45 protein-coding genes (2 of these 45 cut by a window edge) are annotated in these 57,671 nt (G+C 34.9%); 39 read left to right on the top strand and 6 right to left on the bottom strand.

Annotation, left to right across the window (positions count from 1 at the left end):
• The 9 genes from H8718_RS05925 to H8718_RS05885 all read left to right on the top strand — a co-directional run.
• Window positions 1-101 carry the 3' portion of an AraC family transcriptional regulator gene (locus H8718_RS05925; RefSeq protein ID WP_249332220.1) on the top strand. 1,219 nt of this gene lie to the left of the window's left edge, so 101 of the gene's 1,320 nt are visible here — the last part of the coding sequence; its start codon lies beyond the left edge, outside the window; its stop codon occupies window positions 99-101.
• A gap of 156 nt (window positions 102-257) precedes the next feature.
• Window positions 258-1,727 carry an SLC13 family permease gene (locus tag H8718_RS05920; protein ID WP_249332219.1) on the top strand — a complete coding sequence of 490 codons (1,470 nt, stop codon included), beginning with the start codon at window positions 258-260 and terminating at the stop codon, window positions 1,725-1,727.
• A gap of 67 nt (window positions 1,728-1,794) precedes the next feature.
• Window positions 1,795-3,651 carry an aryl-sulfate sulfotransferase gene (locus tag H8718_RS05915; RefSeq protein ID WP_249332218.1) on the top strand — a complete coding sequence of 619 codons (1,857 nt, stop codon included), beginning with the start codon at window positions 1,795-1,797 and terminating at the stop codon, window positions 3,649-3,651.
• Window positions 3,652-3,742: 91 nt separating this feature from the next.
• Window positions 3,743-4,462, top strand: a complete 720-nt coding sequence (locus tag H8718_RS05910) for a phosphoribosyltransferase (protein WP_249332217.1) — start codon at window positions 3,743-3,745, stop codon at window positions 4,460-4,462.
• A gap of 224 nt (window positions 4,463-4,686) precedes the next feature.
• The gene (locus tag H8718_RS05905; RefSeq protein WP_249332216.1) at window positions 4,687-6,060 is read left to right on the top strand and encodes an alpha-L-fucosidase; all 1,374 of its coding nucleotides are present in this window, start codon (window positions 4,687-4,689) and stop codon (window positions 6,058-6,060) included.
• An 81-nt stretch (window positions 6,061-6,141) separates the two neighbouring features.
• On the top strand, window positions 6,142-7,125 hold the full coding sequence (locus H8718_RS05900; protein ID WP_249332215.1) for an ABC transporter permease: 984 nt from the start codon (window positions 6,142-6,144) through the stop codon (window positions 7,123-7,125).
• 12 nt (window positions 7,126-7,137) lie between these two features.
• Window positions 7,138-8,043 carry a carbohydrate ABC transporter permease gene (locus H8718_RS05895; RefSeq protein WP_249332214.1) on the top strand — a complete coding sequence of 302 codons (906 nt, stop codon included), beginning with the start codon at window positions 7,138-7,140 and terminating at the stop codon, window positions 8,041-8,043.
• A 38-nt stretch (window positions 8,044-8,081) separates the two neighbouring features.
• Window positions 8,082-9,746 carry an extracellular solute-binding protein gene (locus H8718_RS05890; protein WP_249332213.1) on the top strand — a complete coding sequence of 555 codons (1,665 nt, stop codon included), beginning with the start codon at window positions 8,082-8,084 and terminating at the stop codon, window positions 9,744-9,746.
• Between the two features lie 89 nt (window positions 9,747-9,835).
• Window positions 9,836-11,299, top strand: a complete 1,464-nt coding sequence (locus tag H8718_RS05885) for a cytochrome c biogenesis protein (protein WP_249332212.1) — start codon at window positions 9,836-9,838, stop codon at window positions 11,297-11,299.
• Window positions 11,300-11,396: 97 nt separating this feature from the next.
• On the opposite strand, the gene H8718_RS05880 is transcribed toward H8718_RS05885, so the two are convergent.
• The gene (locus tag H8718_RS05880; RefSeq protein WP_249332211.1) at window positions 11,397-12,914 is read right to left on the bottom strand and encodes a hypothetical protein; all 1,518 of its coding nucleotides are present in this window, start codon (window positions 12,912-12,914) and stop codon (window positions 11,397-11,399) included.
• 151 nt (window positions 12,915-13,065) lie between these two features.
• Here H8718_RS05880 and H8718_RS05875 point away from each other — a divergent pair, with 151 nt between their 5' ends.
• The 6 genes from H8718_RS05875 (at window position 13,066) to H8718_RS05850 (ending at window position 21,557) form a co-directional block, all read left to right on the top strand.
• Entirely contained in the window at window positions 13,066-14,445 is a 1,380-nt protein-coding gene (locus H8718_RS05875) for a GntP family permease (RefSeq protein WP_249332210.1), read from the top strand.
• 272 nt (window positions 14,446-14,717) lie between these two features.
• Window positions 14,718-16,427, top strand: a complete 1,710-nt coding sequence (locus H8718_RS05870; protein WP_249332209.1) for a sensor histidine kinase — start codon at window positions 14,718-14,720, stop codon at window positions 16,425-16,427.
• Complete coding sequence (locus tag H8718_RS05865) at window positions 16,399-17,775, top strand: response regulator (protein WP_249332208.1); 1,377 nt, start codon at window positions 16,399-16,401, stop codon at window positions 17,773-17,775. The genes H8718_RS05870 and H8718_RS05865 overlap by 29 nt, the downstream gene beginning before the upstream one ends.
• A 166-nt stretch (window positions 17,776-17,941) precedes the next feature.
• A complete protein-coding gene (locus H8718_RS05860) occupies window positions 17,942-19,666 on the top strand; it encodes a type 2 periplasmic-binding domain-containing protein (RefSeq protein WP_249332207.1) in 1,725 nt (574 codons plus the stop codon).
• Between the two features lie 71 nt (window positions 19,667-19,737).
• Complete coding sequence (locus H8718_RS05855; RefSeq protein WP_249332206.1) at window positions 19,738-20,643, top strand: ABC transporter permease; 906 nt, start codon at window positions 19,738-19,740, stop codon at window positions 20,641-20,643.
• Between the two features lie 23 nt (window positions 20,644-20,666).
• Window positions 20,667-21,557, top strand: a complete 891-nt coding sequence (locus H8718_RS05850; protein WP_249332205.1) for a carbohydrate ABC transporter permease — start codon at window positions 20,667-20,669, stop codon at window positions 21,555-21,557.
• A gap of 74 nt (window positions 21,558-21,631) precedes the next feature.
• Here the strand turns inward: H8718_RS05850 and H8718_RS05845 are convergent, their stop codons facing one another.
• Window positions 21,632-22,453, bottom strand: coding sequence for a helix-turn-helix transcriptional regulator (locus H8718_RS05845; RefSeq protein WP_249332204.1), 822 nt, complete (start codon window positions 22,451-22,453; stop codon window positions 21,632-21,634).
• Window positions 22,454-22,599: 146 nt separating this feature from the next.
• On the opposite strand from H8718_RS05845, the gene H8718_RS05840 reads away from it, so the two are divergent.
• From H8718_RS05840 to H8718_RS05820, 5 genes are all read left to right on the top strand, one after another.
• Window positions 22,600-22,788: an alpha-L-fucosidase gene (locus tag H8718_RS05840; protein WP_249332203.1), complete on the top strand. Its 189-nt coding sequence runs from the start codon at window positions 22,600-22,602 to the stop codon at window positions 22,786-22,788.
• A complete protein-coding gene (locus tag H8718_RS05835) occupies window positions 22,736-23,974 on the top strand; it encodes an alpha-L-fucosidase (protein ID WP_249332245.1) in 1,239 nt (412 codons plus the stop codon). Before H8718_RS05840 ends, H8718_RS05835 begins: the two co-directional genes overlap by 53 nt.
• 29 nt (window positions 23,975-24,003) lie before the next feature.
• Entirely contained in the window at window positions 24,004-26,019 is a 2,016-nt protein-coding gene (locus H8718_RS05830; RefSeq protein WP_249332202.1) for a hypothetical protein, read from the top strand.
• A gap of 156 nt (window positions 26,020-26,175) precedes the next feature.
• Complete coding sequence (locus H8718_RS05825; RefSeq protein ID WP_249332201.1) at window positions 26,176-27,300, top strand: glycoside hydrolase family 88 protein; 1,125 nt, start codon at window positions 26,176-26,178, stop codon at window positions 27,298-27,300.
• Between the two features lie 72 nt (window positions 27,301-27,372).
• Window positions 27,373-29,082: a DUF2264 domain-containing protein gene (locus H8718_RS05820; RefSeq protein ID WP_249332200.1), complete on the top strand. Its 1,710-nt coding sequence runs from the start codon at window positions 27,373-27,375 to the stop codon at window positions 29,080-29,082.
• A gap of 135 nt (window positions 29,083-29,217) precedes the next feature.
• Here the strand turns inward: H8718_RS05820 and H8718_RS05815 are convergent, their stop codons facing one another.
• Window positions 29,218-30,210, bottom strand: a complete 993-nt coding sequence (locus H8718_RS05815) for a M42 family metallopeptidase (protein WP_249332199.1) — start codon at window positions 30,208-30,210, stop codon at window positions 29,218-29,220.
• Window positions 30,211-30,609: 399 nt separating this feature from the next.
• On the opposite strand from H8718_RS05815, the gene H8718_RS05810 reads away from it, so the two are divergent.
• The 6 genes from H8718_RS05810 to H8718_RS05785 all read left to right on the top strand — a co-directional run bounded on the left by H8718_RS05810 (window position 30,610) and on the right by H8718_RS05785 (window position 38,008).
• Complete coding sequence (locus H8718_RS05810) at window positions 30,610-31,227, top strand: PH domain-containing protein (protein ID WP_177671353.1); 618 nt, start codon at window positions 30,610-30,612, stop codon at window positions 31,225-31,227.
• Between the two features lie 91 nt (window positions 31,228-31,318).
• Window positions 31,319-31,498 (top strand): (2Fe-2S)-binding protein, encoded by a 180-nt coding sequence (locus tag H8718_RS05805; RefSeq protein ID WP_177671354.1) that lies wholly within the window; start codon window positions 31,319-31,321, stop codon window positions 31,496-31,498.
• Between the two features lie 358 nt (window positions 31,499-31,856).
• The gene (locus tag H8718_RS05800) at window positions 31,857-35,054 is read left to right on the top strand and encodes an endo-alpha-N-acetylgalactosaminidase family protein (RefSeq protein WP_249332198.1); all 3,198 of its coding nucleotides are present in this window, start codon (window positions 31,857-31,859) and stop codon (window positions 35,052-35,054) included.
• A gap of 100 nt (window positions 35,055-35,154) precedes the next feature.
• The gene (locus tag H8718_RS05795; RefSeq protein WP_249332197.1) at window positions 35,155-36,651 is read left to right on the top strand and encodes a sulfatase-like hydrolase/transferase; all 1,497 of its coding nucleotides are present in this window, start codon (window positions 35,155-35,157) and stop codon (window positions 36,649-36,651) included.
• 185 nt (window positions 36,652-36,836) lie between these two features.
• Window positions 36,837-37,781, top strand: coding sequence for an NAD(P)/FAD-dependent oxidoreductase (locus H8718_RS05790; RefSeq protein WP_249332196.1), 945 nt, complete (start codon window positions 36,837-36,839; stop codon window positions 37,779-37,781).
• The gene (locus tag H8718_RS05785; protein ID WP_249332195.1) at window positions 37,778-38,008 is read left to right on the top strand and encodes a glutaredoxin domain-containing protein; all 231 of its coding nucleotides are present in this window, start codon (window positions 37,778-37,780) and stop codon (window positions 38,006-38,008) included. The genes H8718_RS05790 and H8718_RS05785 overlap by 4 nt, the downstream gene beginning before the upstream one ends.
• A 47-nt stretch (window positions 38,009-38,055) precedes the next feature.
• Here H8718_RS05785 and H8718_RS05780 read toward each other — a convergent pair whose 3' ends face one another.
• Complete coding sequence (locus H8718_RS05780; protein ID WP_249332194.1) at window positions 38,056-39,456, bottom strand: MATE family efflux transporter; 1,401 nt, start codon at window positions 39,454-39,456, stop codon at window positions 38,056-38,058.
• Between the two features lie 156 nt (window positions 39,457-39,612).
• The gene (hdhA, locus tag H8718_RS05775) at window positions 39,613-40,413 is read right to left on the bottom strand and encodes a 7alpha-hydroxysteroid dehydrogenase (RefSeq protein ID WP_249332193.1); all 801 of its coding nucleotides are present in this window, start codon (window positions 40,411-40,413) and stop codon (window positions 39,613-39,615) included.
• 168 nt (window positions 40,414-40,581) lie between these two features.
• Here hdhA and ahpC point away from each other — a divergent pair, with 168 nt between their 5' ends.
• From ahpC to H8718_RS05760, 3 genes are all read left to right on the top strand, one after another.
• Window positions 40,582-41,145 (top strand): alkyl hydroperoxide reductase subunit C, encoded by a 564-nt coding sequence (ahpC, locus tag H8718_RS05770; protein WP_249332192.1) that lies wholly within the window; start codon window positions 40,582-40,584, stop codon window positions 41,143-41,145.
• 254 nt (window positions 41,146-41,399) lie between these two features.
• Window positions 41,400-41,996, top strand: coding sequence for an NAD(P)H-dependent oxidoreductase (locus tag H8718_RS05765; RefSeq protein ID WP_249332191.1), 597 nt, complete (start codon window positions 41,400-41,402; stop codon window positions 41,994-41,996).
• An 83-nt stretch (window positions 41,997-42,079) separates the two neighbouring features.
• Window positions 42,080-42,715: a GNAT family N-acetyltransferase gene (locus H8718_RS05760; protein ID WP_249332190.1), complete on the top strand. Its 636-nt coding sequence runs from the start codon at window positions 42,080-42,082 to the stop codon at window positions 42,713-42,715.
• Here H8718_RS05760 and H8718_RS05755 read toward each other — a convergent pair.
• Complete coding sequence (locus tag H8718_RS05755; RefSeq protein WP_249332189.1) at window positions 42,712-44,898, bottom strand: helix-turn-helix transcriptional regulator; 2,187 nt, start codon at window positions 44,896-44,898, stop codon at window positions 42,712-42,714. The genes H8718_RS05760 and H8718_RS05755 overlap by 4 nt on opposite strands.
• A 207-nt stretch (window positions 44,899-45,105) precedes the next feature.
• Here H8718_RS05755 and H8718_RS05750 point away from each other — a divergent pair, with 207 nt between their 5' ends.
• From H8718_RS05750 to H8718_RS05705, 10 genes are all read left to right on the top strand, one after another.
• A complete protein-coding gene (locus tag H8718_RS05750; RefSeq protein WP_249332188.1) occupies window positions 45,106-46,074 on the top strand; it encodes an ABC transporter permease in 969 nt (322 codons plus the stop codon).
• Between the two features lie 15 nt (window positions 46,075-46,089).
• Window positions 46,090-47,010 (top strand): carbohydrate ABC transporter permease, encoded by a 921-nt coding sequence (locus H8718_RS05745; RefSeq protein WP_249332187.1) that lies wholly within the window; start codon window positions 46,090-46,092, stop codon window positions 47,008-47,010.
• 37 nt (window positions 47,011-47,047) lie between these two features.
• Entirely contained in the window at window positions 47,048-48,703 is a 1,656-nt protein-coding gene (locus tag H8718_RS05740) for an extracellular solute-binding protein (protein WP_249332186.1), read from the top strand.
• Between the two features lie 24 nt (window positions 48,704-48,727).
• Window positions 48,728-49,948, top strand: a complete 1,221-nt coding sequence (locus tag H8718_RS05735; protein ID WP_249332185.1) for a sulfatase family protein — start codon at window positions 48,728-48,730, stop codon at window positions 49,946-49,948.
• Between the two features lie 449 nt (window positions 49,949-50,397).
• Window positions 50,398-52,017 carry a response regulator gene (locus H8718_RS05730; RefSeq protein WP_249332184.1) on the top strand — a complete coding sequence of 540 codons (1,620 nt, stop codon included), beginning with the start codon at window positions 50,398-50,400 and terminating at the stop codon, window positions 52,015-52,017.
• A 14-nt stretch (window positions 52,018-52,031) separates the two neighbouring features.
• Window positions 52,032-53,468, top strand: coding sequence for a sensor histidine kinase (locus H8718_RS05725; protein ID WP_249332183.1), 1,437 nt, complete (start codon window positions 52,032-52,034; stop codon window positions 53,466-53,468).
• 190 nt (window positions 53,469-53,658) lie between these two features.
• Window positions 53,659-54,732, top strand: coding sequence for an ABC transporter substrate-binding protein (locus tag H8718_RS05720; RefSeq protein ID WP_249332182.1), 1,074 nt, complete (start codon window positions 53,659-53,661; stop codon window positions 54,730-54,732).
• 190 nt (window positions 54,733-54,922) lie between these two features.
• Window positions 54,923-56,446, top strand: coding sequence for a sugar ABC transporter ATP-binding protein (locus tag H8718_RS05715; protein WP_249332181.1), 1,524 nt, complete (start codon window positions 54,923-54,925; stop codon window positions 56,444-56,446).
• Window positions 56,439-57,494, top strand: coding sequence for an ABC transporter permease (locus H8718_RS05710; protein WP_249332180.1), 1,056 nt, complete (start codon window positions 56,439-56,441; stop codon window positions 57,492-57,494). The genes H8718_RS05715 and H8718_RS05710 overlap by 8 nt, the downstream gene beginning before the upstream one ends.
• Window positions 57,491-57,671 carry the 5' end (the start) of an ABC transporter permease subunit gene (locus H8718_RS05705; protein ID WP_249332179.1) on the top strand. The gene runs 842 nt beyond the window's last position, so 181 of the gene's 1,023 nt are visible here — the first part of the coding sequence; its start codon is at window positions 57,491-57,493; its stop codon lies off the right edge, out of view. Before H8718_RS05710 ends, H8718_RS05705 begins: the two co-directional genes overlap by 4 nt.

Genomic DNA, 57,671 nt, shown 5'->3' with positions numbered 1-57,671 from the left:
AAGATGAAATAGAATTTTTACAAGCCTATAGATTAAAACAGAAAATTGAACAAAGTGTAGGAAATTTGAGCATTAACATCATAATGGATTTGTTAATATAGATAAAATAATTTCTTTATATACCTTTTTTTTATAATTATTTCATATAATAATCTAAAATTTTACTATTATAAATTGGTTAGAAGAATTATATAATAGGTTTATGTGATAAAAATTTAACAAAATATTTTAGATTGGATATGAAAGGTTGTAGGAATATGGAAAAACAAATTAAAGCATCATATGTTCATTTTATCATTGGTTTTGCAATTATGATTCTATTTCGTTTTATTCCATTAGGTGTATTACCAAATGTAACAGAAATAGGATTACAAGTTATAGGTATATTTATAGGAACGCTTTATCTATGGACAACTATTGAGCCTACCGTTGCAAGTATTGTAAGTATCTGTATGCTGGCAATGAGTGATTTTGCTCCAGCAGGAGATGTATTAGCAACTTGTTTTGGTAATCCAACCGTTGTGCAAATGTTATTCTTAATGATTTTTATGGGTGGTTTAACTAATAGAAAATTTACAGTATACATTGCGCGCTGGATTATGACTAGGAAGTTTATGGAAGGAAGACCTTGGGTATTTACTTTCGTGATGATGTTAGGGGCCTATTTAATGTCTGTATTTATTGGGGTATTTGCTCCTATATTTTTATTCTGGCCTATTTTATATGGGATATTTGAAGAAGTGGGATATAAGAAAACAGATGCCTATCCAAAATTATTAGTAATAGGTATTGTTATAGCAGCATTAATTGGTTTCCCAGTTCCACCGTATATGTCAAATGCACTTGCCTTACTCGGAAACTACAAAGGTTTATTAGCAAACTTCCCAACAATAACTGAAGGCATTCTCATTTCGGATGCTACTTATTTTATGGTTTGTTTTAGTTTAGGATTGATTTTAATTATATCTGTAGTCTTTGTTATGAAATTTATTTTCCGCCCAGACGTAGAACCTATGAAGAAAATTAATATTGAGATGTTAAGAAAAAATCCATTACCTCCAATGTCTAAAGCACAAAAGGTATATGGTATTTTCCTAGGTGTTTTCATTTTCTGTATGTTAATCCCAAGTTTATTGCCAAATGCACCTATTTTAGGATTTATTAATAAAAATTCTTTAGTTGTACCGATAGTGTTAGTAGGCATTTTAAGTTTGATTCAATTTGAAGATGGACCTGTGTTACGTTTTAATGAAGTAATGGGTAAAGATTTTGCTTGGCCTACATACTTTTTATGTACATCTGCAATCTTAATTGGTGGTGTATTAACGAATGAAGCGACAGGTGTAACACCATTCTTAAATACTGTTTTAACACCAATCTTTAATGGAATGTCAGGTGTTATGTTTACGATTGTTTTATTAATGCTTGCAATTATATTAACCAATGTATGTAACTCTTTAGTAATCGGAATGATTTTACAACCAGTTATATTAACTTATTGTGCAAATTCAGGTGTTAGTCCAGCCCCTATTATTACGTTACTCATCTTTGCTGTACTCTCAACAGCAGCTTGTACACCGTCAGCATCTCCACTAGCAGCTATGTTATTTGGAAATAAAGAGTATCTGACTTCTGGAGATGTCTATAAGTATACAGGGGTAATCCTTGTTGTAGAAATAATCGTTATTTTGGTAATAGGTGTACCTTTTGCAAATCTATTCTTCTAATAATAAAAAATACAATAAGAGTTAAAGCGATAAAAAAATAATTTCTAATAGTAGAGGAGCGATTGTAATGGCAGTAGAATACAAAAAAATTGAACACTGGATTCCACTTCAAACAAAAGCAGAAAAAGAAATGTTAGCAGAATTTGAAGCTGGGAACTATACAGTAGAAAACCCACTTGTAAAATATAATGCATACCTTATTAACCCATTATCAGCAGTAGTATTATTCCGTACAGAAGAAGAAGTAGCTGTAACAGTTCGTGTTAAAGGAAAAACAAAGGCAGCTGATATTGTACATACTTTCCCAAAAGCAAAAACACATATTTTACCAGTATTAGGGCTCTATAGCGATTATAATAATACAGTAGAAATTACACCTTATAGAGGGAAAACAACCACTATTCATATTGAAGTAGAAAATGTTGTGGATCAAAGTATTATTGAATACGTACAAACTACACCAGAATATTTCCAAGATAATATCATGATTCTTTGCCCAGCAAGTACTGACAAAACAGTAGGTGTTGACTATGCTGGAGATATTCGTTGGCATTTAACAACTCTTTGTGTTTTTGACTTAAAACGTTTAAAAAATGGTAATTTATTATTTGGAACAGATCGTCTTATTAAAATGCCATACTATATGTCTGGCTTATATGAAATGTCTCCAACAGGCAAAATTTATAAAGAGTACCGTATTCCCGGCGCGTACCACCATGATCAATTTGAAATGCCAGATGGTAACCTATTATGTTTAACTGAAGACTTAACAAGTGAAACAGTAGAAGATATGTGTGTGTTAGTAGATAGACAAACAGGTGAAATCTTAAAAACTTGGGATTACAGCAAATGCTTAACACCTGGAGAAGGAAAAGGTTTATCCTATACAGATGAAGACTGGTTCCATAACAATGCAGTTTGGTATGATGAAAAAACTCACTCTTTAACATTTTCAGGCCGTCATGTTGATGCCATGATTAATATAGATTATGAGAGTGGTGAACTTAATTGGATTATAGGTGACCCAGAAACTTGGCCAGAACATATGCAAAAATATTTCTTTAAACCAATTGGCAATAACTTTGAATGGCAATATGAGCAGCACGCTTGTGTTATTACTCCAAATGGAGATGTAATGTGCTTTGATAATCACCATAATGCGACTAAAGTGGAAGAAAGAAAAGTACCTGCATATAATAACTACTCTAGAGGGGTAAGATATAGAATTAATACTGAAGATATGACCATTGAGCAAGTATGGCAATATGGTAAAGAAAGAGGAGCAGAATTCTTCTCACCTTATATCTGTAATGTGGAATATTATAATGAAGGACACTATATGGTGCATTCTGGAGGAATTGCTTATGATAAAGATGGTAAGCCGTCAGAAGCACTAGGCGCGTTTGCTATAATGGCAGGTGGCTCTCAATCTTCCATTACAGTTGAACTCGTTAATGATACAAAGATGTATGAAATGAAAGTACATGGTAATTTCTATCGTGCTGAAAAAATGAAATTATACAGTGAGGGCAACAATTTAGAAATGGGTGAAGGTACTATTCTAGGTTATTTAAGTGAAACCAAAGAGTTTGAGACAGGCATTCCAGCAGAAGCTTGTGGACAGCTCTTACCAGAAACATGTAATGCAAGAGTTGAAGAGGAATTTGACAAATTTACATTCTTCTGCCGCTTTATGAAAGGGGATCTTGCTATGATGCTCTTAGAACAAGGAGATGAAGTACATCGATATTACATTTCTACAACTGCTGTTCCATCTAAAGCAATGTGTTGTGGTTCTTTCTTAGATACAGATGATAGAAATACTAGAACTTGTGTAACCAAAACAGGTTTAAAAGGTACTTATGATATTCGTGTGATTATTGAAGATAAAAAATATGAAACAGGTATTCAAATTACTTGTTAGGATAGGATAACTCATGTAAAGCAGATCTAGGATGAAATAAGACTCTAGGTCTGCTTTGCGTTGATATAAAATAAGAAAAGATGAGGTGTAAATGATGCAAGAACAAATCAAAATTCCATGTAAGAGTAATGCTGATTTAGTCTTAAAAGCCATTCCAGGACATTTTTCAAGTGACAGATTCCATATTAATTACTATATCGATATGACATTTTTAAAAATGCGTCAAAAAGAAGCGAAATTAGTGGCCCAGGTTATGGCAGAGCAATATGTAAGAAAAGTAAAATTAGATACAAATATAATGGGCTTAGAACCGAGTTGGAAGTCAATGAGTGAGCTTGGAGCCACTAAAACACCTATAGATACGATTATTTGTATGGATGGTTGTGAGGTTATTGGTGCTTATTTAGCAGAAGAACTCAGTATAGGAGGTTTCCCATCTAATAATAAGCACAATTCGTTCTACGTTATTACTCCTGAGTTTGATAAGAGCGGACAAATGGTGGTTAATAAAAATATTAAACCTATGATTTATGGAAAAAATGTACTCATTGTATTGGCGACAGCAATGAGTGGTGGAACTATTTCTAAGGCTATTCGAACAATTTTAGCATATGGTGGAAAAGTAACAGGCTTATCTGTTATTTTCGCAAATATAGATAAAGTGGATGAATATCCTGTAAATGCTATATTTACAAAGAATGATTTACCAAACTTTAAATTATCTAGCCCAGATATGTGTGAGGATTGTAAAGCGAAGAAACCATTGGATGCTATAGTCAATTCCTATGGATTACAGATTCTGGAGGATTAAGAGGGAGAGATTAAAGAGGCTTGTGCCCATTAGTAGGGGGCAAGCCTCTTTTTAATGTAAGGTTAATAGAGAGGTTATGGGCGTAATCTTTATAGAGCAAGATAGGAGAATAAAAAGACAATATAGTGTATTATAAATTTTTGTATTTAGATGTAGAATATTACCTATGAATAGTAAAGAAAATTGTATAAATTTACTATTGTAAATAGCATAGGAGGATAAAAATGGCACAAGATGAACAAGTAGTAGAACAAGGTGTACATACTTATAGTAAAGTTGATCACTATGTCCCACCTGTAGAACCTAAAGTCGTACAGCATTTAGAGTGGTTTCAAGATCAGAAGTTAGCCCTGATGATGCATTGGGGGCCTTACTCACAGTTAGGATTAGTAGAATCTTGGGCATTAAGTGACCAAGATGCAGAGTGGTCTAGACATGGTGTGGATTGGGGCGTAACCAACAAAGAGTTTAAGGAGCAGTATAAAAATTTAAATAAAACCTTTAATCCTATTCGTTTTCAACCCGATGAATGGGCGAAGTTAGCTAAAGAGGGTGGATTTAAATATTTAATTTTTACAACGAAGCATCATGATGGTTTTTGTATGTGGGATACGCAGTATTCAGACTATAAAATTACAGGGGAAGATTGTCCATTCCATACACACCATTATGCAGATATTTGTGGACATTTATTTGAAGCTTTTAGAAGACAGGGGATAGGTATTGTCGCTTACTTTTCAAAAGCAGACTGGCATGTGCCATCTTACTGGGCGCCCCATATGGAACGAGGGGATTTCACTTGGAGGGGGCCTTCTTATAAGCCTGAAGAGAATCCAGGCCTTTGGGAAGAATTTGTACAGTTTACCCATAATCAGCTTTTAGAGCTTTGTACACGTTATGGCAAGATTGATGTGCTCTGGTTTGACGCAGGCTGGGTATGTGAACAAAGTGGGCAAGATATTCGACTAGGTGAGGCAGTGGATAAGGTTCGTAAGATTCAGCCATGGATTATATCTGCTGATCGAACTATTGGTGGACCTTATGAAAACTATATTACACCAGAGCAGTGTATTCCCTCTAAACCTATTCCAGTTCCTTGGGAAAGTTGTATTACCATGGGAACGTCTTTCTCTTTTGCATACGAAGATGATTATAAATCCACAAGAGAGCTTATCCATATGCTTCTGAATATTGTAGCAAAAGGTGGTAATCTAGCACTGAATGTGGGCCCACAACCTGATGGTAGACTCCCTCGCACAGCGATTAAGCGTATTAAAGAAATGGGGAAATGGTTAGATAAAAATGGGGAAGGTATTTACGGAACGAGAGTATGTAGCCCTTATTTAAAAGGTGGCTTTGCCTTTACTCAAAAAGCAAAAGAACATACAGTTTATGCCTTTAAGCTTTGTGAGGAAGGGGAGAAGGTAGAAGAAGTCTTTAATATTCCATATACAGAGCAAGCTGTAAAAGAGGTAACTGTATTAGGAACTGCTACATCAGTAGTATTTAGACAGACAGAAGAAGGCATCCAGGTAAGGGTGCCAAGTGAGTTTGTAAAAGAAGGCGCGATTGCTGTTGGGTTTAAATTAGAAGTTTAATAGAATATTACTTTTACTTACTGAATTGGGAAAGGACAAAAATAAAATAACTATACTCAAAATTATTATAGGGGGAATATGATGGTAAAAGAGAATGTTTTAGATAAAAATACCACACTTGCTTTAGAAAAAAGTAACCAATTAAGTTTTAAACAAAGGTTATCTAAAGCCAAAAAAAGAATTATGAGACATTGGCAACTTTATATTATTTTACTGATACCGGTTGTACTAGTAGCTATATTCTCATATGGTCCAATGTATGGTCTGCAAATTGCCTTTAAGGATTATATCCCAAGCTATGGGATAGAGGGTAGTAAATGGGTTGGATTCAAGCACTTTATAAACTTTATAAATTCTCATCAATTTTCAAGATTGATAGGTAATACGATTACAATTAGTTTATATTCATTAATTGCAGGATTTCCAATTCCTATTATATTAGCCTTAGCGCTTAATGAGTGTACGAGCACCAAGTTTAAAAAAGCAGTTCAAATGATTACATATGCACCACATTTTATTTCAACAGTAGTTATGGTAGGTATTATTTTATTGATTTTATCTCCAAGTTCAGGTATTATTAATCAATTTATTCAATTATTTGGGGGCAAACCTATAGATTTCATGGCAAAGCCAGAATGGTTTAAGTCTATTTATGTATGGTCTGGAGTGTGGCAGGGTATGGGCTATAGTTCCATTATCTATATTGCAGCTTTAGCAGGTATAGACCCTACATTACATGAAGCGGCGATTGTGGATGGTGCAAGTAGATGGCAACGTATTTGGCATGTTAATATTCCAGGAATTTTACCAACAGTAACCATCCTGCTTATTATGAATTTTGGTAGTATTATGAGCGTTGGATATGAAAAAATCTTATTGATGCAAAATAGTTTAAATATGGCAAAATCTGATGTTATCTCAACGTTTGTATATAGAATGGGTCTTGAAAGTGCACAATATAGCTTTTCAGCAGCAGTCGGTTTATTTAATGCTGTTATTAACTTTATATTATTGGCTATTGTAAATATGGTGGCTAAAAAATTAGGCGAAACCAGCTTGTGGTAAGGGGGAGTGTATATGAAAAAAACTAAAGGAAGTAAAATAAATGAAACAAGACAAGATAAGGTTTTTAATGCAATCAATACAGTTATACTTTGGCTCGTGCTTATCTTAGTTGCCTATCCCCTTATCTATGTATTAAGTGCATCATTTAGTAATCCACAAGCAGTAAGCAGTGGAAAAGTGTGGTTATGGCCTGTAGATTTTACACTACGTGGATATGAAGTTGTATTCCAGCATCCAGATATTGTAAGAGGATTCTTTAATGCGATTTATATCACAGTATTAGGGACTGTTATACAAGTTATTATTACCATTATGGCTGCTTATCCGCTATCAAGAAAAACATTATATGGAAAAGGCGTTATTACTTTATTCTTTACCTTTACCATGTTCTTTGGGGGAGGACTTATTCCAACCTTTATCTTAATTAATAACTTAGGGCTTTATAATACGTACTGGGCATTAATTTTGCCAGGTGCAGTAGGTGTGTACAATGTTATTGTTGCAAGAACATTCTTCCAAACAACCATTCCAGAAGACTTGTTTGAAGCAGGTCAGTTAGATGGTTGTTCAGATTTTAGATTTTTAATGAGTGTTGTTCTGCCACTTTCCAAACCAATTATCGCAGTACTGGTTATGTTCTATGCAGTTGGACATTGGAATTCCTACTTTGGCCCAATGATCTATTTAGCAGATAAACAATTATACCCATTACAAATTGTACTAAGAAATATTTTAGTACAAAACCAATTTGACTCACAAATGATGATGGACGTTGCAAGTATGGAACAACAAAAAGGGTTAGCAGAACTTATTAAGTATGCTGTTATTGTTATATCGAGTTTACCGATGTTAATCCTTTATCCATTTATTCAAAAGCACTTTGTTAAAGGTGTAATGATTGGAGCAATTAAGGGTTAAAACTAAATTAAAATAATAATTTATAGGGGGATAAAATTATGAATAAAAAGCTTGTATCAACTTTCATTGCACTAACTATTTTAACATCTATGGCAGCTACAGGATGCTCTAACAAAAACAATCAGAAGGAGACTACTCAAAGTACAACGCCAATTGAATACAATGAACCAGGAACCTTCCCTATTGTTAAAGAAAAACAAGAAATTTCAATTGTAGCACCAGATACGGCCTATATACTTGATTTAAATACAAATGATTTTACCAAATGGTTTGAAGAAAAAACAAATATTAAAGTAAACTATGAGCAAATTCCAGAAGAATCTTTTAAAGAAAAGAAAAATCTTATGCTTGCAACAGGCAATCTTCCGGATGCCTTTATGATGGGTGGATTTAGTAAAGAAGATGAAGTAAACTATGGTCAACAAGGCATTATTATTCCGTTAAATGACCTTATTGAAAAATATGGTTATTATACAAAACAAGTTTTTGAGCAACAAGAACAGCTTCCAGCAGCAGTTACAGCACCAGATGGTAATATCTATTCTTTACCACGTATTAATGAATGTTATCACTGTATGTACTCTGGAAAAGCTTGGATTAACCAAGATTGGTTAGATAAGTTAGGATTAAAATACCCAGAAACAACAGATGAATTAGTGGAAGTGTTAAGAGCTTTTAAAACACAAGATCCAAATGGAAATGGTAAACAAGATGAAGTGGGGATTATTGGAAGTACAGATGGATGGAATGCAAATCCTATTGATTTTCTTATGAATTCATTTGTATATAATGACTATGGCAAAAGACTAGGGGTAAAAGACGGGAAAATTTATTTTTCACCATTAACAGATGAATGGAGAGAAGGATTAAAGTTTGTTAATGAACTTATGGAAGAAGGTTTAATTGAAGCTACATCTTTAACACAACCTATGCAAGAAATGACAGCTTTAGCGAATAGTGAAGACCCAGTAATTGGTGTAGGGATAGGTGCCACACCTAATGATACAATAGGGAGTGAAGCATTAGGAAGATTTAAAATGTATCAACCACTTAGCCCACTTGAAGGACCAAATGGTGTAAGAACAACAATTACCTCACCAGGAGGCATTTATTCAGGTCACTTTGTTATTACAAGTGCGGCAAAAAATCCAGAATTAATCTTTAAATGGGTAGATTCTCTTTATAATCCAGAAGTTACAATGTGCTCTAATTATGGTATTGAAGGGCAAGAGTGGGAAGTAGCACCAGAAGGTTATGTTGGACTAGATGGAAACCCAGCTAAATGGGCTAAAATTCTAAAACCAGAAACAACAGGTGAGAAAAATACTGCAATGCCAAACGTTGCATTAGTTAACTTAACCGCAGATGTAAGAGCAGGGGAAGCAATTGATCCAAATGATGAAATGGCTCCATACAAAGGAGAAGCAATGCTCTTTTCTGCAACAAGAGATTACTATGAACCTTATGCACAAGAAGAATATCTTCCAAGTAGTATGTATATGTTACCAGAAGAGTTAGATGGATTTGCACAACTTCAAACACAAATTTTAGACTATGTAAAAGAATCAATGGGTGCATTTGCAACAGGTACAAGAGATATTAACGATGATGCAGAATGGGAAAAATACAAAAAAGAATTAGAAGCATTAAATGTAGCACGTTACTTAGAAGTACACCAAGCTGCATTTGATCGTACTAAATAATAAGATAGGAAGGAGGCTAGTAAATCTACTAGCCTCTTTATAATAAAGAATATAAAAGTCTATCAAGTATGTAGGAGAAGATAAACCAGATGAAAAAAAAGCAAAGTGTGGGGATCATAATTTTACTAGGACTTATAGGGATTTTGGTTATGGTAGGCATAAGCAGTATGAAGAAAATAGAAGAGCCTTTAGAAATTCAGTATTTTTATAATAACCCTTGTGGTTCTTGTAATGGGGAAGAAACATTTTATGAAATTTTTAATCAAGAAGTAGGAGATTTAAAAGAACAAGTTAATTATCATATTACGACTTATAACATTTTTCAAGAAAGTGCTCTTAATGTGTTTGAGAAAACATGCGAAGAGTTACAGATTAATGAAAGAGAACGTGTAGTGCCTATGGTGATTGTTGGTGATCAAGTATTAGTAGGTGATGAGGCAATTGAGGAAGAAATGAGAGGTACATTTCTTCGAGAGGAAAAAGAAAGTACTTTTAGAGAAAATAAAGAAGCTCATCTGATTTATTTTTATACACAATCTTGTAAGGACTGTGAAAGAGCAAAAGATATCTTTAACCATAATGAAGCAATTCAAAATAATACAGTTCAGCTTATGGCCTTAGATATAGGAGATAGTAATGTACTTGAACAGTTAAAAGCTTATTTTAAAGCCTATAAAGTAGGAGAAAAAGATCAGCAAGTACCTATTGTATTTTATGATGGTGGTTATTTATCAGGGTATGAAGACATTAAGCAACACTTACCAGAGCTTATTGAGCAAGGGAACTTGGATTCAAAAATTGATATAGAGCAAGGTGAAGAAGTGGAAGCACTTACCTATAAGGATTTACCTAAAGTTTTATTAGTAGGATTAGTGAATGGATTTAATCCATGTTCTTTATCCATGTTATTCTTTTTACTTTCTCTTATGAGTATAGGAAAGCCTGTTTTAAAATTAGGAATAACTTATATTATAGGAAAAGTCACAACCTACTTTGCTTTAGGGACGATTTTTTATTCTGTAATGGGTGTTTTAGAACAAGGGTGGTTTAGAAGTTTAACAGCAAGTGTTAATATCACTATTATTGTGATTCTTTTTATATTAGCAGGTGTGAACCTTTTAGATTACTGGGCGAGTAGGCGTGAGCAATATGACAAGATTAAATTACAATTGCCAGTAGGTATGAGAAAGTTTAATCATAAGATTATTAAGGGTTTTAGCAAGTTTATAGATACAAAATATGCGGTAGGAGCTATATTTATAGCAAGTATGATTGTATCAGCAGGAGAATTTTTATGTACGGGGCAAATTTATCTTGCGACTATTCTATATTTAGTAAAAAGAAGTGCAACAATAAATAGTATTGCTTTCTTAGCCTTATTCATTTATGTTTTAGCAATGGTTATTCCTTTGACAGTTATCGTTATTGCTGTAAGCAAGGGGCAAAAAGTGATGATGCTTTCAGAAGGATTTAGAAGAAATATGCCTAAGGTAAAATTAGTAAATGCAATTATTTTAATAGTATTAGCTATCTTAATGATTGGGTTACAATAGTAGGATGTTTAAGAGGAAGAGTAAGTGTAAAATAAATAGGCTATGAAAAAGAGGCTTGCACAGAGTGAAAAGGTGCAAGCCTCTTTTGGATGTCATCTTATTGAGGAGGAAATTTAGCACATTGATTCTTTAATGCTTGATACAGAGAAGCTGAGTAGGTTTTAACCTGATCTTCTATACTAGGGTGAGCAAAGCTGAGGTGGTTTTGCTTGATAGGTGTAAGACATGATTCTAAATGCGGAAGAGATAACTCAGCCATTTTGTAGGTTGGGTCTTCTAAAACAAACCAGCTATAGAGTAGGTATTCAAAATAATTAAGATCATTTATAAGTTCTTCGGGTGTAAAGAAGCTACCATCACTTAAATACCATAGAGGAAGTAAGCCGTCTTCAAAGAGGAAGTTCTGGGCGAAGGCATCTACTTGTGGCCCTAAAATAAGTGTGAAAAACTTTTGCATAGAAAAAGGTTCATGACTACCTAAGCTTAATAAAGTACGTAACATCCTATGGGGCTGCTGTGGTGGTATGGCAAAGGTATCTTCAATATACTTCACAATAAGAGGAGCATGAGTATAATGAAGGAATTCTAATTTACCCGCGCTACGTATATATTTTTCAGCCATAGGTGGGAAAGCAAAATGAGTTGAATCTTTTAGTTTGGCATATAGGTATCTGGTGTAGAGCCTATTAAATTCCTTATCGACATGAATGCCTAGTTCTCCTTTAAGATTAGCACTTAAAATATTTAAGGCTGCATTTTCATAATAAGTTGCAAGTCCCTCTGTAAGCCAGAGATTAGGTGGCATATGAAAGTCACTAAGTGGAAGGGCTGTATCCATAAAGCTGTGGAACATCCTATGGGCAAGTAATTGCCAGTCTCTTACTTCGTAGGGATTAAAACTCGAACAAATCACATGGCGACCGCATCCGCCTAAAATAGGTTCAGGCGTAGAGGCTAGAAGTATAAGACTTAAAGTGTGCTGAGGCATATTAAAAAGGTCTACGTAATATTGAAAAAGGCTTTCTATATTTTGCACAATAGGAGTATCTAGCAGGTCTAATTGAGCGTCTAGATGAATATGCAGTGAGTTACTTTCTGAAGGCATACATAAAGCTTGCAGATTACCAAATGTATAGGCACTCTTTAGAAGTTCGTAAACGTCACACCATCTAGGTAACTGACATAAGGAAGAAGTCTCCGTATGTTTAAAAGGGACAATACATGAAGTATAGGTAGGGAAATCATATACCACCTCAACAGACTTAATAGTAGTTGAAGGCGTGAAGTTACCTGAAAGCATTAAAGAGGTTGGGAATAGGAAGACTTGCTCACCGGCAAAGATAGTGAGCTGCTCAGATACTGTGCCATAGAAGCCGTGCTTACCAGGTGTGCTAATTTGTACAGTGTAGGATATATGAATAGGGGAATTGCTACCCTCAATAAGGATATAAGGGTTAGATTCTGTAAAAGGATGGTCGCATTCAAAACTTAGAAGTTTAACCTTGCCTTTAAAAAGTTTAAGCACATCTTCAGAATTAGAAGGAAGAGTAGCATCAACTTTTAGTATTTGCTTAGCTTGATTAGAGTGGCTTATTTTATAGTTTAAAGTATACATATTAATTCTCGCTCTCTTGGAATATCATATACTTTATTTATACAAGGTTTAAGGAGAGAAATCCAGTCTAAAATGCATTAGGACATATAGGTATAGGGAAAGGCATAATATAGTAGTGACAACACAATACATAAATAAAGGGGGAAGTAATATGTCAGGTATAGGACTGATTATTACATTTGTTGTTGCAGTTATCGTTATGATTTTGGCTATTTCTAAGTTTAAGGTACATCCTTTCTTAGCAATTATGGGTGTAGCACTCATATTAGGGATGGCAGTAGGAATTCCGCTTGAAGAAATACCAAAGACCATTGGAGCAGGATTTAGTGGCACCTTTACAAGTATTGGCATTGTTATTATTCTTGGGGCACTTATTGGTATTGTTTTGGAGAAGACGGGGGCAGCTGTAAAACTTGCTGATATGGTTGTTAAATTGGTAGGCAAGAAGCGTCCCGAACTTGCTATTCTCATTATGGGATGGGTGGTATCCATTCCTGTATTTTGTGATAGTGGATTTGTTATCCTAGAACCTATCCGTAAAGCTTTGAGGAAGCGTACACAGGCATCTAGTGTAGCCATGACTGTAGCACTTGCCGCAGGGTTATATGTTTCTCACGTATTTATTCCGCCTACACCAGGTCCTATTGCAGCAGCTGGTTCAGTAGGAGTAGGAGATAACTTACTACTTGTTATTGGACTTGGAGTACTTATATCTATACCAGCACTTATTGCCGCTTATTTCTACGCTAAGTTTATTGGTAAGAAGGTTCAATCCTCAGAAGACCGAGAAGAGAATAAGCAGTTTGTGACGACTTATGAAGAGCTTGTAGCAGAATATGGTAAGTTGCCAAATGGATTTATGGCTCTTTCACCTATTCTTATGCCTATTTTACTTATGACTTTAGGTTCAATTGCATCTGTACTTCATTTTGAAGGGATGGCTATGAGTCTTTGCACCTTCCTTGGTAATCCTATGATTGCCTTAACAGTAGGCTTATTATTTGCTATTGGTTTATTAGTAAGCCGTAAGCAAATGAATGAATTCAATGGTTTAACAAATGAAACACTTAAAGTTGTAGGGCCAATCCTTTTTGTTACTGCAGCAGGTGGTGTATTAGGTAAAGTCATTACGACAGCAGGTTTTGTAGAATACATTACAGAAAACGCAGCCTTCTTATCTTCAGTAGGTATTTTCTTCCCATTTTTAATAGCAGCTATTTTAAAAACTGCACAAGGTTCTTCTACTGTAGCTATTACCACAACAGCAGCTATTATGGGTTCTTTTGCAGAGTCTGGTACAATGATGGCAGCACTAGGTCTTACAACACCAGTAGCAGCAGCCCTTACAGTTATGGCAATTGGAGCAGGCGCTATGACTGTTTCGCATGCCAATGATAGTTACTTTTGGGTAGTCACTAACTTCGGTGGCATGAAACCACAAGAAGGTTATAGGACACATACAATGACCACTTTAATCATGGGGATCGTTTCAATCATCTTTATCTTTGTTTTATCTTTATTTATGATTTAGGGGAGCTTTATTAAGAATGTAGAGAAATTAAAAAAGTGATTGTAATATCTGATTCCTCCAAGGAAAGTATGAAGCTCAATAGGAAGAAGTGGACAAAAGCATATATGTTAAAAGATATACCTAAAATGCTGTGTTTGTTAGGAGTGTTTTAGGTATATTTTATGTGATATAACAGAGAAAAATGATAAAGTAAGTTATTCTGTGAGAAGTTTATTTTAAAAATTTTAAATTTGTTGTAGAATATAGACAATATAATAAAGGGGGAATAAATAATGAAAATGAAACTAAAAAATATAATTTATTTTAAATCACTAAAAAATAGATTGAAAATATTTTTAGTATGTAGTTCAATTATTCCTATCTTTTTAATAGGGGGACTTACTTTATATAAGGTATATAATCTTTATCAAGAAAATCTATCACAACTCATTCATAATGAACTGAATCAAATGAAAGAAAATATTGAAGTAATAATGGAAACTATGATTAATATGTCTCAACAACTTGTTTATGATGGGCAAATAGGGAAAAAACTATATTTATATTTAGATGAAGAAGAGGGTATAGAAAAAGTAAACATGTTGAAGTACTTGAATGAGCAGATTGCAATATACGAATTAGCTAATCCAAGGATTGCAAATATAACATATTTTTATATAGGAGATAAGAATCAATTAAAAAAGATTAACTCATCGTTAGCAAAAGAAGCATTGCCTCTAGAACAAGAGCAGCTTTCTAAGCAGGGAGAAATGGTTTTTTATGGGCCACATCAAACAGCTTCTGTAGCAAGTATATATGATGTTATTTCTCTAGTACGCAAAGTAAGAGTAGGTGGATATCAAGATGTCTTGATTTATATAGAATCTGGTTATAAGCAAATGGAAGAGATTTTAGAGAACACCTTAGAAGATTTAGATGCAATTTATCTCATAACATCAGATAATGGACAAGTTATTTACAGGAGTAGCGAAGAAGAATTAAAAGTATTGCATGACTATGCTGCATTCTCTGTAGAGGCTCAGGGGGGATGGGAAATAAGTATTTTAGTCCCTAAAGTAAATTACTATAAGAAATTAAATGCATTAGCATTTAAGTATTGTATTATTATTGCTATTTCGGTAATAGGGAGTATCGGGATAGCTTGTGGAATTTGGCAATCAATTTATAAGCCTTTTAATCAATTTAATAAGGAATTAAAGAATATTGATACTGGACAAGTAAAAGAACAATTAGAAATGCTACATATAGAAGAATTAGATGAAAATCTTCAATGTTTTAATAAAATGAGAGAAAATATCTTGAACTTAATTAAATATAAAGAAAAAGAAGAAAGTGAAAAAACAGAATTACAAATCAAACAGCTTTTTTATAAAATTAATCCTCATTTTATTCATAATACATTACTTAGTTTAAGATGGTATGCAGAGAGTAGAAATTATCAGGATATAGTATGTTTCATATCAGCTCTTAATAAATTATTAATGTATAATATGGAAAAAGATAAAGAAACGACTATACAACAAGAATTAGATTCAGTTAAAGCTTATATTACTTTACAACGAATAAGGTACAATATCGATTTTGAAATGGTACTTAATGTGCCTGAAATGGTATTAAAATCTACTATACCCAGGTTTATATTACAGCCACTTATTGAAAATGCAATCTTTTATGGGGAAGAAGAAAAATCCATTATTAAGCTTATTGTAGCATTACAAGATAGTGGAAAAATCTCTATAAAGGTTATGAATAAGGGAAATCCGTTAGATGAAGAAAAGATAAAGAAGATTTTAACTTCACCTGAAGATATCTCTAGAAATGGGATAGGATTACAATATGTAGTGCGAATACTAAAAGATAAATTTGGATTAGAGACAGCATTTAATGTAAGTAGAGTTGATGGAGAGAAAAATCAGGTAGAGATTGTCATACCATATAGTAGGGGAGAGTTATATGTTAAAGATATTGGTAGCAGAGGATGAGAAATTAATCAGAAAAGGCATTATAGGGCTTATAGATTGGAATCAATATGACTCAAAGATAATAGGGGAGGTTGGGACTAGTAAAGCAGTTCTGGAATTTTTAATGTGCCATGAGGTAGATATTTTGCTCACAGACTTAACAATGCCAGGAGTATGTGGAATAGAGTATTTAGAACAACTAAAAGCTAATTTTCCAAATCTATATATTATTGTATTAACAATGCACAGAGAATTCGATATGATACAAAAAGCTTTAAGGTTAGATATAGCAGATTATATGACTAAAGACCAGATTGAAAATGAGGATTTTGAAGAGAATTTGGTCCGCATATTGTATAAGATAAAGGTAGAAAAAATAGAGAAGAAAAAGATGAAAGAGGTATTTTGCTCATGGAATAGAGGGATAGTGCTTATTTCTTTAAAAGAAGAGGAATTAGAAGACTTATTAGGAGAGGATAAGTTTTTTATAGAAACAGGTTTATATTTAGACCAAAAAAGTTATTTAATACCTTTTAGTGAAGAAGCAATAAGCTACATAAAAAATTCAAAAAAAGAAATTTATGGAGTATTGGTAAAAGATTTGCAGGGGAAAGCATATAAGAGAATACGAAAAGAGATGGAGTATTTTAGGCAGACAAAGTTGTTCTATCTCTATGAACCACATATTAGAATATATGAGTTAGGTGAAGAAAAGGAGGAAAGGACAGAAGATATAGAGTGGGAAAAGATATTTAAACAATTTTATCGAAGTGAATGGATAACAGATAGTAAGTTTTATCATCAATCTCTAATAGAGTTAGCCAATCTTCAATTATCTCAAGAAGAACTTACTGTATTTGCTTATCAGTTATATATTGAATGGGCTAAGTATACAGGAAGTGATACGATTAGATATTTTGATAGTATTAGTAAGATTCATTGGTGGTATGAGTGGAAAGAGTGGTTTAAGAAAAATAGAGAAATACTTCAATCACAATTTTACGATGGATCAAATGAAATGTTAAGTAACTCTATGATACAAAAAGTCCTACAATATGTGGAACAACATTATCGGGAAGAGATCTCTTTAGAGGATATATTAAAAGAAGTGGGAATGAGTAAAAGTCATTTTAGTAAGGTCTTTAAAAATGCTACAGGAGACACTTTTGTTCATTATTTAAATCAATATAGAATAGAGAAGGCTAAAGTATTATTAAAAGAAACGAATTACACCCATTGTATGGTTGCGGAATATGCAGGGTTTACAAGTGAAAGGTATTTTAGAAAAGTATTTATAGAAAAAGTTGGGATGAAGCCTACGGAATATAGAAGACGTTATAAAAGTAAGATAGGTCATATAAAACTTTAGAAATGGAAAGAAAGTATTATAAAAGGGTACAATTGTATTTAAGTTATTGAGGATAGATACAATTGTACTTTTTTTATGGACAAATAGACCTTATAAAATGCACTTATTTTTCTTAAAATTAATATATAAATAGTGCACTTTGTATAAGGTGTAAAGGGGGAGAGGTATGAGGAAGCATATTGCTATACTGTTAATAGGAGTATTGTTTAGTGTAGGAGTAGTAGGGTGTGCCAGTAAAGATGTGGCTACAACAAATACAAATCAATCTACTACAAACAGCGGTAAAACAGCAGAAGAACTACTAGTTGAGAAATATGAAGAGCCTGTAAAAGTTAAAGTTGTTTTAGGGTATAGAGATCCTGAGAATCCAGATACACCAGACAGTGTGACACCTGAGACACAAACAGCGGTAAAACTCTTAAAGGAAGAATTGAATATTGAACTAGAATACAGTTGGATTGTAAACTCAGATCAATATTCTCAAAAGTTTGGCGCAGAATTAGCAGCAGGTAATCTGCCAGATATTATGATGCTTAGCATGGAACAATTTGAAGATTTGCAATCTCAGGGGGGACTTGGAGATTTAACAGAGGCCTACGAGCAGTATCGTACGGATGACATTGATGCAATTATTAACTATGATGGGCAGGTACTTGATACGTGTAGAAAAGATGGAAAATTATATGGACTTTATAATGGTACATATCAGGGACAAGTGACAAGCCAAATTTATTATGACATGAATAAACTAAAGGAATTAGGGATAGAAGAAGTCTCAGATTTACCAACAACTATTGCTGAATTTGAGGCTCTTTGTGACAAGTTAATGGCATTAGATTTAGATGGAAATGGTAAAGTAGGAGATCCAGTACTCCCTGCTGCAAAAGGAATGAATAGTGGATTAGCAGATTTTGGGGCATTCTTCCAAGCATATGAAACAGCGTTAGGTGGATGGTACGATGATGGAAATGGAAATCTAATATCAAGTCATACGCAAGAGAACATGAAAAAAGCACTTACTAAATTAAATGAATGGTATGATAAGGGTTATTTTGCAAAAGATTTTGCAGCACAAGATGTATATGCAGCTAATGCACCTATTGTTTCAGATATAGTAGCTGGGAAATATGCTATTATACCAGGTTCTTGGTGGATACCAAACTGGCCATTAAATGATAATAAGAAAAATGACCCAGATGCTGACTGGGTAGTAGGACCAACTTTGACTGTAGATGGAGCAGCTCCAACTATATTAGTACCTAGAATATCAAGTGGTACAATTGTGGCAGTAAGTAAGGATTTTAAAAATCCAGAAGCTCTTTTTAAGATGATGAATTGGTCACTTAACTATGAAGCTAAAATTGCTAACCCTGAGTATAAAGAAAATATGACTCCAGAACAAAAATTGGAGGCAGATAGCTATGTTTATACATGGTTGCCTTATAGAGTATATGCACCTATGTCACTTATAGATAATTATAATTTTATAAGCGAGGCAGATAAGGTTGGAAAAACAGAAATAACAGCAGAAGAAGCTCCAGCTAATTCAGAGTTTTGGGGAGCTTGGAATGCTTATTTACAAATGAAGAATGGTTCAACAGATCCTGTTGTATGGGGATTATATACAAGTAGGGTATCACCAAATGGTGGAGTAGCACAAATGTATGAACTCTATAGTAAATCTGAGAAATGGATAAATGAGGTATATGTAACAACACCAACAATGATTAAGAAGCAGGGTGAATTAGATAAATATGAGACTACAACTTTCTTAAGTATGGTTATGGGTGAAACACCAATTAGTGATTTTGATAAATTTGTAGCCCAATGGGAACAATTAGGTGGAAGTGAAATTCAAGCAGAAGTAAATGAATGGTATAAAAATAAATAGGACTTTTAAATTAGGGAGGGATCAAAGGGATTTCTCCCTAATTTAAAAATATATAGATAAGGGGAATAAGGATGAAAGCAAAGACGAAAAATGATTTATACCAAGCAAAAGCTTTACATATTATGTTGTTACCAGCAGTAATTCTGACACTCATTTTTGCTTATCTACCTCTAGGTGGTATTGTAATGGCTTTCCAAGAATTTAAACCTTTAATGGGATTTATAGATTCTAAATGGGTAGGGTTCGAACAATTTGCTTATATATTTTCTATGCCGAGCTTTTGGAATGCCTTAAGAAATACTTTTATTATAGCGTTCTTTAAGATTACACTTAGTATTTTAGTACCTTTAGTCTTAGCCTTATTACTTAATGAACTTATAGGCCAGAAATTTAAGAGGTTGGTTCAAACTACTATATTTATACCTTATTTTTTCTCATGGGCCATACTTGGTGGAATGATAATAGAAATTTTTGCCTATGACGGAGCTATTAACCATTTTATTAACTTATTAGGAGGAGAATCTATTCCTTTTCTTGTAAGTAATGATTGGTTTAGAGAAATTATTATAGGAACTGATGTATGGAAAGGAATGGGTTATAATACAGTATTATTTTTAGCTGCTATTACTAATGTAGACCCTACCCTATATGAAGCAGCTATGGTTGATGGAGCAGGAAGGTGGAAACAGCTTCTTAAGATTACAATACCGTGTATAAGTGGAATGGTTATACTTCTTACTATTTTAGGTCTAGGAGGTATATTAAATGCAGGATTTGAACAAATCTTTATTTTATATAATCCAATTGTAGAACAAACAGTAGATATTATTGATACTTTTGTATATAGGCTAGGTATTATTTCAACTCAATACTCTGCGGCAGCAGCAGCTGGGTTATTTAAGTCAATAGTGTCTATGGTATTCGTTGGCGTTTCTTATTGGATTGCTTATAAAACAACAGATTATAGAGTATTTTAATTTATAAGAGGGAGGGGAATAAAATGAAGATAAAGGATAGTATGAGTAGAAAAGTCTTTAATGTTTTTAATATTGTTGTATTATCATTAGTGACGCTAAGCTGTGTCCTACCTATTTTGCATATACTAGCATTATCGTTAAGTGATAGTACGGCGGCAGCAGCTGGAAAAGTAAGTTTTTATCCTATTAATTTTTCATTAGAAGCTTATAAGTATCTTATAGAGAAAAAGGACTTTTTTAACTCTGTAGGAATATCTGTTTTAAGGGTAGTCATAGGTTCAGTTATTAATATGTTCTTAATTGTATTAACAGCTTATCCACTCTCTAAATCTTCGGTGAATTTTAAACACAGGAATAAATATATGATTTTCTTTGCTATAACTATGTTTATAGGGGGAGGGCTTATTCCAACCTATATGGTTATAAAATCATTAAACCTGCTAAATAGTTTTTGGGTGCTGATTTTACCTGGAGCAGTAAGCATATGGAATGTAATCATTATGATGAATTTCTTTAGAGGTATTCCACATGCGATGGAAGAAGCTGCTGCTATAGATGGAGCATCTCATTGGCAAATTTTATTCCAAGTATTTTTGCCCATGTCATTACCTGCGCTAGCGTCACTGCTCTTATTTACAATGATTGGACATTGGAATAGTTGGTTTGATGGAATGTTCTATATGAATAGTCCTGAGAAATATCCAATGGCTACTTTTTTGGCAACCCAGATTATTAATAATAATAAAAACATCACTAATATGACTCCAGAGCAACTTGCAGCTATGAATGCATTGAGTGATAAATCTATTAGAAGCTCTCAACTGTTTTTATCTATTATTCCTATTTTGATTGTATATCCATTTCTACAAAGGTTCTTTATAAAAGGTATAGTAGTAGGCAGCGTAAAAGAATAGCATTTGCTTTTTTTATATTTTATCTAAGAGAAAAAGTTCAACATCTTTAAGGTGTTGAACTTTTTATTTTCTACCTATTTAGAAGCAGAGGGTGTCATGCCTATATACTTTTTATAAATGCGATAGAAATAGGGGAGGCTGTTAAAGCCACTCATTTCAGATATTTGATTAACCGTGTAGTTGCCTTCATAGATAAGCTTTTGGGCATACTGACATTTTAGTTCATTCATAAATTGGATAATGGTTTTGCCAGTTACTTCTTTAAAAATACGGCAAAGGTAATATTTGCTTACACCAATATGTAGACAGAGTTCTTCAAGAGAAAGGTTTTCAGTAAAGTGTGTACGTATATAGAAGATAGCTTTTTGAACTAAAAGCATTTTAGGATCCTTATGAGTAGAGGGGGTAATGAAAGCTTGAGGCGTAGCAGTATGCAGACGGTAAAGTTCAATGATGAGGTGAGTAATAAGTGATTTTACTGTAAATTGATAGTACATAGGATGACTAGAGAGTTCATCAGTAATTTTAAGGAAAAGTTCAAGAGCAAATGAATTTTTAGTAATGGGTTCAAAGGAAGTACTTTCTAGTGAAAAAGGAAGATGAGCACAATCTAATGGATTAATAATGAGACAGTAATAATGACTTAAAGAAGTTTGGGACTGTACTCTATGATTTTCATTACAAGGAATAATGGCTAATTCACCAGGGTGAACGTAGATACAGCTTGTATCCGAGTCAATAGAACAGATGCCTTCAAGGACATAAATAAGCTCTAGACTTTCATGCCAATGCATCTTAGCTTTAGAAGATAACTCTGATGTGAGCCAAAGATCATGAAAAATAGTGTGTAGATGAGATGTACTGTAAGTAAACTTTTCGTAAATAGAATAGGACATATATGAAACCTCCTAGAACAAGATAAGATAGCGAAAAGGAAATATAGTATATTATAATATTTTTTATAATATTATACAATATTACTATCAATAACAAAAATATTTTATCGAAATTTATGCGATGAAATCATGTAGGAGGATGAGGAATGGCACAAGATGAACAAGTAGTAGAACAAGGTGTACATACTTATAGTAAAGTTGATCACTATGTTCCACCTGTAGAACCTAAAGTTGTACAGCATTTAGAGTGGTTTCAAGATCAAAAGTTAGCACTGATGATGCATTGGGGGGCCTTACTCACAGTTAGGATTAGTAGAATCTTGGGCATTAAGTGACCAAGATGCAGAGTGGTCTAGACATGGTGTGGATTGGGGCGTAACCAACAAAGAGTTTAAGGAGCAGTATAAAAATTTAAATAAAACCTTTAATCCTATTCGTTTTCAACCCGATGAATGGGCGAAGTTAGCTAAAGAGGGTGGATTTAAATATTTAATTTTTACAACGAAGCATCATGATGGTTTTTGTATGTGGGATACGCAGTATTCAGACTATAAAATTACAGGGGAAGATTGTCCATTCCATACACACCATTATGCAGATATTTGTGGACATTTATTTGAAGCTTTTAGAAGACAGGGGATAGGTATTGTCGCTTACTTTTCAAAAGCAGACTGGCATGTGCCATCTTATTGGGCACCTCATATGGAACGAGGGGATTTCACTTGGAGGGGGCCTTCTTATAAGCCAGAAGAGCATAAAGACCTTTGGGAAGAATTTGTACAGTTTACCCATAATCAGCTTTTAGAGCTTTGTACACGTTATGGCAAGATTGATGTGCTCTGGTTTGACGCCGGCTGGGTATGTGAACAAAGCGGGCAAGATATTCGCCTAGGTGAGGCAGTGGATAAGGTTCGTAAAATTCAGCCATGGATTATATCTGCTGATCGAACTATTGGTGGACCTTATGAAAACTATATTACACCAGAGCAGTGTATCCCATCTAAGCCTATTCCGGTTCCTTGGGAAAGTTGTATTACAATGGGAACATCTTTCTCTTTTGCATATGAAGATGATTATAAATCCACAAGAGAGCTTATCCATATGCTTCTGAATATTGTAGCAAAAGGTGGTAATCTAGCACTGAATGTGGGCCCACAACCTGATGGTAGACTTCCTCGCACAGCTATTAAGCGTATTAAAGAGATGGGGAAATGGTTAGATAAAAATGGGGAAGGTATTTACGGAACGCGAGTATGTAGCCCTTATTTACAAGATGGTTTTGCCTTTACTCAAAAAGCAAAAGAACATACAGTTTATGCCTTTAAGCTTTGTGAGGAAGGGGAAAAGGTAGAAGAAGTCTTTAATATTCCCTATACAGAGCAAGCTGTAAAAGAGGTAACTGTATTAGGAACTGCTACATCCGTAGTATTTAAACAGACAGAAGAAGGCGTTCAGGTAAGGGTGCCAAGTGAGCTTGTAGAAGAAGACACAATTGCTGTTGGGTTTAAATTCGAAGTTTAAGAAAAATAAAGAGATAAGGGAGGGGTTTCATGTTTTTTAAAAAGTACAGACAAGTGATAGGGATGGCATTAGCAAGTACGCTTTTATTAACAGGTTGCAGTGCAGCCAGTCAAGAGGTTGCATCAGGGGAAACATCCACCACAGGGGTAGCTAAGGAAGAAAGTAACAAGGACAAAGCAGAACCGATTGTGATTCGCTATGGTTCTCATGCTGCAAGTGAGGAAGACCCTAATTACAAAGATCCTGTGACAGGGGAATATGTCATGGATGAGGAGACAAGAGCAGAAAAACTAAAAGTACTTGAGCATATTAGAGAAACTTTAAATGTAGATTTCCAGTTTGTACAATTTCCGGGAGATACAGGGGAAGTACTCCTTCAAAGTGTATTAGCTGGAGACCCACTATGTGATGTAGCACGTATTTATACCTATGGGGCAGGGGGGATTTTAGGGCAGAATATTTTGCAGCCATTAGATGAATGGGAAGAACTCCTTAAAGAAGAAGATCCTCCTAAAGTATTTGACAAATACTACTTCTTAAGATTAGGTGGTGACCATAACATTACCTTCTTACCACTTATGTACAACATTGACTATATTGAAGCAGTAGATGCGCTTAAAGTAGATGGCAAAACAGTTTATCCAACAGATTTATATTTATCTGGCGACTGGACATGGAGTACATTTAAAGACTACTTAGAAAAAATTGATAGACATTATACCAATAGTCAAGCACCAGAGCGTCCTGAAAGACGTATTGAAGCTTTCTGGTCAAGCCACTATGACATTGTGCTTCAAGCTGTACACGCAGCTGGTGGTAGTATCTATGGACGTAATGGATTAGAAATAGAATCCGATGCTACAAAAGAAGCAGTGGCTTTTACGCAAGAACTTATTGAATCAGGTTTAGTATATGTACAAAATCAGGCAGAAGGTAATCAAGATATTGTAGATGGACGTGAATCTATCGGTAGAGGTGAAACAGTCTTTTCTCTTATTGAAGACTGGAAGACTCGATCTCATTCACAGAAGTTAGCAGAAAGAGGTCAGTCTATGGGTTATGTACCGTTCCCAAGACCAGACCATATGGCACTTGATGATCCTAACTACCGTGATTGTCGTATTCCAGGTGAAAGCTATGCTATTTTAAAGGGAACAGATGAAGAGAAAATTCCACTGGCTATTCAGGCTACCTATATGTATTTAAATGGGGAAACAGGTGAGCCTAAAGAAGAAGGCGAAAAGAGTGTCTTTATAGGTATGGATATGTTCCATCCAGAGATTGGCCAAGATATGGTAGATATTTATCATAAACGTAGTGAAGAAACAGTGGTAAATGAGCTTGCAGATGTATTTAGTATTAGTGGTAAATTTATTAGATTAGTAGGGGATTCTATTTATGGTCGAAATAATACACCAAAATATTCAGTAGCGATTGAGCAACAAAGAGGTATTTTTGATGATGCCATTGCGATTAAAGAGAAAGCTTTAAATTCTGGTAAGGCACAGGATAATGTTGTACCTAAGTTTGAAAAACTCGTAACAGGTACTTACCATTATCCAGTAGGAACAGATCTATCTCAGATTGACTTTACAAAAGACTTTACTGCAACAGATAACATAGATGGTAATCTTGATATGGCAACTGCTACAGTAGAAATAGTAGATGTAGATACGACAGTAGCAGCTACTTATACAAGTGGTATTCAAGTAAAAATCAAAGACAAAAATGGTAATGAAGCCGTTTCTAAAAATGATGTGGTTATCTTTGATGATAAAAATACAACACCTCCAACTCTAGCAGCTAAAGCAGAGTATCGCACCATTAAATTAGAAGAAGATGCCAATAAGATTAACTGGGCAAATGACTTTATAGAAAGTGCAGTAGATAAAGACGGTATTGTACTTAACAGTAGAGTAGAAGCTGACCTTTCAGAACTGGATACAACAACTGCTGGTACATACAATGTATCGTTAACAGTGACAGACTATGCCAATAATAAAGCTTCTATCACTATTGAAGTAGAAGTTGTAAAAGGGGAATAAATGTGGGGAGAAGGAAGTGTTGCTGTAGGGTGGCACTTCCTTTTGTTATCGCTTTGAAGCTACTCTAGAAAGCCAGTGGATAGGAAAGGGATAATAAAAGGTTAAAATAAATAAAAATTTTGTAGAATAAAAAGTAGCAGAAAAGGAGCTAACTTTATGGAACAGTATAGAGATAAAAAGTGGGTAGATGAAACTTGGGAAAAAATTGAAAAGAAATTAAGTCAGGTAGTACCTAGAAATGGCAACAATCTCCCTTATACCAGCAAAAATGGTAGATTTGATGATCAGTCTAAAAATAATGTATGTTGGTGGACCAATGGCTTTTGGCCAGGTATGATGTGGATTATGTATGCAGCAACAGGAAAAGCACTTTATAAAGAAACAGCCATGCAGGGAGAAAAACTTCTAGATAAGGCACTTGAAAACTATGAAGGTCTACATCATGATGTAGGCTTTATGTGGCACATTACAAGCGGTGTGCATTATCGTCTATGCGGGGAGGAACAGGCTAAAAAACGTGCTTTATATACAGCGAATATATTGGCAGGACGCTATAATTTAAACGGCAAATTTATTAGGGCTTGGAATGGAAAGGGAAATGAAGGATGGTCTATTATTGACTCAATGATGAATATTCCTTTACTGTACTGGGCATCAAATTATACAGGGGATCCAAGATTTCGTTTCATTGCTGAAAGCCATGCAGATACAACCATGCATAATCATGTAAGAGCAGATGGTAGCGTTAAACATATTGTAGTGTATGATCCTTTAATGGGGGAAATGTTAGAAGAAAAAGGTGGTCAAGGCTATGGAGAAGGTTCTTCATGGAGCAGGGGACAGGCTTGGGCTCTTTATGGTTTTACTTTAAGCTATATACATACACATAAACAAGAGTATCTTGATACAGCTAAAAAAGTTGCACACTATTTTATTGCAAGTGTTGCTGAAGATTACTTACCAAGATGTGATTTTAGAGCACCACAGGAACCTATAGTGTATGACAGCACAGCAGGGGCCATTGCGGCTTGTGGCCTTATAGAACTAGCCCGCTTAGTACCTGAATATGAACAAAAGCTTTACTTAATGCCAGCATTACATATGCTAGAGGCAATGGAAAAGCAGTTCTGTAACTGGGATGAAGATGAAGATAGCATTTTACAAATGGGTACAGAAAGGTATCATACTGAAACAGGTAGACATATGCCTATTATTTATGGAGATTACTTCTTTATAGAAGCGCTTTATAAGCTACGAGGTGGCAAAGAGCTATTTTGGTAAGAGGAGAAATAAGAAAAAAGAACGATAATAAAGGATAAAAGAAAAGATTGAATAAAGAAAGAGGGAGCTAATATGGAACTAAATACAAAATTTAGTACAAAAAATGACTATGAGCAGGCACTTTTAGCCTTATGTGAGCCTTTAAAATCCTATTTCTCTGAGGGAAGAGCATATTTGAAAATTGGACCAACACAAGCACACTATGAGGATAGGATAGCAGGACTTGAGACTTTTTCAAGACTTCTATGGGGACTTGTACCTTTCTTTAAAGGTGGGGGAAGCAGTGATTTAGAAACATATTATAAGGAAGGCCTTAGTCATGGAACAGACCCTGAGCATCCTGAATACTGGGGAACATGCTATGGATGTCATCAAGCCTTTGTGGAGATGGCGGCTATAGGTTTAGGGCTTCTTATAGCCCCAGAGAAAATTTGGGAACCTCTTAGTGAGAAGGAGCGCAATAACCTTAACGATTGGCTCTTACAAATTAACCCTACTCAAATTCCAGCCAATAACTGGTTGTTTTTTAGAGTACTTGTGAATATTGGATTAAGAAATGTAGGTGGAAGATACAGTGAAGAAGCGATTAAAGAGTCTCTTGATAAAATCGAAACCTTTTACTTAGGGGATGGCTGGTATTCAGATGGTAAAACGAATCAGCGTGATTATTATATTGCGTTTGCTATGCATTTTTATAGTTTAATCTATGCCAAAACGATGAAGGATAGAGACCCTGAAACATGTAGCAAGTTTATTGAAAGAGCCAAATTATTTGCACAAGACTACATTTATTGGTTTGTAGAAGGTGGGGAATCTTTACCTTACGGACGTTCTTTAACTTACCGCTTTGCACAGTGTGGTTTTTGGGGAGCATTAGCTTTTGCAGACGTAGAAGTCTTTTCATGGGGAGTTATGAAGGGAATTGTGAATCGACATTTTAGAAATTGGTTTAATAGGCCTATTTTAGATGCACAGGGTAAGTTAACTATAGGTTATGGCTATCCTAATATTCAAATGGCTGAAGGATATAATAGCCAAGGTTCACCTTATTGGGCATTTAAAAGTTTCATTATCCTTGCTTTAGATAAGGAGCATCCATTCTGGAAAGCTGAAGAGGAGCCCATGCCATCTTTAGAGAGTTTGAGAGTAGAAAAGCATGCTAAAATGATTTTCCAGCGCTTATCATCTAAACATACAGTAGCACTTACTTCAGGTCAGTATGCAGCGTGGGAGCCATTACATACGGCTGAAAAATATGAGAAATTTGCTTACTCGACATACTTTGGATTTAATGTACCAAAATCTTATTATACCTTTAGCCAAGCGGCACCAGATAATATGCTTACTTTTGTAAAAGACCATATGTGCTTTGTGCGTAGACGTTGTGAAAAAGTTAAAGTAGAAGAGAGTATTTATTCTAAATGGTCACCTCTATCAGGTGTTGAGGTCGAAACAACACTTATCCCTTGGGGCAAAGGGCATATACGTCGTCATGTGATTCACTCTAATGGGGAGTATGAAGTCTATGAATCAGGGTTTGCAATACCTGTATTAGATAAGGGAGCGCTCAATAAAGTCTATGAAGGAAAGTGTATTAAGTTATTCCATGAAAAAGCTTATAGTAGTATAACGTTACGAGAGGGAGAAGGGGTATTAGATAGTGTGCAGTGTGAAACAAGTACGAACATTCTTCATCCAAAGGTAAGTTTGCCGTTTGTGAAGTTTAATATTAAGCAAGGCACTACCAAGATCGAAACGTATATAGAAGGGGATCTTATTTAAGGGCTGCAAAGCGAGAAAGACTAGAAGAGATCGTATAATCGTTGAACTAAAAAAGTTTTATAACACAAAAGCTTTATAAGAGAAAAGGTAGGCTGAGTCATATGACTTAACCTACCTTTTTAGCTTTACTATTATTTAAAAAGTAAATTCCACATTGACATACTTACTAAGTAAATCAATAGAAGCTTTGACATCGTCCATATTGACAACAGCATTTGGGCCGTGTACATAGCGTGTAGCAACAGAAATACCAGCACATCTTACACCAAAGTTAGAGCGGTTGATGGCACCAGCATCTGTACCACCACCATCGATAACGTCGCGTTGGTATTGGATTTCATGATCCTCACAACATTTAATCATTTCCTCTACAAGGTATTCATCACAGATAACGCTACCGTCAGAAATTTTAACCGCTGTACCACCACCGATTTTGTTAGCGCCTTCACCTGAGTTAGGGTAGTCATTTGAAATGGTAACATCTAAAGCGATGCCAAGATCTGGTTGGATACGATTTGCAGCTACTGTAGCCCCACGTAAGCCAACTTCTTCTTGAGTAGAGAATACGAAGTAAAGATCATTATAAGAATCCGTTACTTTTTTGAGCGCTTCAGCAAGTATGTAACAGCCAATACGGTCATCAATGGCTTTAGCACAAATATTATTGCCTTTAAGTTCTAAGTATTCCCCTACATAACAGCCTACATCACCAATTTTAACGTGCTTTTCAGCTTCTTCTTTTGAAGCTGCACCAATATCAATATAAAGTTTTTTGATATTTTTAAGACCATCAAAGTCACAAGTATTAGCCACGATACCTTGTGTGCCGTTTCTAAATTGTACACGGCTCATAACAGATGCTTGAACTGGAATACCGCCTAAAGCTCTTGCTGTAATAAATCCTTTATCGTCAATTTTCATAACCTGGAATCCAATCTCATCCATATGTGCAGACATCATAATTTTCTTTTTATTAGAGCCTGTTCCTTTTTTGAAGAGAATAAGATTGCCAAGCGCATCTACAGTTACTTCATCGGCATAACCTTTAACTTCTTCTAAAATAACTTCTCTAATTTGTTTTTCATAACCACTTACACCAAAAGCTTGAGTTAAATTTTGTAAAAACATTATTTATATACCCCTCTATAATAGATTTATAAACTTATTATAAAGTAAAAATTAAACTATTAAATAACTAAAAATCAACAAAATATTTAGTGTATAGTTGGTTATCTTCACTTTATAAAAAATAGTTTGTTGATTATATTTAAAAAGTATATATTTGTTTATAATAATGTGATAATTTTTGCTAATAAATGATGCTTCCTTTTTTAAAAGTTTGTTTAGGGTAATATTGTTCTATTTTAGGGAGTTAGAAAAGAGATGAAATAAGGGAATAGGCTGAGGGATGTCCTTGGTGCTAAAAAGTCATTATGAACAGTTGGGCGAATTTACGAGTATAAATATAGGTTGCAATATGTTATATTAGAAGAAATAGATCTTTTGTAATAAGGGAGGAAGTCATTTATGCTTAAACGTTTAGCAGCAGATGCACTTGGATTAAGTGATATTGGTTCTATTATTGACCCAAAGGACTTTGATAAGGTAAGTTCAGATGATTATATTTTCCATGAAGATGGGGAACAGATTTTTTTCCTAATCAAATCTAAGACAGATGAATATTGTTTTACCAACTTAGCTATGCTTCATTTAGATGGTACATCAGCAGTCAGTTCAAAAAGACAACTTCACCGTTATGACTACCGTGATCATATGATTTCGAATGTACGTTTAGAAACAGCCGGTACAGTAGATTTAGATGCAGAAATTAAATTTATAATAGGAGAAGTAGCTTTCTCTATTGATGTAGACAAAAAACAAATTGAGGCGCTTAAAGACCTTTATAAAGCGCTTCATAAAATGTCTATGATTATGAAAAAGAATCAATCTCATTTAAGGGATGCACAGCAGAGTTTAGAGATGGCTGCAAAAGTACTTACAGGTACAAAAAATATGGGTGAAGTAAAACTTGTGGATGAGTTTGCTCAGGTGAACGAAAAAGCTTTTGATTGGCTTATGAGTTCGAAAGAAAAATATATTAGAGAAGATTATGCGGATATCTTTAAGCTTTATATTAATAACTAATAGATAGAAATTATTATTTGTAATTACCGTAGTTTTGGTATAAAATAGAAATGATAAAAGATAACAATATGAGCTATAGGAGGATATATTAATGGCTAATGTATGTTTATGTAAAGGTATTTCAGAAGAAACTATCGTAGAAGCAATCAAAAACGGTGCAGTAACTTTTGAAGAAGTAAGTGAAAAAACTGGAGCAGGTACAGGTTTCTGCCATGGTGGAAGATGTAAAGCTACTATTGAAAAATTAATCGAAGAACATAAAGCTCAATAAGGCGTAATAAATGATAAGGAGTCCATAGAACGGCTAGTACGTTATATGGACTTTTTTTATTGGGAGTACTTTGCATAAAATCTCTAAAGATGTTAAAATGAGGAGTTTGACACCCACAACTTGCAAGGGTATTCACTAATCAACAGTATATAGAGACTCGGATTATAGGGGATGCAGGCTTGCCTGTTCTAAAGGGGATTGAAAGAATTGCCACAGGATTTAGGTCCTGTGGTTTTCTTTTTATTTACTTCTTAATTTATATTTTGTGAAATTTTAGAATAATGCTTGAACCTTTCTAAAAACACATTTAAAATATATTTAAAATAGTATAAAAAATATTGAATTTAGGGGGATGAAAATGAACTTAGAACAAATAACTTTGTCATTAGGTAAGGCTGAGGTTGTTGTAGATAAAGCTTTTCCGCGTATCATTCTATACAAGCTAGATGGAGAAGAAGCTTTCTGGGGGAAGAAGGATTTTGCAGATGAGGTCAAGATTAATCAAAATGGCTATCATCCAGTGAAGGTAGACACTAGAGTAGATGAAACTGGACAAGCTATTCATTATACTTTACATCTAGAAAAGGAAAACCAGGAGGGGCAAAGTTTACCTTTTGTAACACTAGGGATAGAGATTGCTTTAACAACAGATGGACATTCTAAAGAAGCTAAGTATGCTCAGAATATGAAACCTACAGACCGTCATATTGTAACTTATAGGGTAACAGATATTCAGGAATTTGATGCAAATGAGCAGGTAGAAACGATAGCTTTTACTAACCAGGCGCTTATTACTTTAAGCGGTGAAAAGGCTGGTTATGGGGCAGTCAAAGCTGGAAGTGGACAAAAGGGGATTTCAGATGTATTTAAAACAACAGCTGAGATTGTAGAAGGAGAAGAAAATCAGTATGAAGTGACTTATCCTCTTCTTTATAATGAAAGGTATGCGGCAGCAATCAGCAATAATGTCATAACACCTATTGAAAGAATTGTAGTAAGAGAAGATGTAGCTAAGAAAGCATTTACTTTCGCCAATGGAACTTTTACTTATCGTTATTGCGTAGAGCCATTTGAAGGACATACAGAAACAGAACCCTTGCCTTATGCACAGATTATTATAGGCGGCGATGAAAATGGAGATGGCCTAGTGGATTGGCAAGATGCAGCAATCCTCTTTAGAGAAATTATGCCTATCCCAAGAGGGTCAGAAAATGTAAAAGACCAAGTGGTATGGATTGCTATGAACTTTACAAGCTCCACTTCTAATCCATTTTTAAGAGTCTTAGATAATAGTAAAATATTAAGCCATTACTATGATGGCTTTACACAGATGGTACTCAATAAGGGCTATCAAGTAGAAGGGCATGATGATTCACATCCTGATTATACAGAAGTAGGTATAAGACAAGGGGGAGCCCATGACCTTAATTTATTAGGTGAGGCAGGAGCTGCTTATCATGTGAAGACAGGTATCCATATTAATGCTATTGAATATATGCTAGATGCAGTCAATACAAAACTTGAGAACCTTAAAGGGGGTAAACTGGGTGAGTTAGAACATGGCTGGGCATGGCTTGATTCAGCTTACCTTGTAGACCAGATGAAAGATTTAGAGTCAGGAGAGCTTGAAAGACGTCTTGAAGACTTATATCAGGTTGTACCAACCTTAAGTTTCATTTATGTAGATGTCTATTACCGATCAGATTACCACTCTTATAAATTTGCACAATTTATGAATAGGCATTGGGATGTGGCGACAGAATTTTCAGGACCATTTGAAGGGAATCAGATCTTTAATCACTGGGGCATAGACCCTTATTACCCAAGTAGTCTGGGGGCTAAGTCTACGATTTATAGATTTTTATACAATGGATTTAAAGATAGCTTTAACCCAGATCCACTGTTAAAAGGGCTTCAAATGCCAGGGGTAGGCACATGGCAGAGTCAAACAAATCTCTTTGAGGGTATAGAGTTATTCTATAATCAAAATCTCCCTACTAAATATATGCAAGCTTCACCTATTATGAAATTAACAGAGAATAGGATTGACTTTGAAAATGGTAGTTATGTAGCAAGAGAAGGTGAGAAAGTCAAACTTTATAGTAAAGATAAACAGCTTATTGCCATCATGAGCGAAGAAGCAATGAGATGTAAGAGTACACTCTTTATTCCATGGAGTATGACTGAGGAAGATAAGATTTATTATTGGAATAATGAGGAGGGTGCTACTACATGGCAATTGCCTAAAAAATGGCATGAGCAGACAGAAGTTTATGTGTATGAATTAACAGCCCATGGTAGAAAGTTTATAGAAACCCTTCCTGTAACCCATCATACAGTTACTTTAGACTATAAAGCACAGACACCTTATGTAATTGAAGACCATAAAGAAGATACGAGCGGCTTACCACAAGAAACGGTATGGGGAGAAGGTAGCCTTGTGAAAGATCCAGGTTTTGATAGCTTAAACTTTGGAGAGGGTAAAGGGAATTGGATGAAGCTTTCTAAATCCGGTGCAACTGACCATATTCAAATGGTTCATGTAGCAGTAGAAGAAGGCTATGACCATAAACTCTGTATTACAGGGAAAGAAGATGCTTTAGTAGTGCAGGAGATAGAAGGTCTTGAAGCAGGTGCAACTTATACTGTATCTGCATGGGTAAGTGCAGAAAGGTTAGTAGAGCTTGGGATGGTTATAGGTGAACAGGTTCAAAATACCTTTATTCATGGAAATGATATTATAGGAACGGTAGTAGACCATAAATATAGTAAGACGGCTTATCAACGTATCCGTTTTGATATAACAGTACCAGAAGGTGAAAACAGTGGTAAGTTATTTATTCATGTTCCACAGACGGATCAGGAAACTAAGGCGTGCATAGATGATGTACGTATCTTTAGACAACCAGGTAAAACAGATAGGCATAAAGGCGGTGCCATCTACTTTGAGGACTTTGAAAATGTAGATGAAGGATGGGGAATCTTTGAGTACGCTTTAAACGGAGGAGAATCCAAAGTTCACTTAGCAAGAAAAGATCCTCAAGGCAGACAAGTTAAGAGTTATGCTTTTGACGGCGAATGGTCTCTTAAAATTTCAGATAATAAAACAGGTGAGGTCGTTAGCACTTATCCTTCTCTTGTGAAATTCCAACCAGGTGTAGACTATACTGTAACTTTTGACTATACACTTTTTGCAGAAACAAAAGGTGCAACCTTACCTGCTGATGAAGCATACCCTTACACTTTTGCTGCTAAAGATAAAGAGGGCAATGTCCTTGCAGAAGAAACCCTTAAAGCAAGTACACTAGGTACAGGGGAGTACGGTGGTAATAGTAACCATGATCCAAGTGTAGAACGGGTAAGCCTTACATTTACAGCAGCATCTGAAGAAGGTACTTATATTACGATTTCTACACCAAATGGTATGCCAAATGGTGCAGGGGAAACGACTTCTACAGCTCTTAATATTCTTATGGTTGATAATGTTGCCATTTATAGTGAGGGGTATGAAGAAAGAGAAGCAGTTTTACCAGATTACCCTGTTTTTAAAGCATAGAAAAATAAGCTTCTAGTTTTAAAATGAACTTGTATTAAATTATAAAATTAAATATAATTTAATGTGTTATTCGGAGAATTTTAAATCTAGGAGGCTAGCTATGAATCAGAAACCAAATATTGTAATGATTATAACTGACGATCAAGGTCACTGGGGGATGGGGTGTAGTGGCAATAAAGATATTCTTACACCTAACCTGGATCGTTTAGCCAATGAAGGAATACGTTTTAATGAATTTTTCTGTGCGTCACCTGTATGCTCTGCAGCAAGAGGTTCTATTTTTACAGGTAAAATTCCTTCACAACATGGTATTCATGATTGGATTAGTAAAGGACATACCAGTGAAAGCGATTTAAGTGAGAAGCTTCAAAGTGAATTTAAAAATGAGGAGAGACACTGGGCTTATAATTGGCCAAAAGACCAACTTCAAGGTGATGTAGCGCTTAATTATTTAGAAGGACAAACTTGTTTTACACAGGTTTTAAATAAACATGGCTATACATGTGGTTTAAGTGGTAAATGGCATTTAGGTAACAGTGCTATACCACAGGCAGGATTTACATATTGGAAAACACTTGCTATGGGTGGAGATAATTATTACTATCCTGTTGTACTAGAAAATGGTAAGTTTGTTATGAAGGAAAAAGTTTATGTAACAGATTATATTACAGACAATGCCTTAACTTTCTTAGAGGAGCAAAAAGGTAAAGAGGAGCCGTTTTATTTAAGTATACATTATACAGCGCCTCATGCACCATGGGATAAGCATCAACACCCAGAACGTTTCTATGATTTATATGAAGATTGTCAGTTTACTTCCATTCCATTTGAACCAGCACATCCATGGGCAGGTATGAAGTATGGACAAGATGAACAAGGTAAAGAGCAGTGGAGAAGATGGATTCAAGGTTATGCAGCAGCAACTACAGCTATGGATGAAAATGTAGGAAGAATACTAGAGAAGTTAGAGCAAGATGGTTTAATGGATAATACGCTCATTATCTTTACAGGAGATAATGGTATGAGTATGGGGCATCATGGGATTTTTGGAAAAGGTAATGGAACTTTCCCACTTAATCTCTATGATACAGCTGTAAAAGTACCAATGATTATGCGTGTTCCAGGTGCTACAGTAAGTGGGAAAGTGGAAGAAACTTTACTAAGTCATTACGATTTATTCCCAACTATAATGACTTATTTAGGCTTAGAAAATGAAATTCCAGATCATCTACCAGGTAGCAGTTTTGCTTCTGTTTTAGAAGGTAGTGAAGGAAAAGTGGTAGACAGGGATATTGTAATCTTTGATGAATACGGCCCTAACCGTATGATTCGTACAAAAGAGTGGAAGTATATTCATCGCTATCCTTATGGGCCTCACGAACTTTACGATTTAAAAAATGATCCAGATGAGAAGCATAATGTAGTAGATGAAGTAAGCTATCAAGAAGTGAAGGCTATGATGAAACAGAAATTAGAAGCATGGTATCTTGAATATGTCGATCCAACACGTGATGGTAAAGGTGAGGCTGTAACAGGAAATGGCCAAATTGGTTTATGTGGGGCAAGGGCAGAAGGCAAACCTGCTTTTAAAGCATAAACATTTCCTTTAGATAAAATTAAAATTTTAATAAATAAGCAAATAAAGTATAAGAAGTGCTATAAAGACATATTTTGTAGTACTTCTTATTTTTTGTGCTAAAATACTTCCTAAATAATAATAATTAGCATATAATAATATGGAAGAATCGCATTATGCTTAGCATCCATGTGAAGGAGAGAACTATGAATAAACAGGAAAAAGAAATAGATTTAATCATTATAGGGGCGGGCCCAGCAGGGCTTACAGCTGGTATTTATGCTTCACGTGCTAATTTAGAAACACTTATTCTTGAAAATGATATTATTGGCGGACAGGTAAGGTCGAGTTATACCATTGAAAACTATCCAGGTTTTGCAAAGATTACAGGTGTAGAACTTGCAGAAAAAATGGAAGCTCAAGCCACAGGCGAAGGCGCGGTTATTGATGAGTTTGACTTTATAGAAAAAGTTACACTAACAGATGATGAAAAGATTATTGAAACAGGTGACTTTATTTATAAGCCACGTGCAGTTATTATTGCAACAGGGGCTAAGCCTAGGTCTTTACCGATTCCAAATGAAAGAGCCTATTTAGGAAAAGGTATCCATTACTGTGCGGTATGTGATGGCTCAAGTTATGAAGGAGAGGTCATTGGTGTAGTAGGTGGTGGTAGCGCAGCCCTTGAGGAAGCTATGTACTTAGCAAGAGTCGCTAAAAAGGTTATTATCATTAGAAGATATGATACTTTCCATGCAGAAGCTAAAACTTTAAAAGAGGTAGAAGCAGTGCCTAATATTGAAATTCTTTACGACCATGATCTTATAGATGTAGTGGGGGATAACTTTGTAGAAAAGGCCCTTGTGAAACATACAAAGACAGATGAAGTAATAGAAATACCACTTAAGGCTATCTTTGGCTATATTGGTACAGAGCCTAAGACAGATTTATTTAAGCCTTTCATTCAGGTTGGAGAAGATGGCTATATTAAATCAGATGAAAGTATGCAGACTAATGTAAAAGGTGTATATGTAGCTGGAGATGTTAGACAAAAAGAATTTAGACAAATTGCAACAGCTGTAGCAGACGGCACTATTGCAGCGCTAAAAGCTGAAAAATATATTACAGAAAATAAGGAGAATGCAAAATGATTAAAGTTTATTCAGTAGAATGGTGTGGACCATGTCAAAAAGTTAAAAAATATTTAGATACAAAAGGTGTAGCTTATGAAGTTGTAACAGTAGCAGATGCTCAAGCAGACCGTGAAATCGTTCTTGAAGTTTCAGGACAAAGAACTGTACCTGTTACAACAATTGGAGAATCTGTAATTATTGGATTTGATAAACAACAAATTGATGAAGCATTAAAAAGCTTATAATATTTAGAAAAACTATAGTAGATGAAAAGAAACAGCCATGTTCCCACTTAGGAGATGGCTGTTTCTTTTTGTAACTGAAGCTTATCTAAAGTTTTAAACTGTCTCGTTAAAAGGAAGGTAGCTAAAAGAGCAGCAGCGCCATCAGCAACTGGACCTGCATACATCACCCCATCAATACCCATGATACGTGGTAGAATCAGGATAAGTGGAATAAGGAAAACAATTTGTCTTGTAAGCGAAAGCAAAATACCTTTTTGAGCCTTTCCTATAGAAGTAAAGAAGAAGGAAGACATAGGCTGAAGTCCATTTAAGAAAGTAAAGAACATGAAAATTCTAAAGTAGCGCTCGGCAAAATGGAAATAAAGTTCTTCGCCCTGACCAAATAAACTAATAATTTGTCTCGGGAACAGTTGAAAACTTGCAAAAGCAATAAGGGATACAACACATACTGCTCCTAAAGCCTGCAGGCAGGCACGTTTAACTCTTTTATAATTTTTAGCCCCATAGTTAAAGCCCATAATAGGCTGACAGCCTTGAGCAATCCCTAATACAAAAGCCATATAAATAATATTTACTTTCGAAATAACACCTACGCAGGCAAGTGGAATATCACTACCATAAGGAGAAAGTGAGCCGTAGTAAGTTAAAGTATTATTCATGATAATTTGGACAAGCATCATAGCAAGCTGATTAAAGCAAGGAGACGCTCCTAAAGTAGTAATTTTAAGGCCAATATGTGCTTTAGGCTTAAAATAAGAGAGCTTTAGTGGCACCGTTTTAAAACGTAAGAGGTAAGCAAGTGCCATGATACTGGATATAATTTGAGAAATAACAGTTGCGAGAGCTGCCCCGGCAATGCCCATATCTAGACCAAACATAAAGATAGGATCAAGAATGGTATTGAGTAAGGCACCCACTAAAGTACACAGCATAGAGTAGGTTGGACTACCGTCAGCTCTTATAATGTTGCTGCAACCAATAGAAAAAATAAGAAAAGGTATACCTAAAGAAGTAATACCTGTATAAGTCAGTGCATAAGGCAGTACTTCGCCAGAAGCACCAAAAGCAATCATTAAAGGGTTTAGAAAAAGATTCACTAGAATAGCTAGGATAATCCCAATAATCCCCATAAGAGACACACTATTAGCGGCAAACTTACCAGCTTCTTCTTTATTGCCAGCTCCAAGACAGAGATTGAAGTTAGCAGCCCCACCTACACCTAGAAGTAAGGCAAGAGAAGTACATAAAATAGAAAGAGGAAAGGCTACATTAGTAGCAGCATTACCTACAATACCAATACTTTGTCCAATGAAAATTTGGTCCACTATATTATAGAGTGCACTAACGAGGCCACTAATAATACTCGGTATAGCAAATTTGAAAATCAATTTTTCTGTTTTTTCCGTAGCTAGAAGCTGACTGCGCGATATAGATTGAGTTTTTGTCATGTTTAACCTCCAGTTCAAATAAATCTACGGTACAAGTATAGCATGATTCTTTTCTTTAGTGTGCCTAAGTTATGAACTTAATAAAAGAACATAATAAAAAGCGGGAATTTAACAGAGTGATAGATATAAATTCCCACTTTTTATTTAGAATTCTTGTTACTGCTGGTGTAAGTGTCTCATAATATCTCCATATTGTGGTGTACCAAGACCATAGCCCCCTGCTACTTCCATAATATTTCCTGTAATATAAGAAGAATCATCACTAGCAAAGAATAAAACAGCATTGGCAATGTCTTCTGGTTTACCCATTCGGTTAAGTGGAACATGACTTAGGAAGGAATTAATAAAAGATTGAGGCATATTATTAAGCGCAGCATCCGTAGCAGTAAGACCCGGTAGTACAGCATTGCAGCGAATATTCGCTCTTGCATACTGCATAGCAATTTGCTGTGTAATATTATTAACAGCTGCTTTAGAAACGCCATAGCCAATGCGTGTTACATCAGGGATAGCACCACCAATAGAGGAGATATTAATAATACTACCTTTTCCTTGTTTCATCATGTGTGGAACGGCAGCTTTACTAATGCCATAAACAGTACCTACGTTAAGTTTAAAGAGTTCTAAAAAAGATTCTTCACTCCCTTTCACTAAATCTAAATCTGTTTCAGGTTTGCCAACGCCAAAGTTGTTAACCAATATATCAAGTCTACCTTCTTTAGTAATAATTTCTTCTACTATAGCCTTATAAGTTTCGCTTTTATAAGCATCAAAATAAAGAGGGAACATTTTAAAGCCTTGAGATTTATACTGGTCACAAATTTCCTGAGTAGCCTCGATTCTTCTAACTCCCATATAGACGGTAGCGCCATTTTCGGCAAGCTTTAGGGCACAAGCAAGCCCAATACCTTTTGTAGCCGCTGTAACAAGTGCAACTTGATTTTCTAACTTTTTCATAATTAGGCTCCTTTAAGTTTTAAATAATCTTTAGTATAAGCAGTAGAAGTATTTTTAACACACAGTATTTATAAGGAAATAATTGATAAAGATCTTTAGGGAGATAAAGAATAGTTTTATAAGTAAGATAAATACTAAATAAGGATTTATAAAAAAAGGAGGCTAGCTATGTCATTAGTCGGAAAAAAAGTTCAAGAATTTAAAGTACAAGCTTATCATGAAGGACAATTTAAAGAAATCACAAACAGTTGTCTTGAAGGACACTGGACAGTATTTTTCTTCTATCCAGCAGATTTTACTTTCGTATGTCCTACAGAGCTTAGTGATCTTGCTGATAACTATGAAGCTTTTAAAGGTATAGGCTGTGAAGTCTATTCTGTATCTACAGATACTCATTACGTGCATAAAGCATGGGCAGATGCATCAGAAACAATTGGTAAAATTAAATTTCCAATGCTTGCAGACCCAACAGGTGCACTTGCAAGACAATTTGAAGTGCTTATTGAAGAAGAAGGGCTTGCTTTAAGAGGAACTTTCATTGTAAACCCTGAAGGCATAATTAAAGCCTATGAAGTACATGATCTTGGTATTGGTAGAGATGCTGACGAACTTCTAAGAAAAGTTCAAGCTGCACAATTTGTAGCAGCTCATGGTGACCAAGTATGCCCAGCTAAATGGAAACCAGGTTCGGAAACACTTTCACCAAGTCTTGATCTTGTAGGGAAACTTTAAGAGGTAGTCTTTAAAATATCTAAAACCAGATAGCAAATAGTTTAAAGCATAGACAGCGAAATAAGATAAAAGAGTTAAGAGGATGATTCCTCCTCTTTTATCTTATTTTTTTATAGAGAAAAGTTCTTTAGAACTTAAGCATAGAGTATATCTCCTCTTTTCATGCTGATTTAGTTACCTATAGCAGGTAAACGGATGAATAAGTATGATGTAAGCTGACAGGAATAAATTGTTTAAAGGTAAAGGAGTTTAATATGAGTAAAATACTATATATCAAGGCCAATATAAAGAAAGAAGGGGAATCTAAAACCTTTAGAATATCGGACCATTTTGTAGAAGTCTATAAAAAATCTCATCCACAAGATGAGGTTATTACACTAGACCTTTATAAAGAGGCCATTGGTTTTTTAAGACCAGAAGATTTAGAGGCTTTATATGGCCCCAAGGATGGCGTAAATAGAAATCATAGGGTACTAAAATATGCGTACCAATTTGCAGAGGCAGATAAATATATTATTGCAGCACCTATGTGGAACTTAAGCTTTCCAGCTATCTTAAAAGCTTATTTAGATTATATAAGTGTAACAGGTATTACCTTTAAATATACGCATGAAGGTGCAGTAGGACTTTTAGAACATCAAAAGGCTGTTTACATTGTAACAAGAGGAGGTGCTTATACGGATTCACCTTATGAAATGGGGGTAAGATATTTAAGAACTTTACTCGGTTTCTTTGGTGTTCAAGCATTTGAAACTATTGAACTTGATAATATGAATCGTTCAGGTACAGATATTGAAAAGAGAATGGAAGAAGCACTTAAAAGAGCAGCTAAAATGGCAGAAACATTTTAGAAATAAGGGTCTGATGCAAAAGATTTGCTACAGGCCCTTTATGTTTTATACTAGACTTATACATAAAATAAAAGAGGGATAGGATGCAGAAATTTATTTATAGGGACATTCAAGAAAAAGATTATGAGGCACTGAAAAAATTACTAGATATGACAGGATATTTTAAAAAGATTACACCAAACAATAAGGTAAGGCAGATTGTACTTCAAGTGTATTTAAGAAGCTGCCTAGAGGACAGTACCTTTACAAAGGTTGTAGAGCATCAAGGGCAAGTCATAGGCATTGTATGTGGTAGAAATAATAAACATTCTAAAAAAGTAGCGTGGACGCCCTACACAGCTGGCATTTTAAGCAGACTTATCTATCTGCATCTTCTAAAAGAGGGTAGGAAGACGCTTAAAGCTCATCGGGACTTCTCGCAAAACTATAAAGAGCTTATGGGAGATAAGGAGCAACAGTTCGATGGAGAGCTTACTCTACTTATAGTAGATAAACAGTATAGAAGAGTAGGCATAGGCAAAACACTTATCCATCAGTTTTTGGAATATATGAAACAGACCAAGGCAAAAAACTTTTATTTGTTAACGGATACAATGTGTCAGTATACTTTTTATGATCGTCAAGGGTTTAGAAAAATAGGAAAGCAAAAAGTAAATTTGGTCAATGAACTAAAAGAAATAGAAATCTATTTGTATGATAAAGACATAGAGCATTTCTAGTTTCCTTTTTGTGTTCTAAATTCACCAGGTGTAAGGTCTGTGAATTGCTTAAATCTTCTTATAAAACTAGAGGACTGCGTATAACCAATAGTTGTAGAAATCTCCGAGACAGTCATAGAAGTTGTACATAGAAGAGTTTTGGCTTGTTCTATACGAAGCGAGTTAATGTAAGTAGATAAGTTAACGCCTGTAGCTGTTTTAAATTGATGACTTAAGTTAGAGACAGATAAATTAAAATGGTCAGCTAAAGATGAAACAGATAAATCATACTCGCAATAATGTTGATCGATATAAGCTATAATCGTTTGAATAGATAAAGAGCTAGAAGGTGCTGTATGAAGCTGGATAACAGCTGTAATTTCTTTAGTTAGGGTATGGATATAGTCAATAAAGTATGTCTTTGATAGAGAATGAGCAGGGCTTAACGGTATGTCTAAAGAAGGGTTAAGTGTAATATTAAGTGCTTTAGCCCCTTTTTTTAGTGTATGACTTACACTATAAACAAGTGGTAAAAGTAGAGGATGATAATCATGCAATTGCTGAATGTAATCTATAAGGGTATGAATAAAAAATTCTACTTTTTCCAAGTTATAGCTTGTAATAGCATCTTGAAGACCTGATAATTCATTTTCTGGATAGTAGAGATGAGACGAATGTCCTAAGCAAGTTTCTTCATAGAAGGCAGGTGCGTTTGTATGAAGAGAAGAGGTATCTTGAGTAAGCTTACTACATTCTAACAGAGCATAAGGTACTGCACTTAAATCTTTATACGCACTGCTTATGCAGAGTGCGAAAGGAATGGATAAAGTAGCAGATAGTGTACCTTGCAAAGTTATTAAGCCTTCTTTTAAAGTCCTTGCATCAGTACTTTCATAAAAAGCAATAAAAACATACATATTATGTGAAACATGATGGAGATAATGGAAATCCACAAAGTCCATAGGAAGTACCTTAGTTTCCTGTAGAAAAAGGATATCTTTTTCGTTAAAGGTATAAGTAGGAAGTGCACTTAAGGTAATGACTTTAAAGGTTTCGTGATGGAGCGTAATACCATAAGGCTGTGCACTAATATTAAAAGTATAAATATCTTTATAAGTTCCACCTAATAATTTTAAAAGGCACTTTTCATAATGAAGACGCTTATTATCGTGTTCTAAAAGATTCATGCCCATAGCTATTTTATCTAAAGTATGAAGGTGATTAGGAAGATTAAAGTTAAACTGGTCCAAAGAGTAAAGGAGCTTCCTAATAGGTTTATAGTATCTGTGGGTTAAAAGGAAAGTAATCATAAAACCTATTAAAAGAATAAAAGCATTAAGTAAAATAAATTTCTGAGACAGCATTTTTACTTTACCAAGCAATAAATCTTCATCAATAATGCTCACATAAGTTAAATGTGTTGAAGGAGAAGCAATTTGACTTATGTAGTACTCGTTTTGATAAGTTGTTTGTAGTGAAAAAGAGTCTAAAGGAGGTAATGCTTCAAGAGATAATGGATGAGCAGAAGGTGCATTACTATAAAGCATTATATTATCCGCCAAAATATAAGTATAGAAAGTGGCATTTGGTGTAGACATATTGTTTAGTGTATCCTCAAAAAAGTTAGGGTCAATTCTAAAGATGAAAAAAGCAGCTTGATTATGTATAGGAATAATGTATTCAATAGCAGGCTTGTCTGATAAAAAGATGTTAAAAGAATGTGCGTAAAACTGAGGTGTTTCAATAGTATTTAATTTATCTTGAAAATTTGTATATTGCCCCAAAAATTGAGGATTAATTTTAGAGTAGGTTTCTGGATTATAGGTCCCACTGCAAGAGTAGAGTGTATGAGGGGTAACTTTGTTGTAGTAATAGATATCTAAAAATGCAGGATCTAACCTTTTGGCTGCATTAAGCTCATTAAAGATATGATAAAAAGCTGTTACATTATTGGAAATATAGGCATTAGAAAAGCATGCATTGCTCATAAGTTCAAGGGATACTTTATGAATTAAATCTATTTTATAGTCAAAATTTAGCTGTAGTTTATTTAAGTTGTTACTGCTCTGAGAAATGATTTCCCCCTTATATAAATCGAGAAAATAATTTTGATAATAAATATTAAGTAAAACAATAGGAATAAAGATAATGAAAAAGTAAGAGCTTACATGTCTACTAAATTCTTTCAAAATATTAGTATTCAAAAACTGCCAACTCCTTTCAAAAAATAGTATGAGTTCGATTAAATATAAAGTAACATATAAAGACTATGTATTCAAGTTAAAAACTGGTGGATTTGCACAAAAAACAAACTATTCAAAAAAAGATTATGATAAAAATATTGAATATTTACTAGAAAAATATTTCGTGATTAGATAAAAGTACAAAACAAAAAGGGGGGAATGAAAGCCATGACAAAGGGAGAAGTGGCATTTGACACACAGATAAGTGCTAAAGAAGCGAAAAAAGCACGTCTAAAACATATGTGGATATTAATGAAAAGAAATTATATCCTCTATTTTTTCTTATTACCAGCTTTACTTTATATCATTATCTTTAACTATTGGCCTATGTATGGGATTCAAATAGCTTTTAAAGACTATTTACCATATGAAGGGATAACAGGTAGCCCTTGGGTAGGGTTTAAGCATTTTACGAAATTTTTTGATTCAATTATGTTCTGGGATTTACTAAAAAATACCCTTTCTATTAGTCTATATTCTTTAGTAGCTTCTTTTCCAATTCCGATTTTATTAGCCTTTATGATTAACTACACTAAAAATGAAAAATTAAAAAAGTTAACACAAACCATTACTTATGCACCTCATTTTATTTCTACAGTTGTATTAGTAGGTATGTTGTCTATCTTTTTATCACCAAGAACAGGGTTTATTAATACCGTTATTGAATTCTTTGGAGGAGATCCTATTTTCTTCCTAGGACAAAAGGAATGGTTTAGACATGTTTATGTATGGTCTGGTATATGGCAAGGAACAGGATGGGCATCTATTATTTATATTGCGGCTTTATCAGGGGTAAGCCCAGAACTTCATGAAGCAGCTATTATAGATGGTGCAAGTAAATTACAGCGTATTAGACATATTGATTTTCCAGCTATTTTACCGACTATTACGATTTTGCTTATTCTAAATATGGGGCAAGTTATGAATGTAGGTTTTGAAAAAGTATTACTTATGCAAAATGATTTGAACTTAGAAATGTCTGAAGTTATTTCGACTTATACATATAAGATGGGGTTAGTGAATGCCCAGTATAGTTATTCCACAGCGATAGGTTTATTTAATAATATTATTAACTTCTGTATTTTAATAGGAGTTAATCGATTTGCTAAGAAAATATCCGGAACAAGTTTATGGTAGAGGGGAGGAGAGAAAATGAAAGCAGGAAGTACTAAAATAAAGGAAACAACACAAGACCGTATCTTTAGTATGATTACTTTAATCTTGATTATGGCCATTATCATTATTGTAGCTTATCCACTCTATTTTGTATTGGTTGCTTCTGTTTCTAGTCCAGCAGTTGTTAACTCAGGGGACTTGTTACTATATCCAAAAGGCTTTTCACTCATAGGGTATAATAATATTTTGGGAAACACGAAGTTATGGGCAGGCTATGCGAATACTCTATTTTATACAGTAATGGGAACTTTAGTTGGGGTAAGTATTACGATTTTAGCAGGCTATGCTTTTTCAAGATCAGATTTACCAGGGCGTAATCTTTTGATGGGTATATTTGTCTTTACTATGTATTTCTCAGGTGGGCTGGTGCCTTTATACTTAGTTGTTAAACAGCTTAATCTGATTAATACAAGGACTATTATTATCTTATTAGGCAGTGTCTCTGTTTACAATATTATTATTGCCAGGTCTTTCTTTGTATCGAGTATACCTAAGGAGCTTCAAGAGGCTGCCTTTGTAGATGGCTGTACAAATCAGAGATTTTTCTTTGAGATTGTAGTACCTATATCTAAACCTATTATTGCAGTTATTACTTTATATTGTGCTATTGCCTATTGGAATTCTTTCTTTAATGCCATGATTTATCTTAATGATACAGATAAGTATCCACTGCAACTGGTTTTAAGAGAAATCCTTTTATCCTTCCAAATGATGCAGCAGCAAGCGGCAAATGGGGGAGGAGTGGTAGATGCAGAGACATTAGCAGAAATGAATACATTAGTAGAAGTTGTAAAGTATGGCGTTATCGTTGTTGCAACAGTGCCAGTGCTTATCATTTATCCGTTTATACAAAAATACTTTGTTAAAGGGGTAATGATTGGAGCAGTTAAGGGATGATAGGATTTTAATTTAAATAAAAGAGAGGGGAAGAGTTATGAAGCTTAAACGTATGTTATCTAAAATGACTACAATTATGATGGTAGGTGTAATGCTGGTAGGATGTACAAGTACAGGTGGAGGAAATAAGGAAAGTAGTAGCTCAAAAGAAGTGACAGTAGAAACGGCAGAAGATGGTACAACACGTGAAATGGAAGGGAATCTGTATGTAGAAGGGCTTCCTATTGTGAAAGAAAAAGAAACTTTCACTATTGCTGTTATAGGCCATCCACTTGCTAAAGATACCTATGAAAATAAACCAGCGGTTATTAAAGCAGAAGAAGATACAAACATCAAAATTAAATGGATGGAGATTCCTTCAACAGGTTGGCAAGAAAAAATCAATATTATGTTTGCTTCAGGGGAGTTGCCAGATGCCATTGCAACAGGAATTGACACATCTTCTATTGTAAAAAATCTTCCGCAACTCGTACCAGTAGGGGATTACATAGATAAATATGCACCATCAGTAGCAGAGGTTTATAATCAATATCCTGAGATTAAAACAATGTTAGAGCAAGAAGATGGTAAGATTTATTCCTTTATGACCAATACACATAGCTCACGTAATGATAGTACTTCAGGCGTATTATTTATTAATAAACAGTGGCTGGATAACTTAGGATTAGAAGTACCAACTACAGTAGAAGAATATTATGAAGTGCTTAAAGCATTTAAAGAAAAAGACCCTAATGGAAATGGTATTGAAGATGAAATTCCGCTATCATTTTGTCAGCAATTCTATGCTTCACAATTTAGGATGCTTTTGGGTGCATTTGGCATAAAAGACGATGGAACGCATATTATGATTGAAGAGGGTAAGGTTGAATTTGCACCTGAAAAGCCAGAATACTATGAGGCACTTCGTTATTATAGTAAGTTAGCGAATGAAGGTTTACTGGACTTAGAAGGCTTTAGCCAGACACAGCAACAATATAATTCTAAAGGACAACAAATGGTAGTAGGCTCATTTTTAGCTTTCTTACCTAATGCAGTAGTAGGAGATGCAAACGATAGTCAATACATTCCACTTCCACCATTAAAATCTTCAGTAGCTGAGCCGATTTGGGATGGTGCAAAGAATAAATTTGCAGGATGGAGTGGTGGATTTGTTATTACAAAAGCATGTAAAAATCCAGAAGCCTTAGTAAGATGGTTTGATTATATAAATAGTGATTTTGAGACAAAGATGCTTTGGAATTTTGGAGAACGTGGTGTACTTTGGGAGATGAATGATGAAACAAGAGAATACTGGTACGTTACGAACTTACCAGAAGGTGTAGGTAAAGAGGAGTACAGGTATTCAAAAGCAGCAGGACCTCATGCACCTATGTTTATTACATTAGGTGATTTAGAACACTTTGTTATGAAAGATGATCCATTAGGTAAGCAAAGAGAGGCTTGTATTGATATCGTAGAGCCTTATTACCCAGAAGAAGTACTTTTACCTGTTTTTGAGAGTTTAGAAGTTACAGAAGAAAAGGCGAACTTATCAGTAGAAATTGATAACTATATTAAGAACTTCGTAGCACAATCCGTATTATCTGGCATAGATGATGCAAAATGGCAAGAACACCTTAATAAATTAGAAAAATTAAATGTAGCACGTTATGTAGAAATGCAGCAAGCAACATACGATAAAATAAAACAATAAAATAAAAGAAGAGGAGGTCAGTGTATGGCTAAACCCAATCTTGTTTATATCTTTTGTGACCAATTTAGAAGGCAAGCCATAGGTTATATGGGGGAAGACCCAGTTATTACACCACATCTAGACCAGTTTGCTAGAGAGAGCGTAGTATTTAATCAAGCCGTAAGTAATTATCCAGTATGTAGCCCTTATAGAGGCATTTTACTGACAGGGCTGTATCCGCATAAAAATCATATCTTTACCAATTGTAATTCAAGAAGTGCGCCTAAAGGTTGTTATCTACGTGAGGATCAGCTTTGCCTATCCGATATTTTATCTGAGAATGGCTATGAATTAGGCTACATAGGTAAGTGGCATTTAGATGCACCAAAGGAGGAGCATAGCGACTATACAGAAGGTAGGCGCGGAGATGGGCTCATATGGGATGCCTACACGCCACCAGGAAAGGGAAGACATGGTTTTAACTTTTGGTATTCTTATGGATGTGCGGATAATCATATGAAGCCTCATTATTGGGTGAATGATGCTAAGGTAGAGGAGCGTATAGATGTAGAGGAGTGGTCTGTTGCACATGAAACCCAAGTAGCTATAGATTATATTGAGAAACAAGATAAGCCTTTTGCACTTTTTGTTTCATTCAATCCGCCTCATACAGATTTTAACTTATTTCCACAAAAATATTTGGATTATTACAAGGGAAAAGAGGCAGAAGATTTATTAGTCAGACCTAATGTAAAAGACTGCCCTGAAGCTCTGGAGCATGTTAAAAATTATTTTGCTGCTATTACAGGGATAGATGAGAACTTTGGTAAGATCATGCAGGCACTTAAGGCTAAAGGGATAGAAGATAATACCATTGTTATTTTTACATCGGACCATGGAGAGCTGATGGGTAGTCAAGGACTAATGCATAAAAATATATGGTATGAAGAAGCAGTTAGTGTACCTTTTATTGTGAGATGGCCAGAGCAATTTAAACATCAAGATGTGGATGCTCAGCTATCTACTATAGATATTATGCCTACCCTATTAGGAGCAGTAGGTCTTGATAATAAAATTCCTCAAGAATGTGTAGGGCATAACTTTACACCGAATATGTGCAGTGGTAATTATATAGATTCACCAGACAGCTCATTATATTTTGTAGATGGTCCAAAGGGGAAAGGTTATGGAAGAGGTATAAGGGATAAAAGATACACCTTTATCCTATCGGGCAGCAGGCGGCAAGCAACAATGCATCTTATATGATAGACAAGAAGACCCTTACCAAATGAACAATATTATAGAAGATAATAAAGAACTCGCTAGAACTTATCTTGAAAAGTTAAAGATTTGGTTACAAGAAATTGAAGACCCATTTGAAATCAAGATACAGTTATAAAAGTTAGTATAAGTAGAAACAGCCTCATCCTAAAATAGGAAGGGGCTGTTTCTACTTATATTAAATGAAATTTGAGTTATAAATAGGTTAGAGTTTGTATGAGGACTATACAGTAAAAGTTTGATATTCAATAAGTTAGGGGAAATACTAATGAAGTGGAAAAATAGAGATAAAAAAGTAATAGGGTTAAGTGTACCTATAGTTGTAGTTTTATTTTTTACTTGTTGTTCAATGAATTCTAAAAATTTGGTATAATGACTATAAAGAATCACTAGGACTTAAATGTATAAATTGGGAGAAGAAGTGGGGGAAAATGATGCTAAAGGTATTCTTGGTAGAAGATGAGTTTGCAGTAAGAGAAAGAATGAAGAAAAACATTAATTGGGAAGAGAATGGTTTTTGCCTAGTAGGAGAAGCAGGCGATGGAGAATTGGCTTATCCCCTTATTCAAGAAGTAAAGCCTGACATTATTATCACAGATATTAAAATGCCTTTTATGGATGGACTAGAACTTAGTAAGCTGGTTAAAAAGGATTTACCCCAAGTTAAGATTATTATTTTAAGTGGATATGATGAATTTGAGTATGCTAAAGAGGCTATTAATATAGGTGTAACAGACTATCTTCTAAAGCCTATTACATCTAAGAAACTTATGGAATCTTTGAATCAAGTGGCACAGGCTATTAGAAAAGAGCAGGAAAAGCAGGCTTACTATGAGAGGTGTCAGTTAGAACGTCTTGAGAGTATGCAACTAGCAAGTAAAAAATTCTTTTATAATATGGTAACAGGTAAGCTTTCGGCAACAGAGCTTATTGCTCAGGCCAAGTCTTTAGCTATTGATTTAACGGCTAAGATGTATAGTGTAGTGCTTATTAAAGGAAGTGTTGACTTAAAAGCTAAGGAGGAGAACCTTCCTATGGGTCGGATAACAGATAGATTGCAGGCATGGCTGCAAGAACGCGTAGATGTAATCGGATTCGATAGGGAAACAGAAGGTTGGGCTCTTATTTTAAAAGGGACAAACATTCATATAGAAGAACTTGAAAAAGAAATCATTACGCTTATTCAGGAGGAAATGAAGGATTACTCTATGCCTTCTTACTGTATAGGGATAGGACACAGAGCTAGCAGATTAAGTGAAATTGCCTATGCTTTTGAAACGGCTAATCAGGCACTAGCGTATCGTTATATGCTTCAGAATGAAAAAGTCATTTATTATGATACTTTAAAGCAGTATAAACTTAATCAAAGAGACAAAGCCATTAGTATAAGGGAAATGGATCTCACGCATATGGACAAAAAGACAATTGAAGACTTTTTAAGAAGCGGTACAAAGCAGCAGCTTCAAGATTTTATTGTGAATTATATTAAAAGTATACAAGGTGGTATGGAGTCTTTTCTTTTTAGACAGTATATTATGATGGATATTTATTTTAATGTCATAGCTTTTGGGGAGCAACTAGGCTACGAAAAAGATGAGGTGATCAAAGCCTGTGGTGATATAAAAGAGATCTATACAGTGATTCAGACTAAAGAGGATGCAAGCCATTACTTGGAGATTTTGCTGACAGGTGCATTATCCTTAAGAGACGCTATGAGTGGCAGAAGGTACAAGGCTTTAGTAGAAGATGCTAAATACTATATTAAAAAATATTATAATAAGGAAAGTATTTCTCTTAATCAAGTGGCTGATTATGTGAATATGAGTTCTAGTCATTTTAGTGCCATTTTTAGCCAGGAGACAGGACAGACTTTTATTTCTTATTTGACACAGATTCGTATGGAAAAGGCTAAGGAACTCTTAAGGTGTTCTTCAATGAAAACATTAGAGGTTGGCTATGAAGTAGGATATAAGGATCCACATTATTTTAGCCATTTATTTAAAAAGACACAGAATTGTACACCTAAAGAATACCGTAAGTCAACTTTATCTTAGAAAGGGCTCTTAACATGAAATGCCCTAATATGTCTTTAAGAAGTAAGCTGAAACTTTTTATGTTGATTATGCTAACGCCGATGGTATGCCTTGTTATTTATCTCATTGTCAGATTCAGCAACTATACGGATCGTTACGTACCTATTATTAAGGATATTAATATTGCTAATGAGTTTGATATGCACTTTAAACAGGAAGTAGATTATGCCATGTACCGAGTGGCAATAGGATCTGAAGCCTTTGAAAATACTAATGTAGAAAATATATTAAAGGAGAGTAAGGTCTATTTTAAGCAGTTAGAAGAAGGGACGAGTCTTAGTTCCAATAAAAAGTTGGTAAGGGCGGCCCAAAGGAATCTGGAACTTTTAGAAAAGAAAATTAGCCATATTAAAGAAAACTGTGAAGAGACAGGGCATTACGATGAAAACATATTTATGCTAGAGAATGATATTTATGTTTTTACTGAGCTCATTACAGATGAAATTCAGGAATATGTGTATTACGAAGCAATGGAGCTTGAAAAGGTTAAGAAGGCTATTGAAGACGATATCAACAATATGCTAAGAGTCAGTATGGTAATTTTAGGTGTTGTACTCATTGTTACATGGATTTTGATTATTACTATTTCAGATAGCATTACAAAACCGTTGCAGTATTTATGTGAGCGTACGAAAAAGGTAGGCGCTGGAGATTTTACCATGCAGAAAATCAAGAGCAGAGGTGATGAAGTGGTTACTCTAGAGGAGAGCTTTAATACCATGATTGGAGAGATAGAAGAACTGGTTAAAAATGTAAAAGAAGAACAGGTTAATTTAAGGGCTATGGAGCTTAAGTTGCTTCAAGAACAGATTAATCCTCACTTTCTGTATAATACTTTAGATACCATTATATGGATGGCAGAAGATGGTCAAAATGAGGAAGTAGTGGAAATGGTGTCTGCTTTATCAGAGTTCTTTAGGACAGGCCTTAGTAAAGGTCGGGATTACATTACCTTGCGAGAAGAGGAAAGTCATATACGTAGTTACTTGCAGATTCAGCAATTTAGATATGCTGATATTTTAGAATATGAGATTCGTATTCCTTTAGAGCTTGGGGAGTTCAGAATACTAAAATTGACTTTGCAGCCTTTAGTAGAAAATGCTCTTTATCACGGTATTAAACAAAGAAGGGGTAAAGGGAAAATTTATATAGAAGGACGTTATGATGAACAGTATATTTTTCTAACGGTTCATGATGATGGTAGAGGCATGAAAGAGGATGAACTAGAAAGGCTTAGAAAAGGTGTGGAAAAGGGTAGGTTAGATACATCTGATAAAGGATTTGGACTTGCTAATGTAAATGAAAGAATACGGCTTAACTACGGCAGAGCTTATGGTTTAATCATAGAAAGTACATATGAACAAGGTACGAGTGTAACAGTACGCTTACCTAGAGAAATTAGGAATAGCTAATAAGAAAAAGGTATGTTTTTTTGAGAATGAAAAAACATACCTTTTTCATAAAAAAATTAACTTCTATAAAAATAAGATAAAAAAATGAAATGAAATAAAAATATATTCTGTATTAAAAAAATAGGTTTATTTTTATAATAGCCGTATAGAAAGCGATTACGTTTATTGAAAATAACAGGGGGGTAGAGTTATGAAGAAAAAATTAGTCAGTATGTTATTAGGTTTAACGATGGTAGGTACAGCGCTTGTTGGTTGTAGTAGCGCACCAGCAGAAAATAGTACGCCAAAAGAAACTGAAACGAAGACAGAAGCTCCGGCTAAAGAAGAAACAAAAACAGAGACTCCAGCAGAAGAGGCTGAAGAAAAGACAGATGAACTTATTACAATTGGTTTTTCGCAAGTAGGTGCAGAATCTGACTGGCGTGTTGCCAATACAGAATCTATGAAGAGTACCCTGACAGAGGAAAATGGCTTTAATTTAATCTTTGCAGATGCTCAACAAAAACAAGAAAATCAGATTAAAGCAGTAAGAGATTTTATTTCCCAGGAAGTAGATGTTATTGTTATTGCACCTGTAACAGAGACAGGATGGGAAACAGTACTTGGTGAAGCAAAAGATGCTGAGATTCCAGTTATTATTGTAGATAGAATGATTGATGTATCTGATGATTCTCTTTATACATGCTGGGTAGGTTCTGATTTCTATCAAGAAGGACTTGATGCTGTAGATTGGCTGACAGAATATATGGATGGTCTTGGGCGTGGTCAGGATCAGCTTAATGTAGCTGTACTTCAAGGTACAATTGGTTCATCAGCTGAAATTGGTCGTACAAAAGGCGTACGCGATGGTCTTCAAGAACATAGCAACTATTCTATCGTATTAGAACAAACAGGCGAATTCACACAGGCAAAAGGCCAAGAAGTTATGGAGTCTTTCCTTAAATCAGGTGAACAAATTGATATCTTAATTGCTCAAAATGATAATATGGCCTTTGGTGCTATTGATGCTCTTAAAGCAGTTGGTAAAAAACCAGCAGAAGATGTAGTTATTGTATCTTTTGATGCTGTTAAAGCTGCTTTTGAATCTATGATTGCAGGGGAAATGAATGTATCTGTAGAATGTAACCCACTTCATGGACCACGTGTTGCAGAGCTTGCAAAAGCTATTATGAATGGCGAAGAAGTTGAAAAAATTCAATATGTAGAAGAGGGGGTATTCCCAGCTGATACAGCAGCAGAAATGCTTCCAACACGTGTTTACTAAGAGTAGGGATAAAAATTGATATTTAGATTTGGATTTGTATGGCATTAAAGTAAGGTATTAAGGCTAAAGGTTGAAATTAAAATTTAAGTAAAAGATCAAAAGAATAAATGCAAAAGGTGTGAACCAAGGACCAAAATAATGGGTTCTCATTCACACCTTTTTTATATCCAATATAGAGGGGTGAAGCTTTATGGGAGAGCAAGAACTATTGAGTATGAGAAATATTAGTAAGAATTTTCCAGGCGTTAAAGCACTTTCTCATGTAGATTTCACGCTAAGAAGTGGTGAAATCCATGCCCTTATGGGTGAGAATGGTGCAGGAAAATCGACACTTATAAAAGTACTGACAGGGGTAGAGGAGTTTGAGACAGGGGAGATTAGAATTGCAGGTATAAGTAGACCTATTGTTAATAAATCACCACAGGAAGCACAACTGAATGGGATTAGTACAGTCTATCAAGAGGTTAACTTATGTCCTAACTTGTCTGTTGCAGAAAATATTTTTGTAGGTAGGGCACCTAGAAAAAGAGGTCATATTGACTGGAAGAGGATGAATCAAAAAGCAAGAGAAATGTTAGGGGGCTTAAATATCCAAATTGATGTAACAAAGGCGCTAGAAAATTACTCTGTAGCTATTCAGCAGATGGTAGCTATAGCAAGGGCTGTAGATGTATCTGCCAAAGTACTGATTTTAGATGAACCCACAGCCAGTTTAGATGAGCAGGAAGTACAAAAACTCTTTGGTGTTATGAGACAGCTTAAGAGCCAGGGAGTAGGTATTATTTTTGTTACACATTTCTTAGAACAGGTTTATGAAGTGTGTGATTGTATTACGGTATTACGTAATGGTGCTTTAGTAGGTGAGTACAGAGTAGAGGAGTTGCCACGTGTTCAGCTTGTGGCAAAAATGATGGGAAAAGACTTTGATGACCTAGCGACTATTAAAAAGGAAAAGACTTTAGATAAAGAAGAGGCTAAAGAGGTGATTGTAAAGGCTAAACAGTTAGGGTGTATGGGAAAAATTAAACCTTTTGACCTGACTATTCATAAAGGAGAAGTCATAGGACTTTCAGGTCTTTTAGGTTCAGGTAGGTCAGAACTTGCTAGAACCTTGTATGGTGCAGATAAGGCAGATGCAGGGAACTTAGAAGTTAAAGCCAATAAGCTTCATATGAGTATGCCCCTTCAGGCTATGAAAGCAGGAATGGCATTTTGTCCTGAAAATAGAAAAGATGAAGGGATTATTGCAGATCTGTCTGTAAGAGAAAATATTATTATTGCCCTTCAGGCTAAAAAGGGTGTCTTTAAACTTTTAAGCAAGAAGGAACAAGAAGCATTTACAGACCGTTATATTGACCTTCTGCAAATTAAGACAGCCCATAGAGACGTGCCTATTAAACAGTTAAGTGGTGGGAATCAGCAAAAAGTCATATTAGGTAGATGGTTACTTACTCAGCCGGATTTCCTTATTCTAGATGAACCGACAAGAGGCATTGACATTGGAACGAAGACAGAGATTCAAAAGTTGGTAGTGAAGTTAGCTTCAGAAGGGATGTCCGTTATGTTTATTTCATCTGAAATAGAAGAGATGCTTCGTACTTGCAATCGAATGGCTATTTTAAGAGATGGGCAAAAGGTTGGGGAATTAGAGGAGTATGAACTTTCCGAAGAAAACATTATGAAAGCCATTGCGGGAGGTGGGGCAAATGAGTAAAACGCAGGAAATTGTGAAAAAGATTACAGGTTATCATTTATTTTGGCCACTTTTTTGTTTAGTGATTGTACTCTTATTTAACTTGATTAAAACACCTACATTTTTTGATATTACCATTCAAAACGGTGTACTTTATGGCTATTTGATAGATGTACTGAACCGTTCAAGTGAACTCATTATTCTAGCAGTAGGGATGACACTTGTTGTAGCAGCATCAGGTGGAACAGACATTTCTGTAGGGGCGGTCAGTGCTTTTGCAGGTGCTGTATGCATTTTTGCATTAGGTACAGGGGAGACTTATCAGATTCCTTATATCTTTGGTGTACTCCTTGCTGTTTTAATAGGTGCACTGTGCGGAGCATGGAACGGATTTTTAGTAGCTAAGATGAAGATACAGCCTATGGTAGCTACCCTTATTTTATTTACAGCAGGCAGAGGCATTGCTCAGCTTATTACAGGGGGAAATATCCTTTATGTAAAAGTAGACTCTTTTAAAAGATTAGGTGCCTTCTTACCTGGGGTACCTATTCCAACTCCTATTTTTATAGCTGTTATTGTAGTCATTGTAACCAGTCTGATTTTAAAGAAGACAGCACTTGGTCTTTACATTCAATCTGTAGGAATTAACGCTAAGGCAGCTAAGTTAGTAGGTCTTAATGCAACAGTTATTCAGTTCTTATCTTATGTATTTTGCGGATTATGTGCAGGGATAGCAGGGCTTATTATTACATCTCGTATTTACTCTATTGATGCTAATAATGCAGGGCTGAATATTGAGTTAGATGCTATTTTGGCAGTAGCACTAGGAGGTAACAGTCTAGGTGGCGGTAAATTCTCCATAGCAGGTAGTGTTATTGGTGCTATTACCATTCAGGCACTTACAACTTCTTTATATGCTATGAAGGTAACGGCTGACCAGTTACCTGTTTATAAAGCTATTGTGGTTATTATTATTGTAGCTTTACAGTCACCAGAACTTAAAAAATGGATGAAACATATGCGTGTTAAAAACAGCACCCAAAATGTAGAAAGGGTGGTGGAACAATGATTAAGAAAGTAAGAGAGCGATTAGATGGGAACAGTTTTCTTCTTATGATTACTATTTTGCTATTCATAGCCCTTTATATTGCAGGGGTACTTATTTTCAGTGATAAAAACTTTGGTAAACCACAAGTATTTTTTAACCTCTTTATTAATAATGCTAGTTTGATTGTAGCAGCAGTAG

The sequence above is a fragment of the Zhenhengia yiwuensis genome (genome assembly GCF_014384995.1).
Lineage (GTDB): Bacteria > Bacillota > Clostridia > Lachnospirales > Cellulosilyticaceae > Zhenhengia > Zhenhengia yiwuensis.
Note: the sequence above shows the minus strand (reverse complement) of the source record. Positions and strands in the feature narration are given on the sequence as shown.

Bases quoted from the DNA above. Each gene is read 5' to 3' on its own strand.
- H8718_RS05720 (WP_249332182.1), top strand. From the start codon at position 53,659: ATGAAGAAAAAATTAGTCAGTATGTTATTAGGTTTAACGATGGTAGGT.
- H8718_RS05820 (WP_249332200.1), top strand. From the start codon at position 27,373: ATGGAACTAAATACAAAATTTAGTACAAAAAATGACTATGAGCAGGCA.
- H8718_RS05920 (WP_249332219.1), top strand. From the start codon at position 258: ATGGAAAAACAAATTAAAGCATCATATGTTCATTTTATCATTGGTTTT.
- H8718_RS05715 (WP_249332181.1), top strand. From the start codon at position 54,923: ATGGGAGAGCAAGAACTATTGAGTATGAGAAATATTAGTAAGAATTTT.
- H8718_RS05840 (WP_249332203.1), top strand. From the start codon at position 22,600: ATGGCACAAGATGAACAAGTAGTAGAACAAGGTGTACATACTTATAGT.
- H8718_RS05760 (WP_249332190.1), top strand. From the start codon at position 42,080: ATGCAGAAATTTATTTATAGGGACATTCAAGAAAAAGATTATGAGGCA.
- H8718_RS05865 (WP_249332208.1), top strand. From the start codon at position 16,399: ATGTTAAAGATATTGGTAGCAGAGGATGAGAAATTAATCAGAAAAGGC.
- H8718_RS05900 (WP_249332215.1), top strand. From the start codon at position 6,142: ATGGTAAAAGAGAATGTTTTAGATAAAAATACCACACTTGCTTTAGAA.
- H8718_RS05895 (WP_249332214.1), top strand. From the start codon at position 7,138: ATGAAAAAAACTAAAGGAAGTAAAATAAATGAAACAAGACAAGATAAG.
- H8718_RS05905 (WP_249332216.1), top strand. From the start codon at position 4,687: ATGGCACAAGATGAACAAGTAGTAGAACAAGGTGTACATACTTATAGT.
- H8718_RS05915 (WP_249332218.1), top strand. From the start codon at position 1,795: ATGGCAGTAGAATACAAAAAAATTGAACACTGGATTCCACTTCAAACA.
- H8718_RS05730 (WP_249332184.1), top strand. From the start codon at position 50,398: ATGCTAAAGGTATTCTTGGTAGAAGATGAGTTTGCAGTAAGAGAAAGA.
- H8718_RS05780 (WP_249332194.1), bottom strand. From the start codon at position 39,456: ATGACAAAAACTCAATCTATATCGCGCAGTCAGCTTCTAGCTACGGAA.
- H8718_RS05830 (WP_249332202.1), top strand. From the start codon at position 24,004: ATGTTTTTTAAAAAGTACAGACAAGTGATAGGGATGGCATTAGCAAGT.
- H8718_RS05855 (WP_249332206.1), top strand. From the start codon at position 19,738: ATGAAAGCAAAGACGAAAAATGATTTATACCAAGCAAAAGCTTTACAT.
- H8718_RS05740 (WP_249332186.1), top strand. From the start codon at position 47,048: ATGAAGCTTAAACGTATGTTATCTAAAATGACTACAATTATGATGGTA.
- H8718_RS05860 (WP_249332207.1), top strand. From the start codon at position 17,942: ATGAGGAAGCATATTGCTATACTGTTAATAGGAGTATTGTTTAGTGTA.
- ahpC (WP_249332192.1), top strand. From the start codon at position 40,582: ATGTCATTAGTCGGAAAAAAAGTTCAAGAATTTAAAGTACAAGCTTAT.
- H8718_RS05880 (WP_249332211.1), bottom strand. From the start codon at position 12,914: ATGTATACTTTAAACTATAAAATAAGCCACTCTAATCAAGCTAAGCAA.
- hdhA (WP_249332193.1), bottom strand. From the start codon at position 40,413: ATGAAAAAGTTAGAAAATCAAGTTGCACTTGTTACAGCGGCTACAAAA.
- H8718_RS05745 (WP_249332187.1), top strand. From the start codon at position 46,090: ATGAAAGCAGGAAGTACTAAAATAAAGGAAACAACACAAGACCGTATC.
- H8718_RS05910 (WP_249332217.1), top strand. From the start codon at position 3,743: ATGATGCAAGAACAAATCAAAATTCCATGTAAGAGTAATGCTGATTTA.
- H8718_RS05750 (WP_249332188.1), top strand. From the start codon at position 45,106: ATGACAAAGGGAGAAGTGGCATTTGACACACAGATAAGTGCTAAAGAA.
- H8718_RS05800 (WP_249332198.1), top strand. From the start codon at position 31,857: ATGAACTTAGAACAAATAACTTTGTCATTAGGTAAGGCTGAGGTTGTT.
- H8718_RS05805 (WP_177671354.1), top strand. From the start codon at position 31,319: ATGGCTAATGTATGTTTATGTAAAGGTATTTCAGAAGAAACTATCGTA.
- H8718_RS05795 (WP_249332197.1), top strand. From the start codon at position 35,155: ATGAATCAGAAACCAAATATTGTAATGATTATAACTGACGATCAAGGT.
- H8718_RS05810 (WP_177671353.1), top strand. From the start codon at position 30,610: ATGCTTAAACGTTTAGCAGCAGATGCACTTGGATTAAGTGATATTGGT.
- H8718_RS05790 (WP_249332196.1), top strand. From the start codon at position 36,837: ATGAATAAACAGGAAAAAGAAATAGATTTAATCATTATAGGGGCGGGC.
- H8718_RS05725 (WP_249332183.1), top strand. From the start codon at position 52,032: ATGAAATGCCCTAATATGTCTTTAAGAAGTAAGCTGAAACTTTTTATG.
- H8718_RS05710 (WP_249332180.1), top strand. From the start codon at position 56,439: ATGAGTAAAACGCAGGAAATTGTGAAAAAGATTACAGGTTATCATTTA.
- H8718_RS05815 (WP_249332199.1), bottom strand. From the start codon at position 30,210: ATGTTTTTACAAAATTTAACTCAAGCTTTTGGTGTAAGTGGTTATGAA.
- H8718_RS05765 (WP_249332191.1), top strand. From the start codon at position 41,400: ATGAGTAAAATACTATATATCAAGGCCAATATAAAGAAAGAAGGGGAA.
- H8718_RS05890 (WP_249332213.1), top strand. From the start codon at position 8,082: ATGAATAAAAAGCTTGTATCAACTTTCATTGCACTAACTATTTTAACA.
- H8718_RS05850 (WP_249332205.1), top strand. From the start codon at position 20,667: ATGAAGATAAAGGATAGTATGAGTAGAAAAGTCTTTAATGTTTTTAAT.
- H8718_RS05870 (WP_249332209.1), top strand. From the start codon at position 14,718: ATGAAAATGAAACTAAAAAATATAATTTATTTTAAATCACTAAAAAAT.
- H8718_RS05875 (WP_249332210.1), top strand. From the start codon at position 13,066: ATGTCAGGTATAGGACTGATTATTACATTTGTTGTTGCAGTTATCGTT.
- H8718_RS05785 (WP_249332195.1), top strand. From the start codon at position 37,778: ATGATTAAAGTTTATTCAGTAGAATGGTGTGGACCATGTCAAAAAGTT.
- H8718_RS05845 (WP_249332204.1), bottom strand. From the start codon at position 22,453: ATGTCCTATTCTATTTACGAAAAGTTTACTTACAGTACATCTCATCTA.
- H8718_RS05735 (WP_249332185.1), top strand. From the start codon at position 48,728: ATGGCTAAACCCAATCTTGTTTATATCTTTTGTGACCAATTTAGAAGG.
- H8718_RS05825 (WP_249332201.1), top strand. From the start codon at position 26,176: ATGGAACAGTATAGAGATAAAAAGTGGGTAGATGAAACTTGGGAAAAA.
- H8718_RS05885 (WP_249332212.1), top strand. From the start codon at position 9,836: ATGAAAAAAAAGCAAAGTGTGGGGATCATAATTTTACTAGGACTTATA.